Source organism: Pinibacter aurantiacus, from assembly GCF_019130065.1.
Taxonomy (GTDB): Bacteria; Bacteroidota; Bacteroidia; order Chitinophagales; family Chitinophagaceae; genus Pinibacter; species Pinibacter aurantiacus.
Map to the genome: position 1 here is coordinate 230,686 of NZ_JAHSPG010000006.1, position 57,671 is coordinate 288,356.

A 57,671-nucleotide genomic window follows, 5' to 3' on the forward strand; every position below is an offset into this window, starting at 1 on the left:
TTGGTAAAGCGCATTGCTGCATTGGGCAAGCCAACTGTACTGGTGTTGATTGGTGGTCGTCCGGTAACTATCAACTATGCGAGTAAAAATTTACCCGCAATAATTGAAACTTGGTATCTCGGTGAAACAATGGGCGATGCTATTGCGTCCGTGTTGTTTGGTGAGTACAATCCGGGCGGTAAATTGTGTGTGCCGTTTCCAAAACATGTAGGACAAATTCCGCTTTCATTTCCGATGAAGCCTGCTGCCGATGGATTTGGAGATGCCAATGTGCGTGGCTTTCTCTATCCGTTTGGATTTGGATTGAGTTATACAACATTTGCTTACAGCGATCTTAAAGTGAATGCTGATCAATACGCTTCAAAAGGAGAGGTAACCGTGACCTTCAAAATAAAAAATACCGGGAAATATGCGGGTGACGAAATTGCGCAATTATACCTGCACGATCAACTAAGTTCCGTTGCTACTTATGTAAGAAAGTTGCGCGGCTTTGAAAGAGTTTCCCTCCAACCCGGTGAAGAAAAACAGGTAACGATGACTTTGCACTCAAAAGATTTTTCTCTGATCAACCGTGAAATGAAAAGGGTAGTTGAACCCGGATGGTTTGATGTTTTGATTGGAGCGAGTTCGGAGGATGTGAGGCTGAGTGGGAAGATCAAGCTTTAACAATAACTGAATAACTGATTAACTGAATAACTGAAGTTTGTGCATTTAACTTTCTTCACCAATTGAATCAATGATTCTGTGCATGAATGAATAATCGAACTATGAAACGAAGTTCGACTTTCAACCTTCAGTTATTCAGTTAATCAGTTATTCAGTTATTGAGTTGTTCAGTTTTTTACAAAGAAATTCCGGTACTAATGTTCTATTAATGTTTTATTACGACTTTATTAGTAGCTCAAAGCTTTCTTTGGTGTCGATATTTAATTTGTCATAGGTAGATTTTTTCGGCGAGGCCGGAGTTTACCAGTGTCGGATTTTTAACCCACAATCAGCTTTGAAATGCTTGCTTTATTTAAAAGAAACAAAGGAGTTGCTTTTGCACTGTTGGCATGTTGCATGAACCTTGCTACAAAGGTCAATGCGCAGCAACAAAATTTTCACCATGATTTTGCTCCCTCCGAAGATCGAACGACGTCGCTCGAACGTCCATTCAGGGATGACATTTGTTTGAATGGTTCCTGGAAATTTTTTCCTGAAAGAAATGTTCGTGGTCTTTCAAAAGATCAGCTACGCGATCCGGCATTGCCCAACAATTTTTCATGGGAAAAGGTAGCGGTGAAAATTCCGTCGCCATGGAACATCAACAGTTTCGCACAAGGCGGCGGCGATTTCGTGACTTACCCAAGCTATCCGAAAGATTGGGACACTGTGAGGGCCGGTTGGCTCATGCGCAAATTTGCATACAAACCGGAATGGAAAGGCAAGCGCCTGGTATTGCATTTTGATGCGGTTGCCGGTTTCACCAAAGTAATCATCAACGGAAAAAAAATGGGACAGAATTATGATGTCTTTCTTCCTTTTGAAGTAGATATTACTGATGAGATAAAACAAGACGGTGAAAATGAATTGATGTTATGGGTAGCAGATGCTGATCTGCTCAATGAACCTGGCAAGTATGGGAGAAGACTTTATGTGGGTGGCTCATTCTGGGGCCAGCACATCAACGGCATTTGGCAAGATGCATACTTGCTGGTAAAGCCGGAAGTGTATGTAGTCAATGCTTTTATTAAAGCGCAGGTTGATAGAGATTCATTGCAGGTTGAGTATACCTTGGTAAATACGGCTAATGCAAAAAGAACTGTCGACCTTGGAGGAACTGTTTCGCAATGGATCAATCTTGCCGGTAAAAGCATAACCGAAGCGCCTGAAATAAAATGGACGCTAGATAATAAAGAAGCTCTTTCGATTCCATCTCAAAAAGTAACACTTGCAGCGGGGGAAAAAAAGAAGGTGACGCTTTCCGTTGCTGTTAAAGGCAAACTGAAAACATGGTCCGCTGAGACCCCCAATTTATATGGACTCGTAACAACATTGAGCAGTGGCAAAACTGTTGTTGACAAACAATATGAACGCTTTGGCTGGAGACAATTTAAGATAGAAGGTGATAAATTATACCTCAACGGACAACGTGTGGTAATGAAAGGCGACTCATGGCATTTCATGGGCATTCCGCAAATGACGCGTCGCTATGCATGGGCCTGGTTCTCGATGTTGAAAGACGCTCACGCAAATGCTGTTCGTTTGCATGCACAACCTTATCCTTCGTTCTATCTTGACATGGCCGATGAAATGGGTATCTACATTCTTGATGAAACAGGCCTGTGGGCAAGTGATGGCGGGCCCAAGGAAGATGCCGAAGCGTATTGGACAAATGCTGCTGATCATCTGAAACGTTTCATCCTGCGTGACCGCAATCATGCATCAGTATTTGGCTGGAGCGTTTGTAATGAAAATATTCCTGTAGCTGTGTATGTGCATCACTCACCTGATAGTCTTGTCAACAAACAATTACAGGAGATCAATCATTGGGTAGCGATCACAAAAGAACTTGACCCAACAAGAAACTGGATCTCCGGTGATGGTGAAACAGATCGTCCTACTGACCTGCCGACAATCATCGGTCACTATGGCGATGAAAACTCTTACAAGAACTGGTCATCAAAAGGAAAGCTTTGGGGAATCGGTGAATCTGGAATGGCTTACTATGGCACACCAAGGCAAACGGCACAATACAATGGCAATCGTTCCTACGTGTCACAACAAGGAAGAATGGAAGGTGTTGCAATAGAGGCTGTACGTTTGCTTAACGGACAAAAGAAATACGATGCCTCTTACTATTCTATCTTCAATGTGGTATGGTATGGATTGAAGCCACTTGAGTTTGGACTAAAAGACACTACCAGAGCTCCAAAACCAACCGACGGAATTTTCTTCGATGCATTCAAAGAGGGCCAGCCTGGAGTGCAGCCGGAGAGGCTTGGGCCATACACCAGCACATTAAATCCGGGTTATGATCCTTCATTGCCGATGTACCACACATGGCCATTGTTCAATGCCATACAAGCTTCTTATGCTACAAATGCTCCTATCAGTGGTTATGACAAAATAGAAGATAAACCCGCAACTAATGAGAAGCAAAAGACATCCTATTCAAAAATAATGATCTTGTCTGCAGACCCGGAAGCCAAGCTGGCCGGGTTATTCAAGGATCTTGGTGTACAAACGGCTGATAAACTTTCGGCAACAGATCATGCGCTGATAATTGTGGACGGAAAATTTCCGCCCACTGATAAATCATCCATTTCGCTTTGCAGTGCTGTTACAAATAAAGGTGGTGATATCTTCATCTGGGGTGCCAATGAAAAGACACCTGCAGCTGTTGCGTCTTATCTCCCTTATGCGGTAAATGTTGTTGATCGCAAAGCCACTTCATTCATTAAAGAAAGTGACGATCCTGTGCTTGATGGCTTTGGCAATGGTGAACTTTATTTCAGCGAAATGGCATCACAACCGTTAGTGAATTATTGTATTGATGGTGACTTTTCGAAAAAAGGAAAAGTGCTGATGAGCGCTTGCAATGCTGACTGGAAGGCCTGGAATGGCAAAGCAGAATATTCAAAAACCATTTCCCTGATTAAAAGCGAAAGAGAAAATAAAGCGGTTGGCAACGTGATGGTCGTGTATCCATCAGGCCAGGGAAATATTTATTTTACGACGCTCGATCCGCAGGCGATCTACAAAACCTCCGAGCGAGTACTGTATGCGTTGTTGGCAAATCTTGGTGTAACGTTCAATGCGCAAGCAGGTAGAGATCTTTCGGCAATTGATGGCGATGGTGTGCTGCAACACGCAATGTTCCTCGATTCTGTGGTAAATGGTAAAACAACATCAAGAACACTAAGTGCTTCTTCGAATGGTACATTGGATGCGAGCGATATTCAACAAAGCAAAGATGGCAACAACTTCATCAGCTTTTGGGTATACAGCCCCCGCTCGCAGGTGAATCTTTTGGCAGAGCCGGACATGCCGGTGTTAAATATGGATATCACTACCAAAAGTCCGTGGCAGGTATATTTGAATGGCAAGGCCGTAGATGCTGCTTCCATTGAAAATAAAAAAGATGGAAAGATCATTCACTCGCTGCCGCTGGATAAAGGCTGGAACCATTTCCTCATTCAAAATTTGCAAAGAAATAATTTGGGTGTGCAGGTAAAGTTTATTTCTACACAGAAAGATTTTGTCGAGAAGCTTCGTTCAAAAATTTCTCAATAAAAATCAAAACAGATTCAACCAACAATAGCCAACATTTAATCAAGAGCGTTTATGAAGAAGAATCTTTCAAAAATTATTTTCGGTTTCTTTTTATTGTATACCGCCAACACGCAAGGGCAAACAAAATATTTCATGTCCGCAGTAGCGTCTGTTAACCAGGCCGCTGTTGGTCAATCTTTTGACGGCGATACGAAAACAGGCTGGGCGCTGCGCAGCGATGAGCTTAAGAAAGAGCAATCGGTATTGTTTACTTTATACAAGCCCGGCAATGTTAACGGGCTGCACATTGTTACCGATAATCTTACTGCAGAGGCATTAAAAAAATCGTTAACAATATATGTTACCTACGATCCGGTGAATCTTGGAACACCTGTTGTCTACAACGTTTCAGGAAACAAGACGTTTGATGTTTCATTTCCGGCAAAATATGGAGCGCATTTAAAGATGGTGATCAAAGAGGGCAGCATCAAGTCGCCTGTTACTTTCAAAGAGATCACTGTTGAATATGGCGGAGCTATGACTGATGCGACTGAGTTGAAAAACAAACCGTGGCTAAACGCATCCCTCCCTGTAAATGAAAGGGTTCTTTTGTTATTGAAAGTTATGACGCCAGCGCAAAAAATGGAATTGTTGAGAGAAGGTTGGGGCATACCAGGCATTCCTTCATTGGGCATTCCATTTGTGAACAAAGTGGAAGCCATTCACGGTTTTTCGTATGGAAGTGGTGCGACTATTTTTCCGCAATCAATTGGTCTTGGTGCAACATGGAACAAGCAGCTGATAGAAAAAGTAGCAGAAACAATTGGTGATGAAACAGTGAGCGCAAACACTGTGCAGGCATGGTCTCCCGTGCTTGATGTGGCGCAGGATGCAAGATGGGGACGTTGTGAAGAAACTTATGGTGAAGACCCGGTATTGGTGTCGGAGATTGGTGGAGCATGGATCAAAGGTTATCAATCGAAAGGGTTGATGGTTACACCAAAACACTTTGCTGCACACGGTGCGCCGCTGGGTGGTCGCGATTCGCACGACATAGGATTATCAGATCGCGAAATGCGTGAGATACATTTGGTCCCGTTTCGTCATGTCATTGAGAAGTATAAATGTCAATCCATCATGGTTGCCTATTCTGATTTCTATGGTGTGCCTGATGCAAAAAGCAAAGAGTTGTTGAAAGGCATTCTTCGCGAAGAGTGGGGCTTCGATGGCTATGTAGTGAGCGATTGTGGTGCCATCGGCAATCTCACAAGTAAAAAACATTTTACAGCAACGGACGTAGTTGAAGCAGCGAATCAATCGCTTGCTGCTGGTGTGGCAACAAATTGCGGAGACACTTACAATAATCCGAAAGTGATAGAAGCTGCAAAGAACGGAGGCCTCAATATGGATGACCTTAATTTTACTTGCAGCACTTTGCTGGCTACGATGTTTAGGAATGGCTTGTTTGATCATAACCCTGCGAAGCCTTTGAACTGGAACACCATTTACCCGGGTTGGAACAGTCCTGCACACAAAGAAATGGCGAGGCAGGCAGCGAGAGAATCGATAGTGCTGTTGAAAAATGAGGAGAAAGTTTTACCACTCTCTAAAAAGGTGTCAACCATTGCAGTGATAGGACCAGGTGCCGATGATCTGCAACCCGGCGATTACACCGCCAAGCTTCAACAGGGACAACTTGTTTCAGTTTTGTCTGGTGTTAAAAAAGCGGTGGGTGTTGCAACGCAAGTGCTGTTTGAAAAAGGTTGTGAGTTTTATTCTACCGATAGCTCTCGCATCAAAGACGCAGTTGCTGCTGCAAAAAAAGCAGAAGTTGTAGTAATGGTGTTGGGAGATTGCTCAACAAGTGAAGCAATGAGTGGTGTTAAAAAAACTTCCGGTGAAGCAAATGACTATGCGTCTCTTATTTTGCCCGGTTATCAACAAAAATTACTGGAAGCAGTTTGCGCCATTGGCAAGCCTGTTGTATTGATTCTGCAATCGGGCAGACCGTATAACTTAAGCTATGCTTCTCAACATTGCAAAGCGATACTGGTGAACTGGCTTCCGGGACAGGAAGGCGGCTATGCCACTGCTGACGTATTGTTTGGCGATTATAATCCTGCGGGTCGTCTGCCTATGACCTTTCCAAAAGACGTTGCGCAGTTGCCTTTGTATTACAACTTTAAAACATCGGGCAGGCAATACGCTTATGTGGACATGCCATTCTATCCTTTGTATCCTTTCGGATACGGATTGAGCTATACTACTTTTAATTATTCGGATTTAAAGACTTCTACAAATGACGATGGCTCGGTAAATGTAACTGCGACCGTTACCAACACGGGCAGCACAGCAGGAGATGAAGTAGTGCAGTTATATGTTACCGATATGTATGCCAGTGTGAAAACACGCGTAACGGAGTTGAAAGATTTTGCCCGGGTAACACTTGCGCCGGGCGAAGCAAAGAAAATGTCATTTGTACTAAGTCCTTATCAGTTATCTTTATTGAATGACGAAATGGATAGAGTGGTAGAAGCCGGAGATTTTAAAATATTGGTTGGTGGAAAAAGTCCGTCGTTTAAAGCATCGGATGAAATCAAGAACAGTGTTGCGTTTACCAACAGTGCGGAAGGTGTAAGTACTATGTTTCATTACAATAAAAAGTTTGCAGCTTCATTTAGCATGACTACCGGAAAGATTTTTGTTGACAGCATTATCGGAAAAAAGATATTGCCTGTGCTTGTTAAGAACAACGGCAATCTTACAGATGTTGGAACCATTTCTATGTATATCAATGGAAACCGTGCGGATGATGTTCATCACTTTGAAGTGGAGCCCGGTAAAGAAAAGCAAGTAGAGTTTATTCTTAATGAGGATGTAGCTGGCAAGCAAGTAACGTTTACAAGCAAACATGTAAGTATAACAAAACAGTTTTGATCAGTAGTATTTGAGATGCCTGATAATTTAAAGCTGACTGCGTTATAAGCAGCGGTATTGAATAGCCTAAGACAAATACTACGAACGTATTGCTCCTACGGAGCTTCAGTTTATTTATTCCGCAGTTTGCATGCTCCGTAGGAGCACTATGTTCGTAGCATTAAAGTATATAACAGTCGAAACTAATTCCAGCTCCGTAGGAGCGAAACGTCAAAAACATTGAAGAATAACATGCGCAGACACGACAGTATGATTGCAAAAAGTAAGCGGGTAAGGCTTGCTTTAATTGTTTTTACTTTTCAAATCTCTTTCATTTCAACCTTTTCACAGGATCGCTTAACAAAAGAAGATTCTACATTGCCCGCCTCTCAGCGCAATGGAAAAATAATGGCACAATGGTATGACCGTGCAGCTTTTTCAGGAAAGGGAGAGGGTCCACAGAAAGATAATGTTTTGTGGTACCGTACATCGGCGAAGGTGTGGGAAGAAGCGCTTCCGGTAGGCAATGGAAAGTTGGGCGCTATGATATTTGGTGGTGTTACTGATGAGCGTATTCAGTTGAATGAAAGTACCCTCTGGGATGGGTTTGCGCAGGATGCCAGTAATCCCAATGCATTAAAAGCTTTACCGGAAGTGCGACGCTTATTGTTTGAAAATAAAAATAATGAAGCAGTAGAATTGGCGGGTAAAACCATGATGGGGGTGCCGTCCCGCATCAAACCTTATCAATCGCTGGGAGAGTTGTGGTTTGATATGCCGGTAACCAATGCAGAGAATTACACAAGAAGTTTGGACATGTCAACTGCCATAGCAACGGTGCAATATCGCTCGGCTGGTGTTACTTATACGAGAGAGAACTTTGCGGATGTAGCAAATAATGTGATTGTTGTCCGGTTTACGGCAAGTGAAAAAGGAAAAATCAGTTTCAGGCTAAGATGCAGGCGTGCTAAAGACGCAGTGTGTGTGTCATTTCCGATGGACAATCAAGCGCTCCTGCTGCGCGGACAAATAGCGGTGAAAGACAGTTTAGGAAACCCGAGAGGAATGAAATTCGCTGCGAAAATAAAAGCCGTTGCAGAAGGTGGGACTGTAAATGTTACAGACACTTTAATGAATGTACAAAACGCTACTTCAGTTACTTTGTATATAGCAGGCGCAACAGATTATCAGGGACTCGTGCAAGTGGCCAGGGGGCATGCTTCTGCAACTGACCCTGAAATTCAATGTAACAGCATCTGCCAAAGGGCAATCGCCGTTCCCTATGCTAAGTTAAAAGCGCAGCATATAACAGACTATCAACGCTACTTTAACCGTGTGTCAATTAGTTTAGGAAAGGTTTCCGATTCATTAAAAGCGTTGTCTACTGATGAACGTTTGGCACATGCACGTGTAAGTGGTCAGGCAGACAATGATCTGATCTCTACATATTTTCAATACGGCCGTTATTTGCTGATTTCCTCTTCGCAGCCGGGTGGCATGCCTGCTAACCTGCAAGGCTTGTGGGCATGGCAGATGAATCCACCATGGAACGCAGATTTTCATACAAACATCAATGTGCAGATGAATTATTGGCCCGCAGAAATTACCAATCTTTCTGAAATGCATTTACCGCTTTTTGATCTTTGCAACGTCTTGGTGAAACCGGGTGAAAAAACGGCGCGCACACAATATGGGGCGAGGGGCTGGGTGGTACATCATCTTACTGATGCATGGGGCTTTACAGCACCTGCTGATGGACCGCAGGGCATTTGGCCAATGGGCGCTGCATGGCTCGCGCAGCATCCATGGGAGCATTATTGTTTTACCGGGGATAAAAAATTTCTCTCGTCTACCGCATATCCTTTGATGAAAGGTGCGGCTTTGTTTATGCTCGACTTTCTTGTGAAAGCGCCGGAGGGAACGGCGTGTGCAGGAAAGCTTGTAACCAATCCATCGTATTCGCCAGAGAATGAATTTGTATTGCCTAACGGAAAAGTGTCTGTCTTTACTTACGGTGCCACAATGGATCTTGAAATTATCCATGACCTGTTAACGCACTGCATTGAAGCAAGCAAGGTCTTGAATATTGATGCAGATTTTAGAAAGCAATGTACTGAAACCTTGCAACAATTAGCACCGATTCGCATAAGCCAGGCAACGGGAAGAATAATGGAATGGGCAGAAGACTATAAAGAAACAGATCCGCATCACCGCCATACTTCGCATTTGTTTGGATTGTATCCCGGCAACCAAATCACTGTGAATGGTACGCCAGCGCTCGCAGGGGCTGCGCGCAAAACGTTAGAAGCAAGAGGCGATAATGGCACGGGCTGGAGCCTCGCATGGAAGATCAATATGTGGAACAGGTTACAGGATGGCGACCATGCGTACAAGTTGTTGTCAGTATTGTTGACGACAAAAACACTGCCCAATCTTTTTGATAACCACCCGCCATTTCAAATAGATGGAAACTTTGGCGCAACTGCTGCCATTGCAGAAATGTTTTTGCAAAGTCAGCAACAAACAGCAAATGGTGCTTATGTTATTCAACTGCTTCCTGCTTTGCCTCATACATTTGAAACAGGCGCAGTTAAAGGGTTGTGCGCACGCGGCGGTTTTGTGGTAGACATGGAATGGGCAAATGGAAAACTCATGGCGGCAACAATTACTTCAAAATTAGGCGGAGAATTAAATGTTCAGTTGGGTGATAAGACGGCGAAATTTTCAACGGTGAAAGGAGAGGTGGTTCGATTGGATGGTAGTTTGAAAAGAAATTAGATGAGGCCTTATAGCAATAGTTGAATAGACTAAATGGACTGAATAAACTGAATGTTTCAAATTCAAAGGTTCACGATGAATAGAGAATGCTCAGTCTATTCAGTCCATTCAGTTTATTCAGTTATTCTTTCCCTCACTTCATTATCACAAGATGAGCTGGAAGTAATATTACAAAAGTGGAGCCTTTATCCGGTTCGCCGTATGCATATATAAAACCCTGGTGATTCTCAATAATTTTTTTACAAAGAGCAAGGCCGATGCCTGTTCCTTTATAAGTGGATTTCGAATGAAGTCGCTGGAAAATCTGGAAAATTTTTTCTGCATACTGTTGTGCAAAGCCGATGCCGTTGTCTGTAAAAGAAATTTCAAGTACATGCTCTGAATCCAGAACAGGAACACCGTCTGGAAGTTGATCGTTCAGCAGGAACCGTGCGCCGATATTTATAGAAGGGGTTGTCTCGCAAAACTTAATTGCATTGCTGATCAGGTTTGCAAACAGTTGCCTCAATTGGGATGGAAGTCCCATGATTACAGGCAATTGCTGCGATTGAATCTGAGTGCCTGTTGTATTTATTAATGTTTCGTAGTCTTCAATAACTTCTCTCAGAATCAGGTTGAGGTCTGTTTTTACGAACTGCGTTTCCTGTCGGTCTATTCTTGAATATTCGAGGATGCTTTCTACAAGACTGGACATTCGTTCTGCGGACGATTTTATACGGTGAAAATAGTTTGCCGGTACAGGATCAAGGCGTCCATTTTTCTCAATGATGTCGATAAACGTTTGAATTTTCCTCAAAGGCTCCTGCAGGTCATGGCTTGCTATGTAAGCAAATTGTGCAAGGTTTTCATTTGACTTTAACAGGTGTTCATTCATTCTGCTGAGATCTGCTGTGCGCTCGGCAACGGTTTGTTCAAGTATTTCTTTGGTTGTTTTTTCGTCGGTAATATCCAGCATCGTGCCGATGATCTTTTCTGCGTCGCCATGTGGAGAAAAATATACCTTGCCCCTCACTCTTGCCCATTTAATTGCTTTCGATTCGTGAACAACGCGGTATTCGATATCGTAGTCTCCGCCGTCCGCATTTGTCATAGCCTGTTGCAACCGGGCGTTTACAAGATCCTTGTCTTCCGTAAAAATGGCATCCATCATAAGTGCCCAGGAAAGCGCTTTGTTCAATATGCCGAAGATATTGGCTGTTTCTGATGAATAGGCAAGGTGTTGGTTTTTGATGTCAAATGACCATGTACCAAGTCTTGCCGTTTCAATTGCCAGGCGGTAGCGTTCCTCGCTTTCACGCAGAGAAACTTCCTGCGCTTTTTGAAGCGTAATGTCACGGGCTATCTTTGAAGCCCCCACTACTGTTCCGTTTGCATCCTTTATCGGAGAAATTGTCAGCGATACATTTAGCAGATCTCCGTTTTTGTTAATTCGGATGGTTTCATAATGATCGATGCGGCGGCCTGCGCGAAGATGTTCCTGGATCATGGATTCTTCGTTCCATAAATTTCCAGGAATAAGTTTAAAGATCAGTTGCCCGATCATTTCATCGGACGAGTATCCAAAGATCCTTTCTGCACCTGCGTTCCAACTGGTGATTACTCCATCCAGTGTTTTGGAAATAATAGCATCGTCGGAAGTTTCAACGATTGCGGCCAGGTGTGCCTCTTTTTGCTGATTTATATTTTGACTAAGAACGCTTTCGCAGTTAATGATAAAGCCAATGTGGGCGCCTTCATCATCATGGAGATATCTGAGATTAGATTTAACAAGCGTTCTTTTGCCATCAGATTTTTCAACGAGCATGTTTTGTATCGACAGCTTGCCCTTGATTATGTCTTCAGTTAAAAATGGCGTAAATGGTTTTCCTTTCTCGTCAAATGTTTTCCATGCGCCGGTCCATTTTTCTTTGCCTGGTTCAGGCCTGCGACCCCAAAGTTTTGCCGAGGCTTCATTGTAGAAAATAATAAAGCCATTGGTGTCGCAGAGGTACACAGCCTCTTGCTGTGGATCCAAAACCTGTTGCAATAAGTATTTAGTATCCGGAAATGTAACGTTCATGTTTGTTTCAGTCGCATGCGGGTGAAAGAAAAACGAAAACAATAAATATTGTGCCAGTGGTAATCCAGAATGGATATGGGATTATCAACGAAAACATAATTTACGAAATAAACGGTAAAGGTGGGAAAAACATTCTACAATTTGCCGTGGGGCAATTTGAGAATTTGAGAATTTGAAAATTTGAAAATTCTTTCCGCGCAGTTTCCCTGATCTCATTCTGAATTCACTTCTTTGCAAGCAGCAACAAATCATTTAGAGACGCGCACCTAACGCATTTTCAAATTTTCAAATCCTCAAATTTTCAAATTGATCACATTTTCTTATCCAGGTACCAATCAATATAATCTTCTATGATGGTGTTGATATCAAGTACTCTGTAGATCATGGAGTGCTTTGGCAGGAAGTCCTGTGCGGCAGTATTTGCTTCGAGGTTGACGATTTTGGACACAGTTGAATAAGATCTGTGTTTGTAGCGGGAAATAGGTTGGCCGGGAGATTCAAAAAATTGACAATGGTATTCCGTAGTGTCGCCCGCGCCAATCGTGGTGATTTTTAAATCGTTGTAAACATCGGCAGAAACGATTTCCGGGTTTATTATGATTTTCTGATAGTGAAGAAAAGAATCCAGCATGTTGAAGCTTTGAATTTCACCAATTTTTTTTCTTGAATCAGTCCTGTCGGCGTCAAAGCCTTTCAGTTTCCAGAGTTCATCATATTTTTTTGCTATTTCTACAATTTCCTTCCTTTCGGGTGTAGCAAGCCGGGGTTCAATAAACGATTGGGTAAAGTTCTGTTTGTCAGTATTTAATTGAGTGAGCCAGTAGAATATCTTTTCTTTTGGAACGGGGGGCAGGTTTTTGGTGGAGAAACGGATCGAATCTTTGTGAAGTGTTTTGCCGTCGTTTCCGGCCGATGCAACAATGGAAAGTCGACGCGTAAATTTAAAGTCGCCACTTTGAGTTCTTGTCAATTCAAGTATTTCACCCTTTCCGTAGACACCCGGTCTGCCCAATGAGTAGTTGCCCTTGCCATAGTCAATGATGATGGTGCGCACAGAATCAATAACTTGCCCAAAGGAAAACTGTTGAGCAAGCAGAAACAGGCCGATCAGGAGCTGCTTTACCATCTTGCAATTATTTAGTGTTTAGGTGTGGTTCCTACAAATAACAATGATGGTGGAAAATTGTTGACGATTTCTTTTCAATTCTATTGGATGATGCGATGTTTTGGAAAGAAAACTACCGGCTGTAGATTATTAAGTCGCAACTTGATGCGACGATGAATGATTTTCCTGTTTCAGAAAAACCAAAAGCTCTGAATTCACACGCGCCGTCTTTTGCAATGAATATTTTTTGTTCCTTATCCGGCGATATCAGATGAATCTTTTGAATTAAGTATTTTTCAAAAGGCTTGTCGTCAGGTTCTGGTTTAGAGATTGAAAGTGTCCAGCCATCCGTTGTACTCTTAGGTAAATTATCATCGCCATATAAGCCATGAGTTGTTATGATCAGTCCTTCCAGGCAATCAAAGCCCGGGATGGAACCAGAGGGTTCATTAAAACTATTCCACCAGTCGGCACCATCATGTTTTCTTGCGATTTTTTCTCCCGTGTTACAATCAAAAATGCCTTGACCCTGACTTGACAAGACTATCAGTTTGTCTTGACCAGGAGCAAATCCTACATTTTCTAGCCCGCCGATTGCAAAGAGATTTTTGAGTGTCCACATCACTGCTTATTTTATTTATCAAGTCCCAACTGCTTGCGGAAACTCAAATTTAAACTGAACTGTTCTTCAACCGGTATGGCAGACCGGTGATTTTTATTTACGTCTTTTCCTTCTTTTGTCCAGAGGTAAGGATAAAAACTGAATACCTTATTGCCATCTAGTTTTGAAACTTCCTCCTTCCAATTTGCCCATCTCATCCCTTCATAAAATTTCTCCAGATCGCCTTCAAAACAGAAGCGCAGGAAGTCTGTATAGGTAATATCAAGTGGTTCATATTCCAAATTGTCGGGAGAAAAATAATACACTTTGCCAAGGTCCTTTCCAAGCCCCCCGCCGTTTAACATATAGAAACCACCGATTGCATCATCTGCTATTAACAGAAATGTTGGTGCTTCTCCAAACTCTTTAAATGATTTTCCTTTGTTCCAGTCTGGCAGTGTTCTGTTGAGTTTCTCGTTTCCTGATCCAAGTATTCTGATCCAGCCGTTATCAATCAGGAGTCCTCCTGTTTCATAAACAATAGCTCCCATTGGGGAACGAGTGGTTACCTGGGTTTTGTACAGTGCATCTTTTGCTTTGGCCGTATCAGCCGACAAAATTTCTATTTTATTTTTTCCTGATTTGATCCATTCTTTCACGAGCGGCCAACCCGGATCTGTTTTGTTTATAAGTTCATCAATGGAGCACATTTTCTTTTGTGCAGTGGTTGTTAAAGTGAATATGGCCAGTAAAATAGTAATAAGGTGTCGGGTCATGCGGTTGGGTTGTAATGAGAGCAATAACTTTCATTTTTTATTGGTGAAATGCATCGCCACCTTACTTGCCAATGCTGGTTTTTGGGTAGGCCGACAGCGAACTTAAAACATTTTTTTTAGCACTTGAAAAGTTTGCGATCGATAAATAGCAGAGTCTCGAAAATGCACAGTTTTTTTCACCACTAAGGCACTAAGGTCACTAAGTTTCACTAAGAAAGAGAGCGCTTAATGCGGTGTACATCTAAGAAGTAAAGGATGCAAGTTCGCTGGCAAGCAGCGGTTCGTAATCCTCCTTCCCTCTGTGAAAAAAACTCCTTTCCTCCGTGGTAAAAAGAAAATCTTAGTGTGGCTTGTGCCCTTAGTGTCTTAGTGGCGAACTCGAAGATGCGAAGCACCTCTTATCCAACTACATTCTGAAAAAATTTGGATGACAATGTTAAGTGATTATTACGAAAACATTACGGTTGCGTTATTATACTTGTAACGTAAATGAACAGTTGCATTTTTATTTTCCTTTGCCGAAAATTATTAAACCCAATGCAACTGCGCGCTCTGTTTATTGCCGGACTGGCTTTTATTGGCAACATTTCATTTGGTCAACAAACTGAACACACCATCAAAGGAACCATTCTTGATGCACAATCAAAAGAACAGCTTTCCGGTGCAACCGTTACCATTACTGAATTGCATCGCAATACAAGTACAAGGCTGGATGGTTCTTTCACGCTTGATCACATCAATGGCGGCACCTACCATTTTCAGGTCAGCTACATTGGCTACATAACAATTGATACAGTGTTTGCTGTGAGCAGCAACATCAAAATAAATATCTCACTAAAGAACGCAACTTCTTCTTTGAGCGAGATTGTTATTGCCGGAAGAAAGGCAAATGGAGAATCAGAAGTGGCTGCAAAAAGAACAGAGCAGAATGCAGCAAGCGTTCAAAACATCATTTCAGCAAAAGCCATTCAAATGTCACCCGACGTAACAGTGGGAAATGCCTTGCAACGTGTATCCGGTGTGTCGGTAGAGCGCAGCAGCAGTGGTGACGGGCGTTACGCCATCATCAGGGGGATGGACCAACGTTATAATAATACATTGATCAATGGGGTGAAAATTGCAAGTCCTGATAACAAAAGCCGCTTCATTCCCCTGGACATTTTTCCTTCTGACCTGATTGAAAGAATTGAAGTGAACAAAACACTTATACCAAATATGGAAGCTGACGCCATAGGTGGTACGGTAAACATGGTAATGAAAAATGCGCCCGACGCATTGTATGTGAATGCAAGTGCTTCTGCTGGTTTTAACCAGAATGTATTGAAGAACGGCTTTGATCAGTTTCCTGTAAGTGCGATCAACAAACAATCTCCGTACAGAGCAAACGGTCCGGCCTACAGCGCAACACCACAGGACTTCACAAGAGATAATTTGAACTACACGCACAAATCAGCGCCGGTTAATACTTTCGCAACACTATCTATTGGTAACCGTTTTTTCAAAAACCGTTTAGGTGTAATGTTGGGTGGTTCCTATCAAAATGTTTACAAAGCCTACAACACGATATTTAGCCCCGGTGAGTTCCAGGATGGGGGAGCATTATATATAAAGCATTTTAACGTTCGCGACTACTCCACACAACTTACGCGTGCTGCGTTGAACGGCAAGCTCGATTTCAACATTAACGACAAGAACAAAATAGGCCTGTACGTTATTTATGCGGACCTGAAAGATGCTCAGGCCCGCTTGACGCACGACACACTTATTCTTGCGCCGAGAACGGTTCCCGGAACGGGCCAGATATGGCAGTTTGGACGTTCGAGGTATCAGCATCAAAATATTTTCAACACAACATTGCAGGGACAACACACTCTTGTAACAGACAGGTTAAAACTTGACTGGTCAGCTGTTTATTCGAATGCGATGAGTGAAATTCCTGACATCGCAGAATACGAATATGATGGTGGTTTTTACACAGATCCGTCAGCTCCGGGATCTGCGCCGTACAAACATCCTGACGTGTTGCAAAACTTTGATCGCACGTGGTGGAAGAACACCGACAGGGATCTTACAGGATACCTGAACCTCAACTATACCAACGCTACGCACGGTATTCCATATACAATATCAGTAGGTGGTATGTATCGCGATAAACACAGAGTGAACGACTATGATAATTACGAGTTGAGACCAGTTCCCAATAGTGATGGTTCACACCAGGAGTGGTCGAATATTTACAACTTCAATTGGTCCGTGTACAATCCTAAAGGAAGTCCGGGAGAAGCAAATAACTACAGATCAAATGAGCAGATCGCAGCAGCTTATGCAATGATTAAGTTCAGGCTCAAAAAACTGGAAACTGTGCTGGGCGTGAGAATGGAGCATACCGCACAGGATTTTGTTACGGATGTGCCGGTAACGCAGGCCGGAAAAAGTGGCGAGAAATCTTACAAGGATATTTTACCAAGCGTAAACTTCAGGTATATACTGAATGAAAAAACAAATATCAGGCTGTCGTATTATAGTGCAATTGCAAGACCAAGCTATTTTGAGATTGTTCCTTACAGTGACAATTCAATGGATGATTTCAACGAGAGTGGGAACCCGTATGTATTGCACTCTACCTCACAGAATTTCGATCTTCGTTATGAATGGTATCCGCGTGCCAATGAACAAGTGTTTGTAGGTGCATTCTATAAAAACATTAAAGATCCGATTGAGTACGGTTTCAACTTCACGGGCTTTCAGAGTGATTTGATCTATCAGCCGAATAACTATGGTGATGCAACCAACTACGGTGTGGAGTTGGTGTATGAAAGGTACATCGGGAACTTTGGTGTAAGAGCGAACTATACTTACACACACTCTTCGATTACTACAACAAAATTTACTTCTGAGATCAAGAACGGACAGGCAACAAAATTATATCCGGAAGAAACGAGACCACTGCAGGGACAGGCTGCGCATATTGCAAATGCTGCCATTTTATACAAGAACAACAAACTTGGTTTGGACGCACAAATTACATGGCAGTATACGGGCAAGCGCATAGCATTGGTGTCACCTTACTATCAATTTGATTACTGGCAAAAGGGAATGAATGTATTCGATTTTGCAGCGGAGAAAAGAATTGTAAAACATTTCTCTGTGTTTGCAAAAGTGCAGAACATGCTGAATGCGAAATATGAAGTGTATGTAAACAAGCCGGCCACGAACAGTGTGCCTGTTCCTGAACAGGATCCATCATCCGGTAAAACGCTCGCACAGCGCAGTGAGTACGGACAAACTTATCAATTGGGTGTTCGTTACATTTTCAAAAAATAATATCAAATAGACTATCAACTCTTATTAAAGTACAATTATGAAGAAACATCATTTCAGGATCGGCCTTATCGCAATGATACCGGTCGTAATGTTCTCTTGTAAGAAAGACGGCGAAAACACAAACATTTCAAAGCCGCTGACTATCATTGGTCAAAGTATTTCTGATACTATCCTTCCAATGAAAGATGCATCAGGCAATTCAATTCCTTTGAAAGGAACAATGCTTGCCGGTAAAACTTACCACATCATGTCAGACGTTACCATCAATGCCGGTGACACTGTTTACCTGCAGCCCGGCGTGAAAGTATTGATACATGGAGATGGCCTTAGCCCTGCAACTAGCCCTGCATTTTATGTGAATGGTACATTGGTGAGCGCTGGAAGCAAAGAAGCTCAAAACTGGTTCACAGTGTATGAAACGGCTTCTGTTCCTAAATCAAATTCGACTTATAAAGACGATGTTGTAAACGACCCAGCTTACAAAGGTTACTGGGGTGGTTTTCAGTGCGGACCTACTGCGGATCTGCTGTTGCTTCGCTGGACGCACGTTGAGTACACCGGCGGTCCATGGGGTAACAATGCTGCTGACTTCGGTTTCGCCCCGGGCGACGCTCGTAATGCGGTATATATGAACCGTGCTGCCGGCTTCAGTAAACTGATCCTTGAAGATTCATGGTTCTTTGGCAGTAAGGATGACTGTATCGGTAAATGTCAGAACACTTACGTGAGCATTATGAGAAACACCTTTAACAAACTCGGCGGTACTGGTGGAGAAGGTGTTAACCTGAAGAACCATGTGTTTGGCGATATGGCTTACAATCTTACTTACGGTATTGCAACAAATGGTTTGAAAACTGCTGGTGCTACAGGTGTGAACACTTTGGTGAACATCTACAACAACACGCTTGTTAACTGCGGTTTCAGACAAACAAAAGCTACACGTAATGGTTCTATCAATACAGAAACCAACACTGGTGGTTTCATTTACAACAACATTATTGTTAACTGTAAGCAAGGCCTTAGAATTTCTTACCAATCAGAAAAAGGAAAACCAAGTGACACATTGAACACTTCATACGGCCATAACCTTACCTGCATTGGAAGAGGTACTCAAATGGGTGGCGATGCACAACAATACATGATCTTCATCGAGCCTAACCAATTTACATTGAAACAGCCTGGTGACCTGAACGGATATACCAACGGTCCAATTGCTGCAAACGGTACCAACGCAGGAACCAACAATCCTAACGATTCGTTGAAATATGATCCTATGTTCATGAACTACGATGTTGCAAAAAACAGCATTGGTAAAGAATATAGAAACAGCGTAATCCCTGCAGGCGCTGACTTTCATTTGAAAACTGGTTCTCCTGCAATTGGTGCGGGTGTTTACAAAGGTGGTGCGGGCGCTAATGCAATGCCTACAAAGCCTAGCGCGACATTGCTTACGCAATACGGTTTCCCAATGAACGTATTGCCTGTTACTGGTAGTGAGTTTGATCCAACAATCACTGGTCCTAACAAAGACATGGGTGCTTTCCCGACAGACGGCACAGGCAACCAACATACTTACTAGTTAGCTGAACGCTTAACCCCAAAGCAGAACGCTTAACGCTGAATGCCTAACGCTGGTTTCATATTGAATGGACTGCGTTATGCATTTAGCGTTATGCATTTGGCGTTTTGCGTTTTGCGTTAAGCGTTCTGCATTAAGCATTAAGAATTAATAATGAGACTCTTCTTCTTTTTCCCTTTACCGTTTATTGCACTGGGAATTGTTGCCTGTTCAAAGAACTCAACGAGCGCAACGCCAGATACTCCGGGAGGTAGTGACACCACTGTTACTGTAGTTAAAGACACTACGCCGCAAACCAGGTACGACATTACGCAGCTTGAATATTGTTTATCGTTTGCTACAATTCCGGTTGTTGATACAATGCAACGACAGGAGTACAACGAGCTATCAGGCATTGCGTCAAGTGTGATGAACCCGGGCGTGCTGTACGTTCATGAAGACAATGCGGGCACTAACACTATTCCGCTTACCAATGCACATGGCGATGATCTCGGCAAACTGGTGCTGGACAACATTTCCACACGCAACATTGAGGATATCAGGGTAGCTCCCGGCCCCGAAGCTGGAAAGAGTTATATCTATCTTGCTGACATTGGCGATAACAACGCATCGCGTAAAACGATAACGGTTTATCGCTTCGTAGAACCAGTGCTGAAAGATCTTTCAGGCAGTTCTGCTGTTCATATACAGGCGATTGATAAGATAGAACTTGCTTATCCAAAAAATGCGGTGAATGCAGAAACATTGCTTGTTGATCCTGTAACGAAAGACATCTTCGTCGCATCCAAAGAAACGTCACGAAGCACGATATACACTGCCACTTATCCACAATCGCTTAGCAATACAACTGTTCTCAAAGCTGTGGTAAAAACAGATCTTGATCTTCTTACTTCTGGCGATATTTCTCCTGATGGATCGGAAATATTGTTGCGCAACAAAGGACAGATATGGTATTGGAAAAGAACAGCCGGTCAGTCGGTGGCGCAAGCAATTCTCATGGCTCCGCAAACGGCACCTTATGCGGGCAATGAGCATCAGGGTGAAGGCATTTGTTTTATGTATGACGGCGGTGGATATGTAACCGATACAGAAATAAAAGATCATCCTGGTGCTGTATCCACCATTTCATTTTATAAAAGAAAGTAACAACAACCTAAAGACTCAATATGAAAAGAATTTTTCAAAAGCCTGTTCTTATTGTAGCTGTACTAGCTGTAGTGGTAGGAACAAGTTGTAAAAAAGACGATAACAATTCAAAGAACGACGAGCCTGTGCAATTCATTTTTACTTCGGATGCACACTATGGCATTACGCGTCCTGCATTTCAGGGTAAAACAAATGTTGATGCGCATGTTGTGAATGCGGCTATGATTGCAAAGATGAACACCTTGCCCGATCTCACTTTGCCTGGTGATGGCGGTTTGAATGCAGGCAAGAAAATAAGCACTGTTGATTATCTCTTTGAAGGAGGTGACATAGCTAACAGGATGGAGATAAGTGCCAGTGTGCAAACGGCTGCTGCTTCATGGGAACAGTTTAAAGTAGATTATCTGCAGGCACTTACAGTGAAAAGTAAAGGCGGTCAAAAGGCACAGCTGATGCTGGTTCCGGGTAATCACGATGTTTCTAATACCATTGGCTATTATGCAAAAATGTCCCCGCTTACAGATGCTACATCGATGGCGAATATTTACAACATGATGTTCAATGTTTCTTCCAAAACAGCATCGAATTTTAGCTATGCAAATGACAGAATCAATTATTCTAAAGACATTGCAGGTGTTCACTTTTGCTTCATACAAATGTGGCCTGATTCCAGTGTAAGAATATGGATGAACAAAGATCTGCAGAATGTACCGTCAACAACTCCTGTGGTGATTGTGGCCCATGATCAGCCTGCAGTAGTTTCGAACCATTTCACCAATCCAAACGGCGATCATTCCATCAACAACACCGACAAGTTTGACAACGTATTGGATGAACATTTTAAAGATGGTACAACGACTTCTGTTGCTGACAATGTCGAACAGAGAGCATTTGTCGCTTTCCTGAAGCAGCACTCAAACATCAAGGCATACCTGCATGGTCACGCACACGAAAGCAAATACTACGTGTACAATGGCCCCGATAATGATGTGGCACTAAGCACAGTTGGAGCGGACTCTCCAATGAAAGGAGTTGTTTCATTAGCGGATGAAACAAAGTTGTCATTCCACTTTGGTGTGTTAGATCCTAAAACAATGACACTGACTATGAGAGAATGTTTGTGGAACACAGATCCTTCAAATCCATTGGCAACGATTCAGTGGGGCAAAATGGTAACGATCAATTTGAAATAATGTCTGTTGATATGACCAAGCGTTTCTACATTAAACGAAGAAACCCGCCTTTGAGCGGGTTTCTTCGTTTGTATAGATAATCGGTTTTGAAATTACTCGCAATAGAGTCAAATACGCTCCATTTTCAACTCTCCACTCTCCACTCTCAATTCTCAACCGCATGCTGAGTTGGCCATGGCGTGCCTTCTGCTGTTTCGCAATACAACTTCAGGCTCCTCAAAAATCTGCCCCATGTATAACTGCATTCGGCAAACATTGAGCTATATTCTTTCCAGTTGTTGTGATGAAAAATTAAGAGTGAGCCCCTGTCTGCACTGCTTTGATGCAGTTGATCGCTTAATTCTGCATGTTCTGCCAGCAGCTTTTCTTTTGTTCCAAATTGAATGGTAAAAGAAATCGACGTTCCAATCCATTCATCAGCGCCGTAAACACAAAGCCACTCAACAAGGTGCGGATGTTTCAGCTTCACCACTTCCATTTCTTTATAATAACCGTTGCCAAATGTAAACCTTGCAATTGTTTGTTCTTCTGGCTCGGATGAAGTATTTGGCGTCCACCACGCAGACAATCCAGCCTGGGTGGTCAACGCTTCGTATACTTTTTCTGCAGTGGCTGCAATGAATATTTGTTGGTGAATATTTGGCATGGAGGAGAGGGTTTACTGAACAACAAAGTTATGCCTGTATATGTTCAACAAACCTTGCTTACATGTGCGTTTCTCAAGAGCGGTTAATAACATTGTTTCTATTCAAACGAGGCTTCGACAAGCTCAGCCTGACACCCAAAGCAGCGTGTCAGGCTGAGCTTGTCGAAGCCTTTTCGCTAAGGAAACGGCATTGAATTTTAATTGCTGATCTAGTGCGTAAACTTTATCTCGTAGATATTCTCCCACAGCTTTCCTGTCACATACACTTTATCCGTGGCGGGATCATAAGCTATTCCGTTCAGCACATCCACGTTAGGATTTTTTGTTTTTGCTTCATTCATCAGCGAGCTAAGGTCAATCTTTCCAACTACTTTGCCGTTCGACGGATCAATTTTTACAATAAAATTTTGTTGCCAAACATTTGCATAAATAAATCCTTTGATAAATTCCAGTTCATTAATGCTATCTAGTGGTGTGTTGCTATCTGTAACTGATAATATTTTTTCCTGCGTTAAAGTTTTGGGATTCAGATAGGTGAGTTTGTCTGTGCCATCGCTCATAATTAAGCTTGTGCCGTCAGTTGTCATGCCCCAGCCTTCGATATTCGAATACTTAAAGTCGCCGGTTTTTTTAAAGGTTTTAGCATCATAAATAAAACCTGTCTGGTTTTTATAAGTAAGCTGGTAAAGTTTATCATTGAGAAATACAATGCCTTCACCAAAGTATTTTGTTTTATCCAATTCTAATTTGGTATCAACATGTCCGTTCGATAAATTATGCGCCACTACCAATGATCTTGTAAGCGGAAGATCCTTTGGCGAGCCTGTGCTTTCGTATAGTGTGCCATTGTAAAATAGCAGGCCTTCGGTAAACAGTGAAGCATCGTGAGGGTATTGGTTAACTACAGAATAGTTGATTAAAGGTGCAGCAGGAACAGCAGCGGTTTCAGTAGTTGTGGTGCTGCTTTGTTCATTGTTGCAAGATGAAAACACTACAAGGCTAACTGCAAGAAAGGTAGATGCGATATTGGTGAACTTCATGAAATTGATATTTTGATACGACCGGAACGCTATTGGTTCATTTAAAGGAAGCAATATATCAATTATGTTTGAAAAGACAGGAAGGAATAGGAGATAACTGTTTTTTGGAGACTTTGAAAGTTACCACTAAGGCACTAAGGGCACTAAGCCCCACTAAGAGTTGCAAAACATTCAGAGAGCCTTAGTGAGGCTTAGTGCCCTTAGTGCCTTAGTGGTGAAAAACCAGTTCATAATTATGAATGTTAGGATTCTATGTATGGTCCCTTTGTTTCGCCCCAGCCCCAGGTTGGCATAGGCGCCCCTTCGTTCATGGGATTGCTTGTTAGCTGGGAATTGATCACTGCGATTCGTGTGCCCCATTCCAGGTATCCAACAAAAGCAGAGCGAAACTCCGGATCGCTTTTGAGTCCGATTTCGTCAGCCGTTTGTATTAATAAATTCATCCAGCGCTGGCGTTGTTGCTCGGTGAGCATTTTGCCTATGTGTTTGCCAATCATCCTGGCATGAGAACCCTGGTCTCCAACCGAATATAATTCTCCTGCTCCGAAAACTTCAGCAACGAAATGAGTTACATGCGCAACGTGTTCCGGCGACATATGTTCGAATAATCCTCCAATCAACTCGTCCTTCAAAACCTTATCATAAAACTTTGTAAATAAAGTTTCAAAAGTTGTGATATCGCCAACCCATTCAAATAGGGTAGGTATTTGTTTATTATCGTTCATGGTGTGTTGTTTAATGGCTTAACAGAAATTATTCAATTTGTTGTTAAGTCAAATTTATGCCATGAAAGGGATAGGTTGCGTGATTTCTTTGTTAGGTATGTTTGTTCTTATTTGCCTGCTTACTCAATCCATGTCGAGTTTGAATCTTTTATTGTTGCCAACAATTGCCGTCACTTCTCCTTTGTTATTAAATAGCTGTTTAGTTTTGGTGGGATTAAACCCTTCGATGATCTGCGTTTCATCATAGAAAAATTTTTTGTCCATACCATACTTGTAATGACCCGCCAGCAGTTTGAAACTTTTGGGATCTGCACCGTTAAGTTTTGAAACCTGCATGCCACCACTCACAGGTCTGTAGTAGTAAACATTGTTTTTATCTTTGGCATACCAACCGTGGAGTGGTTCAAAAGACATCGGATCAACTTCCTGGCAAAAATATCCATTGAAATATTCCACTTCAGTCAGTTGTCCTTTCACATTTCTTAAGCCAATTGTCTTCTCATACAAATGCCCCGTCTCGCTTTTGTAAAATTGATCTTTAATGTGTGTGAGCCGCGGGCTGTCGCTTAGCTCAAATTGAGCAGGGCATTTGCATGTACTGTCATCTGCACAATCTCCATAGTGGCGAGTAATGTTCTGCTCCGCGATCTTTGTGTTGTCGGTTGTTGTTTTTTTATTGTGCACTTGCTGTTTGCAAGCTACAACGATGCAAAACAGGAGCATTGTGACAACTAATATGTATGAGCGGAACATGTTAGTGGTTATTTTTCTCGTAAATAATAGGGGATAGCGCTGCAGAAATAGTTTCGTGGATCATGTTTCTGCCGCAGGTTCTGGCTTTGTAAATGAAATTGCCTGAGTTGCCGCGCTTACATTTCCTGATTGGTCAAACAGCTGAAATGTTACTTCGAAATTTTCTCCGTCTTTAAAGAGAAATGCGCCAGAACACATCCCATGTCCCACTTTGGCAAGACCGTCTTCGATGCGTAAAATGTAGGTTGTTGATAAGCCTGTTGTTTTATTTTTTACAGTTGCTCTGGCAAATAGTTCAGATTTATCCTGTCCCGAAAGGTTGAAATAAACAAAGGTTTCAGGGCCACAACCATATTGAATGAAGGTCTCTTTATCTATCTTTGGTGAGCCGTTCAACACCGGAATTTCATTGTCAACTGTATCAGTGATTTTAAAACTAAGCGGTTCCAATTTCTTTGTTGAGTCATTGTAGGTCCTGGGGCCATCCTCATATTTCGGCAGGTTAGCAATCTCGAGGGAATAGCGTTTGCCCACCAGCAAACCTGTTGCCGGTTTTAATACAACCTGGGTTACCCACATTTCCCCTTTTAATATTTCAACGACATTGAGTTGAACCTTCTTGTCTGATGATTTCAGATAAACGGGATATTTTCCATTCAGGTCAGCAACTAATGGCTGACTTAATGAATAGAATTCCAGGACAATTAATCCGTTCTTGTTAAGCGTTGGCCTTTGCGACAAGCAAAAGATACCGTTAGTGCCACACTTTGCAAAGGCCACATTTGTGCCGACCAGTGCTACAAGGATAAATGCGATCAGTTTCAAAGTTTTCATTTAGTAAGTGTAAGTTTAATTTTTTATTGCTGAGGTGCGCCAAACTTTGGAGAGTCTTTTGACATGGTGCCCTGCCAGCTGGTGTACATCCATTTGCCATTGCGTTTTACAAATACTGCGGTGTATAAGAATTCCACCACCAGCATGTTGTCTACATACACCTGACCGCGGCCATTGGCGATGCCAACGTTATCATAGATACGAATCTTTTTGTCGATCAATTTGAGCGTTCCAATTTCCACCATTTTTAAGCGGGCAGTATCGGCGAAAGATTGCGCCTTGTCTGCCGTTACGTCATCTGCGTTGATGGTAAAGAAGTCGTCGGCAACATCGGTTTTGTAGTATTCTTTATAGCGAGTGAAGTTCATGTTCTTAAACATTCGCGCTTCGGTTGCCTCTACTTCTTTGATTTTGGCTGCGTCTGTGGAGTGTTGTGCAGTAAGGTGCAAGGAGCATAATACGAAACCTGCGAGGAGTAATAGTTTAAAGTGTTTCATTAGCTTTTAGGTTTAATTGAATGCCATATATGGGTTGAAAAAAGCGGTTATTAGAGACGGTGTGTTTCGATAAAATTATTTCTTTTTAGATTTTATCAGTTCATTAGCCACCTTGTTTCCTGCGTCAATAAGCGGTGCCCAGATAGATGCCGCGGTTCCAATATTATCCAGCTTTTCATCGGCGAAAAAAAGGCCCTTGTTTGTTAAGAAATAAAATCCAACATAGTTTTTTCTGGGCAGCGGCGTGTACTCTGTTTTGGAAGTCTTATCGATGTATGTTTGAGCAGTGGCAACAAATTTCTTTGCAGCATCGCGAACATTTTGGTCAGTTACTCCGCCCATGATACCGCTGCCATTGCTTAAATAGAAGCTCGCATCTCCGGTTTGAAAAGACGCAAAAGAACCAAAACCCGTGCCCATGTCCATGTCCATTAGCACGCCGTAGACAATCGTTTGATCGACCGGTAGAGACAGGTGCAATTTTTCCGGAGTAACACTTAGTGCAAGATGTCGCAGGCCCGCGTATGGATTGCTTTTGTTTTGTGCTGGCAGCGACGTGTCTTGCGCAATACCGGTTGTAATATTCCTGGAAAAATTTTGTCCACGGGCAGAGTAATAATGTGCCCAGCAAACAGAGAATATTGCGGCTAAATAAAGCATTTTCATTAGCGGGTTTTTGAGGTTTTGACCGTCTTAATTGTAAACGATAATATTATTGTTTTACAGGCACTCCGAGGCTGCGGATCCTCACCTCGTTATAGTTCTTAATGTTTTCATCGGTCTTTGTCAGGAGTTTCACTACTACCAAACGCAGCTTTTCTTTTGGGTTATTAACTTCGTCGACAAAGACGTGAAATACATTGTTTTCGTCAACAAGGTATTTGTCATAATCAGCATTGACGATGCCGCCGTCGATCATAAAGAGAACAGATTTGTCGGCAATGTTTGTGTATTTGAACTTAAACTCATTCAGGCTAATTAGTTTAGGTACGTAATTGGCTTTGGTTGTTATAAGAATTTTTCCATTGTACTGAACGCCATTAACAGAGTCGATCTCTTTAAGGACGGTTATGTTTTCTATCATTTTTATGTTGATGCTTTGCAGCGAGCTGCCGATGAACTGGCCGTTCAGGTAGTAGGCGGGTTGCTTTATCTGTGGCAGGTTACTGGAATAGCTCACTTTTATGGCGCTGTCAGCGGTAGTTTGAGCATAACTTGTTGCGCCCGATGCAATGAGAAGGAACAGGAAAAGGTGTTTCATTCGTTTGAGTTTGTAAAGTTTAATGGTTGTGTGTACCGAAGCCTGATGTTTGTTTTCTTCTAATTACATAAGACCGATAGAAAATTAATTCACTTTCTCGCGTAAAGCAACAGGGATGGGCAATTATTTCAATCCGTTTTCAACTTTCCCCGCCTGAATAATATCAGTCGGGCAGGAACTTTCAATTTTCCACTCTCAGAATCCAGTCTGCACAGTCATTTGGTTCAAGAATGTTCCAGGTATGAAAACCCTTTCCTTTTGTGGTGATGTACTCAGCTCCTTTATTAATGCCCGAAAGAAATGTATTTAGTTTTTCAAGATCAAATGCGTTGATGTCATCAAACTGCAATTTGTCGCAATACTTGTTTCGTACAAAATCGATGTCAGGTTCACTGTACAGGCGCACCGGAATATTTTTGAGAAACTTTGCATTTCCGCCGTCGGCAGCTGTTGCAAGGAACGCCGAGTGCTTTGCGTAGTTCTCAGGATTGTCTTCGGGCGTGCCCTTCAAAGCACCGAGTAAATATTTCTTAATGAAATCTCCTTCCTTTTTTATCAGTTTGTTTTTGCAATCGTAGTTGATCTTGTTTTCAGCGGAGCGATACATGCGTGTGAGATCGAGAGGCGGGTCTATGGCGAAAACTGCTTTCAGGTGGTGTGCCGTATCAAGACTTAAAACATGCTCTGCATAACCGATGGCAATGGCTCCGCCTGCGGAGAGCCCGCCAACAATGAGATGCAGATGATCGGAATGGTAGCGTTCCGATTGAATCCTTGTTATTTCGTTTAATTCTGCAATGGTAAAATCGTCTGCAAACAATGTTTGGTGCAACTGCGGCACGATGGTAACAAATCCTTTTTCCAACAGGAGAGAAGGTAGTTTTGTTTTTTCAAAAATGCTTTTGGTGCTTTCGCCCCAACCGGGAAGGAGAATGAGAATACCTTTTATGTCCTGCGCTGGTTCAATGTAAGAATAGGAGAAGTTCTCGTTGTTTACTTTGCCGTTGCCGGTTTTGATCGTTTGGGCACACAACGATGCCGTGCCTATTAACAGATTCAGAAAAACGATTGTAAGAACACGAATCATTGCGGTAAACGGTTTTATTTGGTGTACTCGGCTCGTTTGTTAATGCCCGGACGAAACTGCAATAGTTTTTTCCGGCAAATACTTCTGACCGCTGTAGGCTCGGCGATCATTTAGTTTTCAAGTTTATTTTTTGGTAATGTTCACCGTTGAATACAAGCACTTCGTTATCGTTCAGCAGCTCGACTGAGCTATAAGTGCGATCCAAAACATCTTTACCGCTCGAATCTAACAGACCCTGCATTTTGTTGATCTCGTATACAATGTAGCCGGATTTCCAGTCAACGAATTTATCGTATCTCGGTGCTGCGATGACTTTGCCATTTTGATCCACCAATCCTTTTTTATTTTCCTTTTCTACAACAAAAGTAGAAAGATGACCTACGGCATAAAGATCACAATCTTTGCAAGTAAAAAGTTGTTTGTTGCGCTCGTTCAGTAACACGACTGATTGACTGGTTTTGGCAATAAACCTGTTTTTTATACCTGGCATTTTTATTTGGTCATAGATAAACGGAACGACTATGGTCTCATTTAACTTCATTACTCCATAGCGGCCGGAATCGTTGCTTGTTGAAACATAGCCCGCATCAACTTTGACGGGGCTGTTGTATTTGAAGCCGATGACTGGTTTATTGTTCAGATCGAGCAGCGCCCATTTTTGATTCTCGCTTACACTCACAAACTGCTTGTCCTGTACGATGAAATGTATTGCGTTGTACTCCAGCGGAACAATTTCCTTTCCCTCATCATTAATAAAGCCATACAGGCCGTCTTTTTCCACGGCTATTAATTTCTCATCCACCCAGATGGACATGTTATTGTAGAGGTCAGAGATAAGTTTGAACTTGCGATTAATGATGGCGCACTTACCGTTGTACCGCACCCATGCAACGCCGTTAGGTTGAAAATCCCGCGCATCATCATAATCAAAACCGGAGAGGTTAACCCATTTATTATTTTCGTTAACGACGTATGCAAACTTATGGTTATCGCCAACCATAATTCTAATATCCGGAGTGTCCTGGCTGTAAATTTTTTGAACTGAAATCAGCAATGTAGAAAGGTAAAGTATCTTTTTTATCAGTGTCATTGTAAGGGGTTGGATCTTATAGGTTGTTACTGCCGCAAATTAGTTATTTTTTGTTCCACACTGATCACATGCATATCCTGTGTGCCAACATTCTGTAAAGCATGCGGTGGAAGCGCTTCCACCCAATTGGCGGCTCCCGGCCCGGGCTTTTTAGCAAGCGTTCTCGTATCGAGCATCACATTGCCGTTGTCATCAAACCTCACAAAATCCGACCAGCTCAAAATGTATGTAGACGCCGGGTAGCGATGTGTATGAATGGCCGTTGTTTCGCCCGGAGGAATGAGCGTATCGAGCACACGCACAAATTCGTTTTCAAATAAAAGCTTGTGGTGCTGCGGCGCTGCGATGAGGGCGTCGAGAGAATCGGGGTATGGCCAGGGATCGCGAGATACTGGGGAATCCATGATTGTAATTTTAAGTTAATCGATATTTCATTTCAACTCTACTCCTTGCAGTTCAAGCTTTTCAGCGCCAGGCAAAACTCCAAGGCTACCGATTTTTTTTATCGCCAGCTTATTATGAATGTGGTTTTTTAATTTTCTTGATGTTGCCGCAATTTCCTTCCAATCCCATGCACTTACTGGTTCATTTAGCGATTTTTCGTCTTGCCACTTTAGCGCTCCTTTTTCACTAAAATGTCCAATATGAGATAGGTTAAGCTGATTGTTTTTTAACCCGCCAAAGTATAATTGAATGAGACCCCAGCCATCCGTTGCGTATCGAAAAGTATGGCCGTTACAATGCTTTGGATCAAGACTTATTCTCCGGAAAGTAGGTTTGCCGTTGTGTCTTGGCGACCATAATTGAAATGTTACTGAAAATTTTGCTCCGTTGGTGAGGTCGAATTTCGATGATATATCTTCGCTTGTTTTGTATTCGGAAATTTGTTGATCAGGGGCGGAGCTTACATCGTAGACATGTAAGTCTGTGTCGTTAAAAATGAAATCAAGAATGTTTAGTTTGTCTTCTTTTTCAGCGAAAAAATCGTATGTCATTTTACATGTTAACGTTGTTCATGAAATAATGTTATCTGCCGCTTAGCTTCACAAAGATGTGTAGATACTTGTTGCGAAGGTTGTTTTTAAACAATGCTTCGCTACCTTACGAGCTCTATCCCACAAAACACAACAGATAGCTGTTTGTCGCACTTGCATGGTTGAACAAGTCCTTCAGCGCTTGATAATCCTGCAAAAAATGTTTTTTATTAAACGCCTGGTTTTCTTCTTTGTCGTCATTCCAGCAGCATGGATATATGCCTTCTCTGTTCAATTCTTTGTAATCGAATTGTTCTGAAATTTCTTCGTTGCCAATATTGTTTAACAAAGAGGAGATCTGTTTTACCTTCTCCGGTGTGAGATAGGCGACGGGCGGCCTATCGAAATACCCGTCGAAGTCAATATCATCCGTGACGTCGCGGAATTCCCGTGCTTCATCTGCATCAGGAAAAACGTATTGAGAAGGCCCTCCAATTTGAGATTCGGGGTAGAATATCTCATTGATTAAATTCGATTCCCCATTGCTGCGTCCTTTGGCAAGAACAAAACGTAAACCTTCGTGTGTGCTTTGAAAGCTCAGATAATTTTTTATCTCACGAACAGCCTCAAACGGGTCTGAATTACCTTCCAACGCTACAAATTCGGTGTTGTTAATTGTATAAAAATTTGCAATCTGGCTCATAGTTCGATGATGTTGCTGGTTTTAATTTTACCCAATGCTTCGCCAACTCACTCACAAGTGAGGGCTCAAAGGTTATTTGTGAACTTAATATATTTTTTTGAAGCTTGCCAGTGGGAGAGAAGAAAAAAGCCCGCAAATAATTTGCAGGCTTTGAGGTTAATTAGTTCTCCCGTTCAATAATTAGTTTGTTTTCGCTTACGGTAATGTTTACATAGTGTTCTGGTAAAAAGCCTGCTTGTTGCAACCATTTCCCACATAAACGCAGGTAGGGGAAAGTAGAGTTGGTTTTGTTTACAAAAATGAAACTGCTGATTTTTAAACGGCGAATGTTTGATGGTTCCTTGGGCTGCCGTTTTGGCTTGGGGGTAGTTGCCAGCTTGCGTACTCGCGGCTTCTTTTCAATAATGTACATTGTTCAAAAGATTAAGGCGGCTAAAAATAAAATACGGTTTTAGCCTTTCCCGTTGAACTTCACTTATTAACAAGCAGCAGACGCATTAACGGACTGCACGGGGGTACCAAAACCGCGTATATTTTACAAGCGAACACAAAGAAGTGTTCGCCGATTGTAAAATTGAGAATTAGGATGTTAATAATTGAAGTTCGCTGCGAATGTAAGGAGGTGATTTTTTGAAGTGTTGTGGAAAAGGTCAAAAGTTCAAAGTACCGTAGAAGATAAAAGGTTTCTTTGATGAAGATTAGAAAGCAGTTCCTTAGGAGGAGAAAAGATGTAGCGGTTTTCGAATTAACGGGCTTTTGAACGTCTTACTTTCCGCGCAAGCGATTTGTGACTATGCACCGAAGAAGATAATTTTTTTGCTTCCAAAGGTCTGCCCATCAAGTCGAAACTATTTTTAAACGGGAAATGGTCTGTTTGATCTACATAGGACTTTGTAAAATAATCACTCCAAAAAATATTCGATGCAGTTGCGTCTTCAACCACAGTAGTCTTTGAGTTTCCATTTTCCACGTTAAAATGTAGGACCTGTGTCATGAGTGCAAATTTAGGTTAATGAGTTTGAAAAGAGACGTTTATTTCTTTAAGGAATGAAGTTATTGTTATAGAGTGAGTTCCCCACCCAACATTCAAATATTGATTTTTAAGGTGTTCAACTTCTTTTGAATTCTTTTGATTATCGCCAAAGCCTAACTTTAAATGATGAGTTTGACTTTGAATTGCCCAAATTGTGCCATTTACATCAAATGTTGGCCCACCACTCTGTCCTCTTAATCCTGGCGTTGATGTTTCAATAAACATAAGTGGATAAGGCTTAATTCCATTGTTTTCAATATCGACAGTACGAGTATAAATACCATCTATTGGAAAGATTGGAATTGGAAGTGAGCCTGGAGGAAGAATAAATCCCTTTTGCTCGTCAAATGTTGGTTCGATAGAGTGGAACGGAAAGCCGAGCTTGCAAAGACTTGTGCCTTGCTCCATTGGATCATTTGGGTTTTTGAATTTAGGATACGTTTTTACCTTGGATTTGTCAAAGTTTTTTAGTTTCCCTACAGCAATATCGCAATTAGGGATAGCAAAAAAATTTTCTTCTATTGCTAGACCTTGCCAACCAAGCCAAACAGAATAGTCGGTAATTGAATCCGGAGGTATCTTTTGACTATTGAGCTGTTGGATTTTGACATGTTTTTTGAGACTTGTATCGTTTTCTATTGCAAGCCTTTTTTGGAGTAGTGCTTTAAATTCCCCATTAGCAGATCCGAGCTTGTTCAGCTGTTCCATAATATGAAAAGCTGTTATAAACCAACCATCTTCATTTATTACTACAAAAGTTCCGATACCTGCGCTGCACTTTCCATTTGAAGTCCTATGCGAAATAATAATTGGAAACGTGAATTCTCGTGCGATGGAACATGCGTTGGCAAACATTAATCAAGTGATTGTTTAAGAGTTAATAAAATACTAGACTGAATTAGCGTGTTGCAATTTCGCTACAAGACACACTATCATGTGAACTTAATATATTTTTTTAGAAAAACAAAAAAGCCCGCATCTCTGCGGGCTTTCATATCACTCAAAAATTCTTACAACACCGTTATAACAACTCTTCTATTAATCTTTCTGTTCTTCTCGCTTGTGTTTGGCACCAGTGGTTGTGTTTCACCTTTGGAGCTTACGTCGATACGGTCGGCGGCGATGCCTTGTTTTTCAAGGTAGGCTGCTACTTCCTGCGCACGTTTGAGACCTACTTTATAGTTGGTAGCGGCAGAAGCAATATCGCAGGTGTGGCCAACGATAGCTATACGCATGTCGGGATATTTTTTCATAATGTCAGCAATGCTGTCAAGGCGGGAGTTGAGGCCCACTGGAACAGTAGTGCTGCCGATTTTTCCAAACTCAATAGGTTGTTGCACCGTTGCTTTTTCTGCGTCGCTAATGGTTGGAGCTGGAGAGCTATCAGGTACTTGCACCGCTGGTACAGGTTCTACGATTTTCTGTGTGTCTTTGTTAGCTGCTGGTGGAGGCAGTTCCTTTAGTGTAAGGTCAGGTTCGGCATGAATATCAGCCGGTGCCGGTTTCGATTTTTTGCGGCCAAAACCAAGCTTCACTTGCACACCAAAAGCAATTGGTTTTGCGGAGCCCGTACCTTCCATGTTCAGCACAGTGCCGGGTGCAATATTGTTTACACCTGTCGCACTGTATGGTAGCATGGAGCCGCTGGCGTCTTTCTTGTACACGTTGGTTAGGCCGTAGTCTGCGTACACACCTGTGTAAAGGCGCATACATGAAGAGATCGGGAAACTCACACCTGTTGCAAGGCTTGCCATGGCGCCGGGCTTGAGGTCGAGGTTGTGAGTGCCACTCCAGTTTTGAATGGTGCCAAAGCCGTGTGCAGGCAGCTCTTTCAGTTCCACGTTCATATCAGGATAGTAGCCGGAAACTGCGATCTGGCTGGCAGATGCTTTTGCTTTTCCGCTAAATGGCAATATGAATTTTGCACCGCCATTGATGTACCATTGCGTTTTTTCTCCGGTGGTGTGGTATTGCAACATCAGCGGAACGGTTACCGCCCAAAAGGTTTGTTTCTCCTGGTAGTTCGTTGTTTTGATGTTGTATTGAAATGCCGAACCCGCGTCATCTACCTGGAAGGAAGAGTAGGGCAGCTCGCCATTTAGCGTTGCTTTTGTGGCATAGTATGCGCCGTTGATGCCGGTTAATACATTCCAGTGTTTTTGCACGGGAAACATATAACCAACGCCCAATGCACCACCAGCCTGTGGTTTGGCTTTACCACCGGGAAGGTCGTAATGCAATCCCTGCACGCCGCCGTTTACTTCGATGCTCAGTTCCTGTGATATTGCAGTGCCCGTGATGGCCAACAGGCCGAGTGACATTGCGAGCATTTTTCTGTTCATCTATAATGATTTTAATTTTTACAATTTTTAATTCCTGGATGCAGGTTCGTGAAACCGCTTTTTCAAATTTCAGCAAGTTTACAACCTGTACCGAAAGACCGCTTGTCATCCCGACGAAGGAGGGATCTGGGTGTTTTCTTTAGCAGCATTTAAGCGCAAGACTCAGATCCCTCGTTCCTCGGGATGACAAGGAACATTCTTTCAGTATTTCAAACAACTTCTAATTCCTAACTCCTGTTTACTTCACCAGCAAGTTCACGCTCGCTTTTGCTCCATTCTTCAACAACAGCGTTATGTAATACAAGCCGCGTGCAGATGGCGCTGTGATCGTTTGCGTTGCTTTCACGTTGGTGATCTCCTGCTGTATCTTGCCCGACATATCTACGATCGCCATTTTAGCGCCTTGCAATGCGGCGTCGGTATAGGTGCATGTTACGGTTGCGCTGGAACCTGCTGTTACCGGGTTAGGGTACACTTTAATTCCGGCAGTAACTGTAGCACTTCCATTTAATGTCAACGGACATGATTGTATTGCTTCGCCGTTTTTGTCGGTAGCAATTACATAGTATGTGCCGCTCAGCGCACTTGGCTCGCTATAGTAAGCTGAAGTTTGGCCAGACACCAAGCTGTTGTTTTTGTACCATTCCCACTTGGTGTAGTTGTTGCTGCTGTTGTCAAACATCAGCACATCGCTCCAGTGTTGTCTTACTGCAGAAGCTGATCTGTAATTCACATTATTGGTTACAGAAGGCGCCGCAAAGTGGTTGGCATCACCCGCCTGAGATGCAGTGATCACAGCATGTCCCGGCAGTACCGGAGTAAGTGAATTGCCACTGATGGTTGCAACGTCTGTGCTTGAAATACCATAGGAAATTGTAAGGCCGCTGTTCACTGTTGCATTCAACTGAACCGGTAGTATATCTGTTGTACAACCTATTGTTAAATCCTGCACCCAGGTAATTACCTGTGGCGCTTTGGTAATGGTAAGGTTGTTGCCAACATAACTGATGATATAATTGCTACCTGCGCCAACCGTTCCCTGTTGGATCGCGTAAGTACCTGCATTTTCTCCGGCTACTCTTGTTAAGCCGCCGGTAATCACGCTTGTGCCATCGCCGTTTTTCCAACCTGTTGCAACGTAAGTCAACGCAGGATCAGCCGTGCCGTAAACTTTTGTTTGCGCGTTGGCGGTAATGGTTAGCGTTGCAGGAGTAATCGTGAAATTGCCCGCAGTATAAGTAATGATGTAGTTGTTGCCGGCGCTCAGTGTATTTTGATTGATCGCGTAGCTGCTCACATTCTCTCCAGCGATTCTTTTCAGCAATCCGGTGATCACACTTGTGCCGTCACCATTTACCCAACCGGTTGCAACGTAAGTCAACGCAGGATCTGCATCACCATATACTTTGGTTTTGTTTTCTGCCGTAATGTTTAATGGAACGGCAGTTATTGAAAGATTACCCGCTACGTAAGTGATGTTATAATTCGGATTAACTGCACTTGCTGCCGTGATTGGATAGTTGCCCACATTACTTGCTGCCGTTGCAGTGGTGGTAATGGTTGGAGCGGTGGTAAGACTTGAAACGCCATCTCCATTTACCCAGCCGCTATACGTTGCGGTAAATGTTGGAAGAACTGCACCATAAGCTTTGGTTTTGTCTTCCGCCGTAACGGTCAACGCTGCCGGAGTGATCGACAATTTTCCATTTACATAGATGATGGTATAGTTTGCGTCGGCTGCTCCGCTTGCACCAATTGGATAATCGCCTACGCTGCTCGCAGCGGTGGCAGTTGTAGTAACTGTTGGTGCTGTCGTCAGTGTTGTCGGATCATCATTGTTTACAAAACCACTGTAGTGAACAGTTAACGCCGGATTGTTTTCTCCGTAGATTTTTGTTTTATCATCCGCAGTGATGGTTAGCACTGCAGGGGTTACAGAAAGATTGCCTGGCACGTATGTTATGGTATAGTTGGCATCAACTGCACCACTCGCTGTAACAGGGTAATTGCCAACTACGCTTGACGGAGTAGCAGTGGTGGTGATTGTTGGCGCAGTAGTAAGGGATGAGGCATTTTCGCCATTCACAAAACCAGTGTAGCTGGCCGTTAACGCCGGATTGTTCGCTCCGTAGACTTTTGTTTTGTCATCTGCCGTAATGGTCAATGCTGCCGGAGTTACCGAAAGGTTACCCGCAACAAAATTGATGGTGTAGTTAGGGGCTACTGCCTGTGACGGTGTGATAGGGTAGTTGCCTACAGGGCTCGATACCGTGGCTGTAGTGGTTACCTTTACCAAAGTGGTGATATCACTCTCATCATCTCCATTTACCCAGCCATTGTAAGTAACCAGTAACGCGGGGTTGTTATCGCCATACACTTTTGAAGCATCATATGCAGTGATAGTCAACGTGGCTGGTGTTACAGAAAGGTTACCCTGCGCATAAGTAATGTCATAGTTCGGAACTACAGCACCGCTTGCAGTTACAGGATAATTACCGACTGCGCTTGCAGACGTAGCTGTTGTGCTTACAATAGGCAGGGTAGTTATATCAGAAGTATTGTCTCCATTTACCCAGCCGCTATAGCTTGCCGTAAGTGCAGGAACATTTGCTCCGTAAACTTTCGTTTGATCATCTGCAGTGATGGTCAATGCCGCATTGGTTATTGTAAGGTGTCCCGTTTGATAACCGATGGTATAGTTTGGATTGACAGCGCCACTTGCAGTAATAGGGTAAAGGCCAACAGCGCTTGATGCAACCGCTGGTACCGAAATCATTGGCGCCGTTGTAAAGCTGGACGCATCATCACCGGCTACCCAACCGTTGTAACTAATTGTTAGTGTTGGAATGCTTGCTCCATAGACTTTTGTTTTGTCATCTGCAATAACGGTTAACGGTGCGGGAGTGATGTTGAAGTTTGCACCTACATAAGTGATAGCATAATTGCTGCTTGCTGCTACTGTTCCTTGCGTGATGGCATAAGTGCCTACGTTATTACCTGCAGCTCTTACAACATTACCTGTAACTACATCCCCGTTTACCAACGCTGAAGAAGTGAATGTTAATGCCGGATCAGCGGTTCCATACATTTTGCTTGCGGCCGCTGCTGTTATGGTAAGAGTTTTCTGATTGATTACAAGTGTTTGCTGTGCATCCACCGGTGCGCCGTGATTAACGTCTCCTGCTTGTGATGCTTTGATGACAACATTTCCCGCTGCAATAATATGTACTTTGTTCCCGCCAACAATGGTCGCTATGCTCGTATTCATACTTGTATAAGTGATGGCCGGTCCCGGGTTGGTGCTTGATGCGCTCAACGTAAGATCTGCATCACCATAAGTGCTCACAGGTAAAGCCGACAATGTGAGTGTTGGCAAACTGTTTACAGTCATGGTGTATCCTCTGCTCCCGGTGTATGGTCCCACGCCGGAGGACGCATCAGTGGCTGTAATGGTGAAAACGGAAGGGCCGCTTGCAGTTGGTGTGCCAGATAAAATACCAGTTGTTGGATTTAATGTTAGACCCGCTGGTAGTGTGCCGGAAGTAACTGCATATGAGTAGGGTGAAGTACCACCGGATGCTGTTACAGTAGTGGCAGTGTAAGCCACGTTTTGATCACCCGCTGGCAGTGTGGTTGGTGAAACGGATATAGTTGGAGCTCCCACTGTTATCGAATAATTCCGCGTTGCTGTTTTTGCGGTAGCGTCAGTAACTGTCACTGTGAAGTTAAAAACGCCGCCAGCCGTCGCTGTACCTGATATTATTCCCAATGAAGGAGACAAGGTTAATCCAGCCGGCAGAGAGCCTGCGGTGAGGGCGAAACTATAAGGTGTTGTGCCGTTTGATGCGCTTAATGTTTGGCTATAAGCTGAAGCGATAGCCGGTGCCGGTATCGTTGACGGAGAAATAGAAAGCAATGAAACGGTAAATGTGTTTGTATTGCTGTTCACACTCGTATTGCCCGCCGCATCGGTGGCTGTTGCTTGTACATTATGCGCACCTGATACCAGTGCTGTAGGTTGTACTAAGTTCCAGTTGCCGCTAGCATCGGCAGTTGTAGTGCCAATTGAAGAGCCATCAACGATAACGTTTATGGTGGTATTCATTTCTGCAGTACCGGTATAAGACGGTGTGGTCGTTGTGGAAGTTCCTCCGTTTAATGGAGTTATTACCATCGGCGCGGTTGGCGCAACGTCGTCAATGGTCCATGTATAGGTTGCTGGTGTTACGCTTGTGTTGCCAGCTGCATCTTTTGCCATTACATAAAACGTGTGAGTACCTGCGGCCAGGCCAGTATAAGTCAGTGGAGCCGTAACTGTAATATAAGCTCCGGCATCCCGGTGTGCTTGAAAAGTTGAAGGTGTTTCGCTACTGGTAAATGAGAAACTTGCATTTGTGGAATTAGTAAGTGCCGGTGGCGCTGACGTTATAGTTGTGGTTGGAGCCGTTTTATCAATTTGATAAAAGGAGGTTATTGAGTATGGCGCATTGGTAGGAACGCTGCTCATTCCTGTGCCGTTTACAACAAGACTTATACCTCCATCGCCGGAGCCGGTGTTAACTGTTACGGTGTAGGTCGTACCGCTTCCGCTAACACTGCTAACACTGGCGCCTGATAAACCTGCCATTGTTAAATCAAATGCGGCCGCGGTAACGTTTGTAACACTTGTACTAAATATTACCTTGTATGTAACGGTTGATGCATTGGTTGTGTGCGGGGATGTTTCAGTAACACTGCTAACAGTTACGGGAGCAGGGGTGGTGAATGACAGCTGTGGCCCGTAAGCTGTACCCGTGGCATTGGTTGCGTATGCCCTTACATAATAAGTTGTTCCCGGAGAAAGGCTGCTTGCATTTACAGAAATTGCGCCTGTGCCGGTACCGTTGGTCAGCTTAGTATCATTAATGTCTGGGCTGGAGCTTGTGCTGTAAACAATTCCTTTTTCCGATACTGGTCCATTACCTGCGAAGCTTACGTTGCCTGTCATGGTTGCCGTTGTAAAGGTGACACTATTAACCGCGCCGGTTGTTACCTCGGCGGCGGCCAACACCGTAAGCGTCGACAGCGCACAGCCCGCATCCTTGTACCAGTTGCCTGTACCCGAAGAGTAAGATGTGGGAATATCCTGAGTGGAAAGGTTATGGTATCGCAGATCGCCTGCGTTGCCCAGCATAAGCATCCACGTACCGCCAACAGGATATAAGTGCCAGGTGCCCTGGCTACCACTTCCCGAAAATTCGGAGCCGCTCCAGTTAAGCGTTACTGTTGATGTCTCGTTACAGTCCGTAAGTTTCACGCTTTGGGAAAATAGCGAACTGGTGAGTAATAGTAATAAGATCGACAAGTAGAGTTTTTGTCTCATATAAATGGGTTTGTCAGCCTTGATAAAGGCGTACTATAATTGTGACTAATTGGAAACAGAAATTTGTATTGAATTGTAGTGGTGCGCCCTGCTATAGTCGCGGGTTGGTTTCATATCTGCAAAAAATGGAGAATGACGGCATGGCGTACACGATACTGCTATGCTGCCAAAACCGGGTTTGGGTGCGGTTAGTTGTCATGGTTTAGGTTGATTATATTAAAATAACAGGCTATACGTGCCCGTTAAGCGCTGCAAAGAAATCCAAAAAAACGGAATAGTACTATTAATTTTTCGGGACAGTACGCAAGTTGTTAGTAGATGGTGTAAAAGTTCGCGTGTGCGTGTGGGTGAGGAAAGAGAAGCACTCAGATGACGCTGATTGGACTGATTTACACAGATGTTTTCTTAGTGAAACTTAGTGCCCTCAGTGTCTTGGTGTTGAAAAAACTCTCCGGCATTTTCGCTGTTCATGGTTTACAACAAACTAAAAGTTTGACGTTCGAAATATTTACCACTTAGGCACTAAGGGCACTTAGCCGCACTAAGGGTTTACACGATTGTCTTCAAAATGTTTTGCTGCCAGCCCAAATTTCTAGTTCCTAATTTCTAATTCCTAATTTCTTAGAAGTTCCGGTACTGCTTATCAATAAACTGGTGAAACTCTTCCCTGTAAGTTTCTCCGATGGGGAGTTCGAATGTATGTACGCGAACAGTGGTGCGTTCAATCACATCAACATAATTCAAAGAAATGATGAACGATTTATGAATGCGAATGAACTTATACGGTCGCAGCTGGTCCTCGAATTTTCTGAGGTTTTGCAGCACCATCACTTTGCCCTTCGTGGTGTGAATGGTAACATAGTTGCCCGAGCCTTCGAGATAGTAGATGCTATCCAGCATTACTTTGATCATCCGGCTGTCAGACTTTACAAAAATAAAATCATCCTTTTCCGGAGAGAGGAGTTGTGATGGTTGAGTGGACAACGGGCTTTGCTCTGCGCCACTGATGGAGCGAACTTTTTTTACCGCACGTTCAAATCTCGCGAAAGAAAAAGGTTTCAATAAATAGTCCACCACATCCATTTCATAACCCTGCAAAGCAAAATCAGGATAGGCTGTGGTTAAGATCACATTGGTATTTTGTGGCAGTCGCTGCGCAAGCGTAAGGCCGTTGATGCGGCTCATCTGTATGTCGAGAAACACCAGGTCGAATTGTACTTTGCCGGCACTTATGTCCTGCAGTGCTTTCGCTGGATCTTTGTAAACCTGCACCAGTTCAAGGTCGGGAATGCGCTTGGCATATTCGGTGATTACGCCGAGTGCATTTGCTTCATCATCAATCGCGATGCATGTTATCATAAGCTAAGTCAATTTGAAGTTCTGCAATATATTTTCCGTCAAGTTCCTGTAATGAAATGGTATGATGACCGGGATACAACAATGAAAGCCTGCGTTGCAAGTTTGGCAAGCCAATGCCGCTTGTCGCATCTTTCACTTTTCCTTCATCAATTACATTTTCTACGCGGTACAACAGTTGTTTGTTTTTGATGGCAATTAATGCAGTGATGGGGATTTCTTCAGTGCCCAATTGACCGTGTTTACAGGCGTTTTCAAGAAAGGTACTAAGTATCAGGGGCGCAATCATGCATTCTCTGCCGGGCTCATCAATATCGGTTCTAAGTATGATCACATCATCTGTAAAACGGAAAAGATGAAGTTTGATAAATTGCTTTAAGTATTCAATCTCTTTGTGCACCGACACCCTCTCGTCTTTGTTGTGTAAAACATAACGCAGCAGATCGGATAACTCCAGCAGTGCATCTGCCGTGGACGCTGACTGTATTAACGCGAGATAGTAAATATCATTAATAGTGTTGAACAGAAAATGTGGATTGAGCTGGTAGCGGAGCAATGCCAGCTCGGCACTTGTTTTTTCCTGTTGTAAAATTCTTGTCTCCCTGTCTTTCACGAACCAATCTCTCATATACGCATATCCGATTCCAAGCAACAGATACACCAGTACACTCACACTGGACCAAAGCCACGCAATTGGCGATAGTTGTAATGTAGTCATTCCCATCGCTTTGGCGCCTGTATTAATGATTGGTTTAACTTCCCTTGTAGGTGAAAGCAACCATCTCTGCCCCGCAAGGTCCACATTGGCAAGTACAAATATTATAACGGGTACAATTATAATTAAGGGATAGAATTTCCTTTTGGCGATAAAATATGGAAAGATGACAAACGCACCGAGTGACAACGAAAGGAAACCATTACAGTGGATAAAGAACCTGCGCATAATGACAATGTGCACATCGTTCACTTTCAATAGTGTTCCCGACAAAATATAGAACAGGAACCAGAAGGCCTGGAACATCAAAAACAGCATCACAATCTGCTTGATTTTGCTGCCTGAAGTCGGTTGTGTATTGGTTAAAGGCATGCTGCAAATTATCCATTTATATGAAAGTCGCAACATTTTGAGGGGTAAATCGGAAATCTACAATCGGAATGAGTGTTCACGTAATTTATTGGGGTGTTCACATATTTGACCCAAACCGGAAATAATAATTTGATAATTATGTACTGTCAACGACGGAGCACGAGAAAAGCAAAAATTAAAAAGTAAAAAGTAAAAAGGGTAGCCGCTATTTGGCTTTTTGCTTTTGAATTTTGACTTGCGATAGACGCGTTTGCTTCGCTCACCCAAAAATACAACCTGATGAAATTTTATACAGCCGCCATCATATGCAGTTCACTTGTAGCAAGTGCCAGCGCACAAAACAAGATCATTTTTAAAGGGAAAGTAACCGGAGATACAAAAGGGTACAACAAAGTGTTTACCTACACAGCGCGTGCCACGAAGGACACGGCAATAATATCAAACGGAGTTTTTTCCATTGAGTTTCCGTATGAAGGGCCGGTACTGCAATTGTTCTATGATGAATATGATATCCGCAATAACGGAATGTACCAACCCTATGGTGTTTTGATCGAAAAACCCGGAACCTATTACCTTACAACTGACATCACCAAAGGCTTTCACAGCACAAAGGTAACAGGAGGTAAAACGCCAGAGTTGTATCAATCTTTTACTGACCGGCAGTCTGCTGCATTCAAACAGGTGAATGCAGCGTTGGAAAAGCAATATGGCAAATATTGGTTGCCGGAAACCGATCCTAAAGCAGAAGCACTGAGCAATAGCAGGGATTCGTTGCAAAAGGCAATTATTGTTCCAATGATCATGTCGTTTGTAAAAGAAAACAAAGATAGCTATGTATCGGCCTTTGCAGTTGTTGGTTCTGCAAGAAACATCATGAGCGTAGATGAGCTTGAACAAACGTATGCCATGTTTTCCCCCGCGGTTAAAAAGACAGAGGACGGAAAGAGAGTGGCCAACTATATACAAGGTCTGAAAAGTTCAGCCATCGGGGCAACGGTGAAAAACTTTACTGCAGTATCTCCCGAAGGAAAGCAATTTGATTTTGCTTCGCTGAAAGGAAAGTATGTGGTTATCGATTTCTGGGCGAGCTGGTGCGTTCCTTGCCGCAAATCGTTTCCGCACATGCGCGAAGTGTACCAGACTTTTAAAAGTAAGGATTTTGAAATGCTGAGCATATCGATTGATAAAGACAAAGCCGCGTGGTTAAAAGCTGTAGCACAGGAAAACAATCCGTGGGTACAAACGCTGGATGATAACGCTGTAGCCGATAAGGGCTTTGCTATTACTGGTGTGCCAACAACCTATTTAATAGATCCTCAAGGGAAAATTATTTTAAAAGAAGTGGGGTTTGAAAGTGACAAGAAAGGACCAATGGAACTAAAGCTGGAAGAATTATTCGGAAAATCTGTGCCCGTTGCCGCTACGCAGAAAAAAGAAGAAAAGAAAGAGGCAGTGAAGATGGTGGAGATGAAAGCCATGCAGTAAAAAAATTAGGAATTAGAAATTAGGAATTAGAAAGGTGTACGGTGTACGCGATATGAGCTTGCCTTAGTGAAACTTAGTGTCCTTAGTGTCTTAGTGGTAAACCTTGAAAGTATAAAGCACTGCACACTGAAATCATTTTGGGCGTATCTTCCAGAAGTGTCTCGTACACCGTACTCCGTATATCATACACGGCGCATCGTACACAATCAAAACATTGCTCGCTATAACTATAGACCAAAACCGCCTTATCCATTTCTCTTAACAATTATTGTTTTTGCCAATTGCTAATTCTCTTTAAAAACGGGAACGGGACTTCCTGTGCCTGTATTTTTTGAAAATAAAAAACAACAAAACTATGCTGTCTTATTCCTCCCAAAGCACCCAAAGAGTGTTGGGCATTTTCCTGATTGGTACAACATTGCTTGCTTCCTGCAAAAAAGATGAAGCAAAAAGCAATCTCGCCGGTTTGAGTGAGTTTAGTATTAAAGACGTCAATGTAAGTTTCAAGATCGATGAGACAAAGGCAACCATTGAAAACACAGACAGTTTGCCTTTTCAAACAAATGTTTCTGCTCTTGTAGCCATCTTTAAAGCAGTACCAAATTCAACCACCAAAGTGGGCGAAACGCTGCAGGTATCAGGCACTACAGTGAACAATTTTTCTTCACCAGTAACGTACACTTCCGTTGCACAAGACGGAGTGACAAAACGCAATTATACTGTAAGGGTGAATGTTGCAAAGCTTGATCCTAAAACGGTAGCATGGCAGCAAACAACGGCCAATGGTGGCTGGGGTCCGTACCGCACATCAACTGCAGGATTCTATGGAGGCAAACTCTGGGTAGCAGCAGCCGAGAGCGGTTCGTTTGGTGTTTTCAACTCCGGTTTATTCTCTTCAACAGATGGCATCACCTGGACAAAAGTGACTGCGAAAGATGATGCGACCAACAATGTTCCTTATGCAGAGCGCCAGACAGGTGTGTTTGGATTTAATAATAAAATGTGGCTCGTGGGTGGTCTCGTTCCCGGGATCGGTTTCAACTTCAGCAATGTGACGAACAAAGTGTGGAGTTCAACAGATGGCATTTCATGGACGCTTACCACGCCTGCCACGGGTGCCACAATATGGTCTGCCCGCGAACGTACGGCTGCCGTGGTGTTCAACAGCAAATTATTTGTAATTGGCGGAAACGGTTATCCTGCATTTGGCAACGCAAACTCTCCGGGCACTGCAATGAATGACGTTTGGAGCACTACCGACGGCACTACATGGACAAAAGTGACTGATGCTGCGGGTTTTATAGCGAGGACAGAACCAGCCGTGTTTGTATACGATAACAAAATTTGGGTTGTGGGTGGCAGAGACAATTCAGGTAAATTATTGAATGATGTTTGGAACTCCGCTGATGGTGCAAACTGGACGCAAGTAACAACAACACAGGCATTTACAGAAAGATGGGGACACAAAGTGATCGCATATAAAGACCAGTTGTTCCTGTTTGGCGGCGAGGTAAATTCAACAGATGCTTCTAACGAATTATGGATTTCTGAAGACAAAGGCGTGTCATGGAAAAAAGCTTCTGCAGGTGATGTAAGGGCTTTGCCTTCGGGAGTTGCCGGACGTGCACATTTTAGTTATTTTGTGAACGACAACACCATCTGGATCGTGGGCGGACAAGCGTCAATGCCGGCTCCGGGCACTTACTCATTTATCAACGACACCTGGAAAGGAAAGTTTCCTGAATAAGTAATTAAAACAAAACTGAACTAAAACAAATATTGCTGGTGGCGTTCCCAGCGCCATCAGCAATATTCAACTGCATTTCTATTTAATAATCATTAAGCAATACACCCGGTATGGCTTTAGGTAAACACATTTGTAAACATATTGTATGCCTCGTTGCAATGTCATGCATAAGCATCATGTTGCACGCACAGGATACAAAGTCTTCTACCCGCAAGGTGGAGGGGACTGTTAACTCTGAAAAAGATGGCACGGTTATTCCCGGCGCCTCCATCAGGGTAAAGGGTTCCAAGAAGGGCACAACAAGCGATGAAAACGGTAAGTTTCATTTGGTCGTACAACCCGGAGATACACTTGTTGTAACAGCCGTTGGTTTTGCAAAACTTGAAGCAGCATGCAACAAGGACGCCTTCCATGCACTCAGGCTTTTGTCTGCCAGCAGGGACATGAATGAAATTGTAGTGGTGGGTTATGGTAACGAAAGAAAAAGAAACATCACCGGCTCCATTACTTCCATCAGTGGTGCTGAGTTAAACAAAGCGGCAGACATTTCTTTTGATAACGCTATCACTGGTAAAGCTGCTGGTGTAAATGTGTTGTCAAGCTCAGGTGTGCCCGGCTCTGCGACAGCCATTACCATTCGTGGTTTAAGTACATTGAATCCTGATGGCAACCAACCATTGATCGTTATTGACGGTATGCCCGTTTACGGTTCCGGCAAGAATACGAACACGAGCAGTTTTAGAAATGCGACAACAGCTACTGCAAGTTTCGGTGGTGTGAATGTGAGCAACAATCTTACACCGGAGCAATCATTTGAAAACAATCCGCTCGCTTCTCTGAACCCCGCGGATATTGAATCAATTGAAATTTTGAAAGATGCGTATGCCACGTCAATATATGGTTCACGTGGATCAGCAGGTGTAATTCTGATCACTACTAAGAAAGGCAATAAAGGAAAAACATCTTTTAATGTTCGCTATGCTGCGGGTGCCGTTCAACCAATAGGCAAATATTCATTGCTCAATGGTCCGCAATACAACGACATTTATACAACTTACTACAAAGAGTTAGGAGCAAACAAAATTTTCAATTCGCCCTACAATACCAATTGGCAGGATGAAGTAACACGCACTGCCTTTACACAACAGGCAGATGTGTCAATGGCCGGAGGAACTGATAAGGCGCAATTCTTTATCAGTGGGTCATACACAGATCAACCGAGTTATGTGATCAATAACGATTACAAAAGATATACAGGAAGGGTAAATGTAAACTACCAGGCATCGAAAGCAATATCGTTGGGCGTGAACATGTCGATGAATTATTCTGCTAACTCATCCATGAATGCCCCTGCCATTTATCGCGCTGCTATTACAAAGGCGCCAAATCTTCCAATCAAAGATTCTACCGGAAATTATTACTACGGCATTGGCACCAATCCTTACGGTAAACCGGATGCGAATCCTGTGGCAGATGCGAATTTGAATACGAACACATTGAACGTTTCTGATGCATTGGGAAATATCTTTTTGCAATACAAACCTTACTCGTGGCTTAGTCTGCGTTCTGAATTTGGTACGCAGTTTACCAGCTCCAATGCCTACACAAGAAGAGTGAAGCTGCCAAGTGGATTTGGCGATGATGCCGTGCAAAGCACTGCAAACAACCGGAAGATAGTTGTGAACAACACCATCAACTTTCTTAAAACCTTCAATGGCAAGCACTACATCAATGCGATCGTGGGCCAAAGCTATGAGCAGTCAAATGAATCAACTACAGGCATTGGCGGTTACGGTTTTTTCAATGACAACATTAAGAGCATAACTGCGGCGAATCGCAGATACGTATCTTCTGCGTTGAATCAGAAATGGGCGCTGGTATCATATTTTGCCCGGGCCAATTATGAGTTCGAGAATAAATACCTGGCAGGTATTACTTATAGAATAGACGGCTCATCAAGGTTTGCAAGCAACAACAGGTATGTTGGATTTCCTTCCTTCTCTGCCGGTTGGCGTATATCGCAGGAGTCTTTTCTTAAAGATGTAAAATGGATCACCGATCTTAAAGTACGTGGAAGCCTTGGCTATTCAGGCAACAACAGCACGACATCTTATTATGGAAGCCAGGGTCAATACGTGATCAACAGCGATAACATTACATATGCGGGCACGCCTATTTTGCAAATGGCACAACCAGATAATCCTAATCTTAAATGGGAGAGAACGAGATCGGTTGATATTGGTTTGGATGCGACTTTGTTTGACAGCCGCTTAACCGTTGTGTTTGATTATTATCAGCGCCGCATTAAAGATATGATCCTGAGCTCTGCTATTCCTTTGTACCAGGGCTGGACATCGCAACCGCAGAACATTGGAGATATGATGAACAAAGGCTTGGAGTTAACGATCACCAGCGATGTTATGAGAAGAAAGAATTTTTCATGGGCACTTAATTTCAATATTTCACGCAACACCAATAAAATTGTTAAGCTCAATTTTGGCGGTGAGGAAGTGGGCCTTGCAAATGATGCCTACAAGTATATGAAAGAAGGAGAGCCTGCTGCCCAATTCTTTTTGTACACATGGCAGGGCGTAGATCCAATGACGGGTAACCCGCTGTGGAACGATAATAAAGGCGGCGTTTCTACCATACCACCAGCTTCGTTGTTTGCAGTAGTAGATGATGTAAATGATTTCAGAAAACCATACGGAACCAGTTTGCGTGACTTCTTTGGTGGTTTGGGAAACACTTTTACCTACAAGAATTGGGAGCTGAATGCATTTCTTTCTTTCTCTTATGGAGGAAAAATGATCAACGGTGCAAAGGCAACATTGCTTACTTACGCTACTGCGGATGCTGCGAATTTGGGAACGGATATTCTTGATCATTGGTTGGTGCCCGGCCACACAACGGCCATTCCAAAACTGGCAAATGCGTCTATAACAACCTCGCCGGGATCTGCATCAAGCACATCAGATTTTACCACGAGCAGGACGATAAGCCGTTTTCTGGAAGATGCATCATACCTGCGTTTGCGTACATTGTCGCTTGCGTATAACGTACGAACTGACAAGCTGATGCGTGCCACCAAAAATACAGTGCGAACCATACAAATATTTGCGAGAGCGAGCAACCTGTTTACACTAACAAAGTACACAGGCTTAGATCCTGAAGTAAATGCATTTGGTTCATCAGCACTGCAATCGGGTTATGATGAAATAACAATGCCGCAAAACAAAATGTACCAGCTTGGTTTCAATGTTGGATTGTAGATTTTAAAGAGAAGTAACCATGACAAAAAAAATATTTCCCTTACTGTTTTTTATCGCAGCAATGTCAATAATTGCCTGCAATAAAAAGCTTGACATATCACCAGAGAATACATTGGTGGATAAGGATGTGTTTGCTACGGCAACCGGTGCAGAGCAGGCTTTGATGGAAGGCTACTATAATCTGTTTGGCTCTGCCACGCAATACATTGCTTATACGTTCGGCGACTTTACCACAACCACGATGAATCATGCCATTAACTACGATGCGTACGTAACTGGCACGGCATTGCCCACCGATTATAGCGTGGTTGGAATGTGGACGGAGTATTTTCAAACTGTCAACATTGCGAATAACGTGATTGATAAGATCCCGCGCTTCGGTCAGTTTGAACAGGCAAAAGAAGATCAGTATATAGCAGAGGCAAAATTCATTCGTGCCTATGCCTATCTTGAATTGCTGAAACTATATGGAGATGGCGCTTTAACGGGTAAAATGGATGGTCTTGGATTGCCATTACAATTAACGCCGTTCCAGGGTTATAAAACAGGACAAGTAATTCCTCGCTCTACTAACGGCGATATTTACAACAGTATTATTAAAGACCTTACGGAGGCTGCCGCTATACTACCTGAGAAACAAGCTAATGATCTCAACACAAGATCACGTGCTACAAAGGGCGGCGCCAACGCCCTGCTTGCAAGATGCTATTTGTACATGGGAAAGTTCAAAGAAGCGGGGGATGCAGCGAAGGCTGTGCTGGATGAAACCGGCACTTATTCGATCGTTAATAATCTTTTGCAATTGTTTCCTGAAAATGCTGCCGGAACGACACAGAATCTTACAACGGAACACATACTCGCTTTTCCTGTGAGCCAGATGATAGGCACAACTACTTCGGTAAGTAATAATGTTGGTTCCACTTATTACTACAAACGAGCATTCTGGATCAATAAAAATTTCATGAATGAATTTGAAAGTGGCGACTTGCGTGTGAGTCAGTTGATGTTCAAAGGAGACCAGATATACAACACTGATCGGCTGAATGATTACACAACATTCAAATTCAACAATCAGAATAGCAGAGACAATGTTCCAGTGATACGATTGGCAGAAATAATGCTGATTCGTGCAGAGGCATTGGCAAGAACACAAGGTGTAAATGTTGAAGCAATAACATTGCTCAACAATATAAGAAGCCGTTCTCTGCCAAATGCTACACCCTTTAACAGTGCTGATTTTTCGGATGCCAATGCATTGATTGAAAAAATATTGCAGCAACGGAAATTTGAACTGGCTTTCGAAGGTTTCTATCGCTACGATTTGATGCGCACAGGAAAACCTTTGCAGTTACCTGACTTGCCTGACGCGAAAAAAGTATTGCCAATACCACAAAGTGAAATTGATATTTCTAATGGTCTTATAAAACAAAATACAGGATACGCTCCGTAGTTGCTCTTTACTCTTAACAATTTGATTCCATTTAAAAACAAAAAATGAAGTGTATGAAATTTTTTGATCGGGCCCTTATGCTCGCAGGTTTGATATTTGTGTCTGCGAATAGCTTGTTTGCTCAGGACTCTGTTCGTTTTCAAAACATAAGTTTTGATGAAGCTGTAGCAAAAGCGAAAAAATATAACAAAGTTGTTTTCGTTGACGTTCAAATGGCAACGCCCAGGCCGGATAATTTGCAGGCAGACAAAGATGTTTTTACAACAGATTCGGTTGTTCGTTATTTCAACGATCACTGCATCAGCATTAAGATGAACATGACAACTGAAGAAGGTAAAAAGTTTGCACCACATTTGGCTATGCTTATGTATCCGGCTTATGTTTTTTATGCTGGAAACGGCGATCAGTTGGACTTTACGAATGCAGGTAGTGTAGTAAAAGATCCTGGTATATTGATGACTAAAGCACGCAGTTCAATGGCTGTGGCAAAAGTTAAAAATGATAACAAACGATCCATCACATTTACTGAAAGTAACTGGGCCGCTGTACTGGCACAGGCAAAAAAAGAGCATAAACTCGTATTTGTCGATGCTTATACGCAATGGTGCAGACCTTGCATCATGATGGCGAAAGATGTATTTACACTGGATATAGTAGCAGATTTCTACAATAAAAACTTCATCAATGTGAGCCTCGACATGGAAAAAGGCGAAGGCCCGGCACTTGCAAAAAAGTATAGCGTGAATGCTTACCCATCTTTCCTCTACATCAATGGCGATGGCAAACTGGTATCCCGCGATGGTGGCTACCAGGAAGCGGATAAGTTTATTGACGCGGGGAAGAAAGCTATTGGTAATTAATAATTAATAATTAATAGGTGTAGCTGAGTTAGCTCTTAGTGATAGTGTAGTTAAAGGAATCTCTTAGTGAAACTTAGTGTCCTTTGTGTCTTAGTGGTAAAGAAAGCCTAGAAGAAATCGCGTTTAAGCTGCAGTAGTGATTGTCAGTGAGATACAAATCCCGCTGCGGAACTTGCTTTGCCTCAATGTTTCAATAAATACAAATTTAAAGTTCAAAATAAACAAAATGAAAAAGCTCTTAGTGGTTGCTGGTGCGTTGCTTGCCATCAGCGCGTTACAGGCGCAAAAGAAAGTTGCGAAGAAGTACATTATTATTAAAGGAAAAGTTCAGTTTACAAACCCGGCTCCTCAGACTCATTTAAACAAAGTATGGCTGACCAAAAGCAAAGGTTGGGATAAAATAACATACGACTCTGCAGATGTCGCAGCTGATGGAACCTGGCAGTTGAAAGTAGATGCGACCGTGCCAAGTATATATACTGTTGACATCATCAAATGGGATAGGGTAACGGTGTATACAGATTCATCGATGACGATCAACTGCAGAGGGTATGATACTGCAAAAATTAAAGTCAAAAATCCTCCGTACATTTTTGTAGAAGGTTCGGCAGACAACAATTTCATCAATCTTGTTGATCACATTGTTTACCGCAATTATCAATCAATGATTGCAGATAGCAAAGAAATGTATTACGCAGATAAAGCGGGAGACTCTGCGTGGTCGGGTTATCTTAAAAACAAAGATCCTTATAAGGTACTCAGCGAGGATTTTAAAGACAGAATAAAAGTGTTGATACATGCCTACCGTAATCGCCCTGTGGTAGTGTATGGACTTGGCATGTTGAACTGGGAAAAAGACCAGGACATTATCATGCCCATTCTTGCTGATTTAAATAAACGTTACCCATGGTTCAAAGATGGCGCACAGATGAAGGCAGACATGGAAGATAAAATGGCTAAAGCAAATTCGCTTAAACCTGGAATGCCTGTTCCGGCGATTTCTTACCCTGATAATAATGGTGTAATGCAGGGACTTGAACAATATAAAGGAAAGTATGTGCTGATAGATTTCTGGGCAAGCTGGTGCGGTCCGTGCAGACAGGCAATTCCGAAAGTGAAGGAGTTGTATGAAAAATACAAAGACAAAGGCCTTGATATTGTGAGTGTTTCAATAGATGACAGTAAAAAGGCGTGGGCGAAAGCCATGGAGGAAGAAGGCATGCCATGGAAGCAATTGTTAAGTCCTGATAAGAATGCAACGATGAAGAACTTTCTTTTCTCGGGTATTCCAACCATATACCTGATTGACAAACAGGGTAAAATTGTAAGCAAATACACTGGTTTTTCAGCTGATTCAGCAAAAGAAATCGAGAAGGTTTTGCAGGGTAGTTGAGAATTGAAAATTGAAAGTTGATAATTGAAAATGGCAGGGGCGAATTGCATTCGCCCTAAACGTAACATGATTCGGGACTTCGTAGAGACGCGTTGAACGCGTCTCCCGTACGACCGACGTGCCGTTACATTCACGTTGTTGTGATCGGTTCATTGTAATTGCGCTTTCGCCAACGGAAATAAAAACTTAATTCTAATGAAGTATAAATATTTGTTGATAGTGTTTTTTTGCGTAGCTACCAATGCTTCTTCGTTTGCGCAGATGCAATCGGCGCAAAAACAGACCTGGGATTTTGATACGACTGTTAAATTCAATAAACCTGTTCCCGCGTTGTGGGATGCTATTAAAGACCCTGCGAAATGGGCGACGATAAGCAATGGTTACATTACCTCCATCGATGCAAAAGGGGAAACGCAGAATTTGAAAAGAGAGATCACTTTTGCCGATGGCAGCAAAAGAAAAGATGAAGTGACGCAATATCAGCCAGAGTACAAATTCATCGTGCTAAAGATTACCGATCCGGTTCCTGCATCTATAACGGAGAACACGCTTGCGGTTCATGCGGCAACGGAAGGAGAGGGCGTTTCAAGCCTGCACATTTTCTTCAGAGCAGAAGGTGATGAAGCACAAAAGGCAATTTTAATAAGCACATTAAGGAAGGAGATCGAGCACTATATGGAGGGTTTGCAGAAAATGTAATGGTGTTTTTGGCACACGGATGGCACGGATTAGACGGATTTACACGGATAATTGTTGAATAATTGAATAACAGCATAATTGAGAATCAAGATGAAACTTACTCTCCTCAATTTCAATCATTCACCTTGAAAAATCCGTGTAAATCCGTCTAATCCGTGTCATCCGTGTGCCAATCCTATTCTATTTCCAAAATCATCGCCGTCTTTGCTTTTACTTCCAGGGTATTGTCAACAGAGATGGGTTCGTCCGTGACGATATCTTTCGCTTTGAATGTAGCCGGAATCATTTCTTCGTAGCGTTTCAAATCAAGAACAACAGTCTCTTTGTTTTTATTCAGAACTACCATCACCTTTTTGTTCCCTGTATAGCGAAAGTAAACGTACACGTCATTTTTTTGCGGAGCATAATGTTTGAATTTGCCGTTGGCAACTGCAGTACATGTTTTGCGCCAATTCAATAGTTTGGAAAAATATTGCTGAGCGTCTTTTTCTTCGCTTGTAAGTCCCGCACCTGTTTTTGCGTCCTTTGTATCAGATATCCAGCCTCCGTAAAAATCTCCGCGTCTTTGACCGTCGCTGCCCGGTCTTTCGTTCGTCATTAAAACTTCAGTTCCATATAAAAACTCTGGGATGCCGCGCATCGTCATATACATGGCAATGCCTAATTTCCAGTTAGCGAAATTCTTATTCAGCCGGGAATAAAATCTGTCAACGTCGTGGTTGTCGGGAAAGATCAGAATGTTGTCAGGGTGCGGAAACAAATAATCCTGCGCAATACTTTGATAAGTATCTCTCCATGTAGAAAACCATTCATTACTTGAGTTAAAGGAGGAGATGATGTTGTCGTTTAATGAAAAGTCCATCAAGGCCGGTAAATAGCATTGATAACCGTCCGAATTTGCTTTATCTTTTTGCCAGTATGAAGTCATGTACACCTGCTTTGTCATTTCTTCGCCGGTCATGTTCATGTTGGGATATTCATCAAGAATTGCTTTTGACCATGTTGCCAGAAAATCTTTATCGCTATAGGACCAAGTATCTTCCCTAAGTCCAGAAATGCCTGCATATTCGATCCACCAGATGGTGTTTTGTATCAGGTATTTTGCCATCAGTGGATTTCGTTGATTAAGATCCGGCATGTGATCATCGAACCAGCCGTCTGTATATTCCTGCTTGTCAATTTCAGTGGCATAAGGATCGGTGATGGTCGTTTTCAAATGATTCGTGCGTGTTCTTGAGTCAGGATAATGTATCCAATCTTTTAAAGGCAGATCCTTGATAAAATAATATTGATTGCCGCAATGATTTAACACCACATCCCAAATAACACCTATGCCTCTTTTATTGGCTTCCTTTACCATTAGTTTGAACTGTTCGTTAGTGCCAAAACGTGCATCGATTTTGTAAAAATCCGTCGCTGCATAGCCATGATAGGAGTAAAGAGGTTGGTCATTTTCTATCAGAGGCGTATTCCAGATTTGCGTAAAGCCGAGTGATTTAATGTAATCCAAATGATTGATGATTCCCTGGATGTCGCCGCCATGTCGTTTGTTTTCATCATTTCTGTCCACCGTATTTTCATTCATGTATGAAATGACATCGTTCTTTGCATCTCCGTTTGAAAATCTGTCCGGAACAATAAGAAAGATTGCGTCTTTAGGTGTAAAGCTCGGTCTGTTGGCGCTGCCGTTTTCGCGTTTCAATAATGGAAATGATTTTGATAAAACCGTTTTGCTGTTTTTGGAAAAGTTGATTTGTATGTTCCCCGCTTTTGCGTTTGGGCCAATTTTTATCGTAACAAATAAATAGTTCTTGTTTTCAACTTTTTCCGTGTTTACTAATTCAACATCGTTGTAGATAAAAGAGGGCGTCAGTTCTGCAATGCTGTTTCCATATACGAGAATAGTAACGGTATTGTATTTCATGCCTGTCCACCAATTCGAGGGTTCTATACGGGTTATCTGCTGGCAAAAAATAGCGAAAGGCAATAATGCCATGATGAATAATATCGATAGTTTTCTCATGCGGAGCTTGTGTTGTGTGATGACTAACTGAAGTTGAACTTAGAAATTTTTTGCTGGAAAAGGAAATTTGAATTCTCGATACTCGGAGACTCGTACACATTGTTAGGGAAGTTGCTATCTTCAATGCATAAAGAAACAAATGGAATCGAGACTCATTTACGAAGCAAATAAAAAGTCAATAGGCAAAGTTGAGTGGATTGAACATGCGGGGGGCGAATGGGCCTATTGTGGAGTAAAGGAAGATTTTAGACGTGAACTTGTAGAAGCTGAACTTAGTAGTTTTTTTAATCAGGATGTTTTTTATTTTTCAAAAACACGGAAAGATTCTTTTACCCGTATGAAGCAGGAGCTGATGCTTCATATTGAAGAGATGATTGGAGTAAACGAATTTTGTATTTGGAACGACGAATTTAAAAGGGTGATGGAGTTTAATAAGATCGGTACGTTTCGTAAAGGAGAGTTCAGTAAAAGTGTAATGTCATCGCCAAAATATAGTTACCTGAAACCCGGTTCGCCTGACAAAGTAAAAGGTAAGCTGGTGAAGTACAGAAAAGGAGATTGCTTAAGCATTCATTGCGGCGGCGGGAAATATCTGGCGGTTTTTATTTCTGAAAAATTCAATAGGTTCTACGATCTTACACTGTTCGATTATCTGGAAGACCGGAAACCGACGATAGAAGATCTTGTGAGTGGCTGCTATTTTGGCCGGTATGGTGATTCTACGGAAGGCATATTTCCATGTGTCGAAAAATTGATGATGGATTGTCTCGAAGTTGACGCAAGTGAAGATGTTGAAAGAATTGCGCATTTTGAAATAACTGAATCGCTTCAGGTAGGTTCCTATGGGGGGAGAGAAAGCTTTGCAAAGCTTTTAGAGCATTATAATTTAAGCATAGACAATCGAAGAACGAATACAGAAAACTTCAATAAACGGCCAGACGTGTTTTTCATTGGTGACAGGTTAATGAAGTTCAAGGAGATAATTAAAAGCGAAGATGGATTGGCAGACAAAGTCCCATAAAGCTATGCAAACAACCTTTTCATCTCTGCACGCACCCAGCCTCCTTCCGCAAGTTCAGCCTCAAGGTCATTTGCATCCCAACCACAGTAGCCGATGAAAATTTTGATTTCTTTTCCTGTGATAGTTCGATCATTGATGAGTTGCACAGCAGTTTTGAAATCTCCACCGAGGTAAGTATTATCAGAGATGAGGGTACCGTCTTTTATTAAGTCCGGTCGTTGATGGATGAAGAAAAGATGTTCGCGGTCCACAGGGCCGCCATCATGCAGAGGGAAGGGAATAACGTGTTTGAATTCTTCCAGCTCATTGAGTTTTCGATCAAATAATTTGTTGATCACAAAACCCATGGCACCTTTTTCGTTATGCTCCGTGATGAGTATAGAAACATCTTCGAAAATGGTATCATCAAGAAGAGATGTGCTTTGTAAAATGGTGCCTGCGTTCATGGGAACAAAGCTAGTTTAATTTGGAATGCTTAATGCTAAACGCCTAACGCTTAACGCAAGCGAGCCTGCGTTAAGCGTTAGGCGTTTAGCATTAAGCTCTTGCTATTTCGCTTCTACCTCACTTTCATGTTTGACTTTAACCGGCGCTTTGGCTCGCTTGTTCAACCATGCCCTAACAGGCTCGTCGTACCATTTTAAGCAAGCGTAAGCAATCGCGACTGCAGCAATGAACACCAATATTGTAATTGGGTATGCCTCTTTCAAGGGTATTTTTTTATCGAAAACCCACGCCGTGTAAGTGTAAATAAGCGGATAGTGAGTAATGTAAATTGGGTAAGAAATGTCGCCCAGGAACTTGCATATTTTCTTTCCCACAGCGCTTTGTATTTCTCCACTTGCACCTAAGAAAATGATAAGTGGGAAAATCAAAACAATGCTTAACGAATCGTACAGGCCATTCATCCACAAGTTTTCAGTGGTGCCAATTCTTGGAGCCGCGAGAACAATAATGGTCAGGAGGCTGCTCCACACAAATGCATTTTTTATATTGCGCAGTTTGGCAATCCTAAACAATAGCAAGCCACCAAAGAACGGAAACATCACTCTGCAAAAGCCAATACGCATTTGCTCAGCATTCAGCGACCAGCCGCCGATAACGTCACCCTGGTTTACCGCAAGGTGTATCAACGCTCCCGCAGATAAAATGACAAGTATAGAAAGCACAGTCTTTGACAGCTTTCTTGCGACAAGC

Annotated in this window: 43 protein-coding genes (2 of these 43 only partly in view); 16 read left to right on the forward strand and 27 right to left on the reverse strand. The window is 42.7% G+C overall.

The annotated features are described in order from the left end of the window. From KTO63_RS10470 to KTO63_RS10485, 4 genes are all read left to right on the forward strand, one after another. A protein-coding gene (locus KTO63_RS10470) for a glycoside hydrolase family 3 N-terminal domain-containing protein (protein WP_217791225.1) crosses the window boundary here: on the forward strand, window positions 1-666 show its end. It extends 1,692 nt beyond the left edge of the window; the window shows 666 of its 2,358 coding nt (coding positions 1,693-2,358); its start codon lies beyond the left edge, outside the window; the stop codon is at window positions 664-666. Between the two features lie 339 nt (window positions 667-1,005). After that, a complete protein-coding gene (locus KTO63_RS10475; RefSeq protein WP_217791226.1) occupies window positions 1,006-4,278 on the forward strand; it encodes a glycoside hydrolase family 2 protein in 3,273 nt (1,090 codons plus the stop codon). Window positions 4,279-4,329: 51 nt separating this feature from the next. After that, window positions 4,330-7,194: a glycoside hydrolase family 3 C-terminal domain-containing protein gene (locus KTO63_RS10480; RefSeq protein ID WP_217791227.1), complete on the forward strand. Its 2,865-nt coding sequence runs from the start codon at window positions 4,330-4,332 to the stop codon at window positions 7,192-7,194. Window positions 7,195-7,425: 231 nt separating this feature from the next. Further along, a complete protein-coding gene (locus KTO63_RS10485; protein ID WP_217791228.1) occupies window positions 7,426-9,951 on the forward strand; it encodes a glycoside hydrolase family 95 protein in 2,526 nt (841 codons plus the stop codon). Between the two features lie 133 nt (window positions 9,952-10,084). Here the strand turns inward: KTO63_RS10485 and KTO63_RS10490 are convergent, their stop codons facing one another. The 4 genes from KTO63_RS10490 to KTO63_RS10505 all read right to left on the reverse strand — a co-directional run bounded on the left by KTO63_RS10490 (window position 10,085) and on the right by KTO63_RS10505 (window position 14,492). Beyond that, window positions 10,085-12,010, reverse strand: coding sequence for a PAS domain S-box protein (locus KTO63_RS10490; protein WP_217791229.1), 1,926 nt, complete (start codon window positions 12,008-12,010; stop codon window positions 10,085-10,087). Between the two features lie 310 nt (window positions 12,011-12,320). Next, on the reverse strand, window positions 12,321-13,136 hold the full coding sequence (locus tag KTO63_RS10495) for a hypothetical protein (protein WP_217791230.1): 816 nt from the start codon (window positions 13,134-13,136) through the stop codon (window positions 12,321-12,323). 112 nt (window positions 13,137-13,248) lie between these two features. Next, entirely contained in the window at window positions 13,249-13,737 is a 489-nt protein-coding gene (locus tag KTO63_RS10500) for a hypothetical protein (protein WP_217791232.1), read from the reverse strand. A gap of 11 nt (window positions 13,738-13,748) precedes the next feature. Next, window positions 13,749-14,492 carry a DUF2625 domain-containing protein gene (locus tag KTO63_RS10505; RefSeq protein WP_217791233.1) on the reverse strand — a complete coding sequence of 248 codons (744 nt, stop codon included), beginning with the start codon at window positions 14,490-14,492 and terminating at the stop codon, window positions 13,749-13,751. Between the two features lie 537 nt (window positions 14,493-15,029). Here KTO63_RS10505 and KTO63_RS10510 point away from each other — a divergent pair. The 4 genes from KTO63_RS10510 to KTO63_RS10525 all read left to right on the forward strand — a co-directional run bounded on the left by KTO63_RS10510 (window position 15,030) and on the right by KTO63_RS10525 (window position 21,734). After that, entirely contained in the window at window positions 15,030-17,816 is a 2,787-nt protein-coding gene (locus tag KTO63_RS10510) for a TonB-dependent receptor (RefSeq protein WP_217791234.1), read from the forward strand. Between the two features lie 37 nt (window positions 17,817-17,853). Further along, window positions 17,854-19,395 (forward strand): hypothetical protein, encoded by a 1,542-nt coding sequence (locus tag KTO63_RS10515; RefSeq protein ID WP_217791235.1) that lies wholly within the window; start codon window positions 17,854-17,856, stop codon window positions 19,393-19,395. Between the two features lie 153 nt (window positions 19,396-19,548). After that, window positions 19,549-20,541, forward strand: coding sequence for a hypothetical protein (locus tag KTO63_RS10520; protein WP_217791236.1), 993 nt, complete (start codon window positions 19,549-19,551; stop codon window positions 20,539-20,541). A 20-nt stretch (window positions 20,542-20,561) separates the two neighbouring features. Continuing rightward, window positions 20,562-21,734: a metallophosphoesterase family protein gene (locus KTO63_RS10525; RefSeq protein WP_217791237.1), complete on the forward strand. Its 1,173-nt coding sequence runs from the start codon at window positions 20,562-20,564 to the stop codon at window positions 21,732-21,734. 145 nt (window positions 21,735-21,879) lie between these two features. On the opposite strand, the gene KTO63_RS10530 is transcribed toward KTO63_RS10525, so the two are convergent. The 20 genes from KTO63_RS10530 to KTO63_RS10625 all read right to left on the reverse strand — a co-directional run bounded on the left by KTO63_RS10530 (window position 21,880) and on the right by KTO63_RS10625 (window position 42,524). Next, entirely contained in the window at window positions 21,880-22,380 is a 501-nt protein-coding gene (locus tag KTO63_RS10530) for an SRPBCC family protein (protein ID WP_217791238.1), read from the reverse strand. Window positions 22,381-22,589: 209 nt separating this feature from the next. Then, window positions 22,590-23,420 carry a glutaminyl-peptide cyclotransferase gene (locus KTO63_RS10535; protein WP_217791240.1) on the reverse strand — a complete coding sequence of 277 codons (831 nt, stop codon included), beginning with the start codon at window positions 23,418-23,420 and terminating at the stop codon, window positions 22,590-22,592. A gap of 242 nt (window positions 23,421-23,662) precedes the next feature. Further along, window positions 23,663-24,145 carry a group II truncated hemoglobin gene (locus KTO63_RS10540; protein WP_217791242.1) on the reverse strand — a complete coding sequence of 161 codons (483 nt, stop codon included), beginning with the start codon at window positions 24,143-24,145 and terminating at the stop codon, window positions 23,663-23,665. A 123-nt stretch (window positions 24,146-24,268) separates the two neighbouring features. After that, on the reverse strand, window positions 24,269-24,898 hold the full coding sequence (locus KTO63_RS10545; RefSeq protein WP_217791243.1) for a DKNYY domain-containing protein: 630 nt from the start codon (window positions 24,896-24,898) through the stop codon (window positions 24,269-24,271). A 60-nt stretch (window positions 24,899-24,958) separates the two neighbouring features. Further along, on the reverse strand, window positions 24,959-25,732 hold the full coding sequence (locus tag KTO63_RS10550; RefSeq protein WP_217791244.1) for a hypothetical protein: 774 nt from the start codon (window positions 25,730-25,732) through the stop codon (window positions 24,959-24,961). Between the two features lie 23 nt (window positions 25,733-25,755). Next, complete coding sequence (locus tag KTO63_RS10555) at window positions 25,756-26,229, reverse strand: nuclear transport factor 2 family protein (protein WP_217791245.1); 474 nt, start codon at window positions 26,227-26,229, stop codon at window positions 25,756-25,758. Window positions 26,230-26,304: 75 nt separating this feature from the next. Further along, window positions 26,305-26,895, reverse strand: a complete 591-nt coding sequence (locus KTO63_RS10560) for a hypothetical protein (RefSeq protein ID WP_217791246.1) — start codon at window positions 26,893-26,895, stop codon at window positions 26,305-26,307. A 46-nt stretch (window positions 26,896-26,941) separates the two neighbouring features. Next, window positions 26,942-27,490 carry a hypothetical protein gene (locus tag KTO63_RS10565; protein ID WP_217791247.1) on the reverse strand — a complete coding sequence of 183 codons (549 nt, stop codon included), beginning with the start codon at window positions 27,488-27,490 and terminating at the stop codon, window positions 26,942-26,944. A 181-nt stretch (window positions 27,491-27,671) separates the two neighbouring features. Continuing rightward, window positions 27,672-28,577 carry an alpha/beta fold hydrolase gene (locus KTO63_RS10570; RefSeq protein ID WP_217791248.1) on the reverse strand — a complete coding sequence of 302 codons (906 nt, stop codon included), beginning with the start codon at window positions 28,575-28,577 and terminating at the stop codon, window positions 27,672-27,674. A gap of 106 nt (window positions 28,578-28,683) precedes the next feature. Further along, window positions 28,684-29,667, reverse strand: a complete 984-nt coding sequence (locus tag KTO63_RS10575; RefSeq protein ID WP_217791249.1) for a WG repeat-containing protein — start codon at window positions 29,665-29,667, stop codon at window positions 28,684-28,686. A gap of 26 nt (window positions 29,668-29,693) precedes the next feature. After that, window positions 29,694-30,071, reverse strand: coding sequence for a cupin domain-containing protein (locus KTO63_RS10580; protein WP_217791250.1), 378 nt, complete (start codon window positions 30,069-30,071; stop codon window positions 29,694-29,696). A 27-nt stretch (window positions 30,072-30,098) separates the two neighbouring features. Next, window positions 30,099-30,662 (reverse strand): hypothetical protein, encoded by a 564-nt coding sequence (locus tag KTO63_RS10585; RefSeq protein WP_217791251.1) that lies wholly within the window; start codon window positions 30,660-30,662, stop codon window positions 30,099-30,101. Between the two features lie 115 nt (window positions 30,663-30,777). After that, window positions 30,778-31,344 (reverse strand): DUF1877 family protein, encoded by a 567-nt coding sequence (locus KTO63_RS10590; RefSeq protein ID WP_217791252.1) that lies wholly within the window; start codon window positions 31,342-31,344, stop codon window positions 30,778-30,780. Between the two features lie 160 nt (window positions 31,345-31,504). Continuing rightward, window positions 31,505-31,756: a SymE family type I addiction module toxin gene (locus KTO63_RS10595; RefSeq protein ID WP_217791253.1), complete on the reverse strand. Its 252-nt coding sequence runs from the start codon at window positions 31,754-31,756 to the stop codon at window positions 31,505-31,507. A gap of 333 nt (window positions 31,757-32,089) precedes the next feature. Beyond that, the gene (locus KTO63_RS10600) at window positions 32,090-32,338 is read right to left on the reverse strand and encodes a hypothetical protein (RefSeq protein ID WP_217791254.1); all 249 of its coding nucleotides are present in this window, start codon (window positions 32,336-32,338) and stop codon (window positions 32,090-32,092) included. Window positions 32,339-32,353: 15 nt separating this feature from the next. Continuing rightward, complete coding sequence (locus KTO63_RS10605; RefSeq protein WP_217791255.1) at window positions 32,354-33,232, reverse strand: trypsin-like peptidase domain-containing protein; 879 nt, start codon at window positions 33,230-33,232, stop codon at window positions 32,354-32,356. A 155-nt stretch (window positions 33,233-33,387) separates the two neighbouring features. Next, window positions 33,388-34,719, reverse strand: coding sequence for an OmpA family protein (locus KTO63_RS10610; protein ID WP_217791256.1), 1,332 nt, complete (start codon window positions 34,717-34,719; stop codon window positions 33,388-33,390). A gap of 238 nt (window positions 34,720-34,957) precedes the next feature. Continuing rightward, complete coding sequence (locus tag KTO63_RS10615) at window positions 34,958-40,081, reverse strand: MBG domain-containing protein (protein WP_217791257.1); 5,124 nt, start codon at window positions 40,079-40,081, stop codon at window positions 34,958-34,960. 621 nt (window positions 40,082-40,702) lie between these two features. After that, window positions 40,703-41,440, reverse strand: coding sequence for a LytR/AlgR family response regulator transcription factor (locus tag KTO63_RS10620; RefSeq protein ID WP_217791258.1), 738 nt, complete (start codon window positions 41,438-41,440; stop codon window positions 40,703-40,705). Further along, window positions 41,418-42,524, reverse strand: coding sequence for a sensor histidine kinase (locus tag KTO63_RS10625; RefSeq protein ID WP_217791259.1), 1,107 nt, complete (start codon window positions 42,522-42,524; stop codon window positions 41,418-41,420). Before KTO63_RS10625 ends, KTO63_RS10620 begins: the two co-directional genes overlap by 23 nt. A 279-nt stretch (window positions 42,525-42,803) precedes the next feature. Between KTO63_RS10625 and KTO63_RS10630 the strand changes: the two genes are divergently transcribed. The 7 genes from KTO63_RS10630 to KTO63_RS10660 all read left to right on the forward strand — a co-directional run bounded on the left by KTO63_RS10630 (window position 42,804) and on the right by KTO63_RS10660 (window position 53,430). Beyond that, the gene (locus KTO63_RS10630) at window positions 42,804-44,009 is read left to right on the forward strand and encodes a TlpA disulfide reductase family protein (RefSeq protein ID WP_217791260.1); all 1,206 of its coding nucleotides are present in this window, start codon (window positions 42,804-42,806) and stop codon (window positions 44,007-44,009) included. A 355-nt stretch (window positions 44,010-44,364) separates the two neighbouring features. Then, window positions 44,365-45,756 carry a DUF6242 domain-containing protein gene (locus tag KTO63_RS10635; RefSeq protein WP_217791261.1) on the forward strand — a complete coding sequence of 464 codons (1,392 nt, stop codon included), beginning with the start codon at window positions 44,365-44,367 and terminating at the stop codon, window positions 45,754-45,756. A 110-nt stretch (window positions 45,757-45,866) separates the two neighbouring features. Then, the gene (locus KTO63_RS10640; protein ID WP_217791262.1) at window positions 45,867-49,028 is read left to right on the forward strand and encodes a SusC/RagA family TonB-linked outer membrane protein; all 3,162 of its coding nucleotides are present in this window, start codon (window positions 45,867-45,869) and stop codon (window positions 49,026-49,028) included. Window positions 49,029-49,047: 19 nt separating this feature from the next. After that, window positions 49,048-50,478: a RagB/SusD family nutrient uptake outer membrane protein gene (locus KTO63_RS10645; RefSeq protein ID WP_217791263.1), complete on the forward strand. Its 1,431-nt coding sequence runs from the start codon at window positions 49,048-49,050 to the stop codon at window positions 50,476-50,478. 53 nt (window positions 50,479-50,531) lie between these two features. After that, window positions 50,532-51,338 carry a thioredoxin family protein gene (locus KTO63_RS10650; RefSeq protein WP_217791264.1) on the forward strand — a complete coding sequence of 269 codons (807 nt, stop codon included), beginning with the start codon at window positions 50,532-50,534 and terminating at the stop codon, window positions 51,336-51,338. Window positions 51,339-51,564: 226 nt separating this feature from the next. Beyond that, window positions 51,565-52,731, forward strand: coding sequence for a TlpA family protein disulfide reductase (locus KTO63_RS10655; protein WP_217791265.1), 1,167 nt, complete (start codon window positions 51,565-51,567; stop codon window positions 52,729-52,731). Window positions 52,732-52,926: 195 nt separating this feature from the next. Further along, window positions 52,927-53,430 carry an SRPBCC family protein gene (locus tag KTO63_RS10660; protein WP_217791266.1) on the forward strand — a complete coding sequence of 168 codons (504 nt, stop codon included), beginning with the start codon at window positions 52,927-52,929 and terminating at the stop codon, window positions 53,428-53,430. Window positions 53,431-53,605: 175 nt separating this feature from the next. On the opposite strand, the gene KTO63_RS10665 is transcribed toward KTO63_RS10660, so the two are convergent. Continuing rightward, complete coding sequence (locus KTO63_RS10665; protein ID WP_217791267.1) at window positions 53,606-55,453, reverse strand: glycoside hydrolase family 13 protein; 1,848 nt, start codon at window positions 55,451-55,453, stop codon at window positions 53,606-53,608. 139 nt (window positions 55,454-55,592) lie between these two features. Here KTO63_RS10665 and KTO63_RS10670 point away from each other — a divergent pair, with 139 nt between their 5' ends. After that, the gene (locus KTO63_RS10670; RefSeq protein WP_217791268.1) at window positions 55,593-56,474 is read left to right on the forward strand and encodes a hypothetical protein; all 882 of its coding nucleotides are present in this window, start codon (window positions 55,593-55,595) and stop codon (window positions 56,472-56,474) included. Window positions 56,475-56,476: 2 nt separating this feature from the next. Here KTO63_RS10670 and KTO63_RS10675 read toward each other — a convergent pair whose 3' ends face one another. Both KTO63_RS10675 and KTO63_RS10680 read right to left on the reverse strand, forming a co-directional pair. Then, entirely contained in the window at window positions 56,477-56,920 is a 444-nt protein-coding gene (locus tag KTO63_RS10675; protein ID WP_217791269.1) for a YqgE/AlgH family protein, read from the reverse strand. A gap of 102 nt (window positions 56,921-57,022) precedes the next feature. Continuing rightward, window positions 57,023-57,671: the 3' portion of an acyltransferase family protein gene (locus tag KTO63_RS10680; RefSeq protein WP_217791270.1), read on the reverse strand. It continues 497 nt past the right edge of the window; the window shows 649 of its 1,146 coding nt (coding positions 498-1,146); the start codon falls outside the window, past its right edge; its stop codon occupies window positions 57,023-57,025.

What these genes read in the sequence shown, in the direction of transcription:
- KTO63_RS10475 (WP_217791226.1), top strand. Translation starts at nt 1,006, where the DNA reads ATGCTTGCTTTATTTAAAAGAAACAAAGGAGTTGCTTTTGCACTGTTG.
- KTO63_RS10480 (WP_217791227.1), top strand. Translation starts at nt 4,330, where the DNA reads ATGAAGAAGAATCTTTCAAAAATTATTTTCGGTTTCTTTTTATTGTAT.
- KTO63_RS10485 (WP_217791228.1), top strand. Translation starts at nt 7,426, where the DNA reads ATGCGCAGACACGACAGTATGATTGCAAAAAGTAAGCGGGTAAGGCTT.
- KTO63_RS10490 (WP_217791229.1), bottom strand. Translation starts at nt 12,010, where the DNA reads ATGAACGTTACATTTCCGGATACTAAATACTTATTGCAACAGGTTTTG.
- KTO63_RS10495 (WP_217791230.1), bottom strand. Translation starts at nt 13,136, where the DNA reads ATGGTAAAGCAGCTCCTGATCGGCCTGTTTCTGCTTGCTCAACAGTTT.
- KTO63_RS10500 (WP_217791232.1), bottom strand. Translation starts at nt 13,737, where the DNA reads ATGTGGACACTCAAAAATCTCTTTGCAATCGGCGGGCTAGAAAATGTA.
- KTO63_RS10505 (WP_217791233.1), bottom strand. Translation starts at nt 14,492, where the DNA reads ATGACCCGACACCTTATTACTATTTTACTGGCCATATTCACTTTAACA.
- KTO63_RS10510 (WP_217791234.1), top strand. Translation starts at nt 15,030, where the DNA reads ATGCAACTGCGCGCTCTGTTTATTGCCGGACTGGCTTTTATTGGCAAC.
- KTO63_RS10515 (WP_217791235.1), top strand. Translation starts at nt 17,854, where the DNA reads ATGAAGAAACATCATTTCAGGATCGGCCTTATCGCAATGATACCGGTC.
- KTO63_RS10520 (WP_217791236.1), top strand. Translation starts at nt 19,549, where the DNA reads ATGAGACTCTTCTTCTTTTTCCCTTTACCGTTTATTGCACTGGGAATT.
- KTO63_RS10525 (WP_217791237.1), top strand. Translation starts at nt 20,562, where the DNA reads ATGAAAAGAATTTTTCAAAAGCCTGTTCTTATTGTAGCTGTACTAGCT.
- KTO63_RS10530 (WP_217791238.1), bottom strand. Translation starts at nt 22,380, where the DNA reads ATGCCAAATATTCACCAACAAATATTCATTGCAGCCACTGCAGAAAAA.
- KTO63_RS10535 (WP_217791240.1), bottom strand. Translation starts at nt 23,420, where the DNA reads ATGAAGTTCACCAATATCGCATCTACCTTTCTTGCAGTTAGCCTTGTA.
- KTO63_RS10540 (WP_217791242.1), bottom strand. Translation starts at nt 24,145, where the DNA reads ATGAACGATAATAAACAAATACCTACCCTATTTGAATGGGTTGGCGAT.
- KTO63_RS10545 (WP_217791243.1), bottom strand. Translation starts at nt 24,898, where the DNA reads ATGTTCCGCTCATACATATTAGTTGTCACAATGCTCCTGTTTTGCATC.
- KTO63_RS10550 (WP_217791244.1), bottom strand. Translation starts at nt 25,732, where the DNA reads ATGAAAACTTTGAAACTGATCGCATTTATCCTTGTAGCACTGGTCGGC.
- KTO63_RS10555 (WP_217791245.1), bottom strand. Translation starts at nt 26,229, where the DNA reads ATGAAACACTTTAAACTATTACTCCTCGCAGGTTTCGTATTATGCTCC.
- KTO63_RS10560 (WP_217791246.1), bottom strand. Translation starts at nt 26,895, where the DNA reads ATGAAAATGCTTTATTTAGCCGCAATATTCTCTGTTTGCTGGGCACAT.
- KTO63_RS10565 (WP_217791247.1), bottom strand. Translation starts at nt 27,490, where the DNA reads ATGAAACACCTTTTCCTGTTCCTTCTCATTGCATCGGGCGCAACAAGT.
- KTO63_RS10570 (WP_217791248.1), bottom strand. Translation starts at nt 28,577, where the DNA reads ATGATTCGTGTTCTTACAATCGTTTTTCTGAATCTGTTAATAGGCACG.
- KTO63_RS10575 (WP_217791249.1), bottom strand. Translation starts at nt 29,667, where the DNA reads ATGACACTGATAAAAAAGATACTTTACCTTTCTACATTGCTGATTTCA.
- KTO63_RS10580 (WP_217791250.1), bottom strand. Translation starts at nt 30,071, where the DNA reads ATGGATTCCCCAGTATCTCGCGATCCCTGGCCATACCCCGATTCTCTC.
- KTO63_RS10585 (WP_217791251.1), bottom strand. Translation starts at nt 30,662, where the DNA reads ATGACATACGATTTTTTCGCTGAAAAAGAAGACAAACTAAACATTCTT.
- KTO63_RS10590 (WP_217791252.1), bottom strand. Translation starts at nt 31,344, where the DNA reads ATGAGCCAGATTGCAAATTTTTATACAATTAACAACACCGAATTTGTA.
- KTO63_RS10595 (WP_217791253.1), bottom strand. Translation starts at nt 31,756, where the DNA reads ATGTACATTATTGAAAAGAAGCCGCGAGTACGCAAGCTGGCAACTACC.
- KTO63_RS10600 (WP_217791254.1), bottom strand. Translation starts at nt 32,338, where the DNA reads ATGACACAGGTCCTACATTTTAACGTGGAAAATGGAAACTCAAAGACT.
- KTO63_RS10605 (WP_217791255.1), bottom strand. Translation starts at nt 33,232, where the DNA reads ATGTTTGCCAACGCATGTTCCATCGCACGAGAATTCACGTTTCCAATT.
- KTO63_RS10610 (WP_217791256.1), bottom strand. Translation starts at nt 34,719, where the DNA reads ATGAACAGAAAAATGCTCGCAATGTCACTCGGCCTGTTGGCCATCACG.
- KTO63_RS10615 (WP_217791257.1), bottom strand. Translation starts at nt 40,081, where the DNA reads ATGAGACAAAAACTCTACTTGTCGATCTTATTACTATTACTCACCAGT.
- KTO63_RS10620 (WP_217791258.1), bottom strand. Translation starts at nt 41,440, where the DNA reads ATGATAACATGCATCGCGATTGATGATGAAGCAAATGCACTCGGCGTA.
- KTO63_RS10625 (WP_217791259.1), bottom strand. Translation starts at nt 42,524, where the DNA reads ATGCCTTTAACCAATACACAACCGACTTCAGGCAGCAAAATCAAGCAG.
- KTO63_RS10630 (WP_217791260.1), top strand. Translation starts at nt 42,804, where the DNA reads ATGAAATTTTATACAGCCGCCATCATATGCAGTTCACTTGTAGCAAGT.
- KTO63_RS10635 (WP_217791261.1), top strand. Translation starts at nt 44,365, where the DNA reads ATGCTGTCTTATTCCTCCCAAAGCACCCAAAGAGTGTTGGGCATTTTC.
- KTO63_RS10640 (WP_217791262.1), top strand. Translation starts at nt 45,867, where the DNA reads ATGGCTTTAGGTAAACACATTTGTAAACATATTGTATGCCTCGTTGCA.
- KTO63_RS10645 (WP_217791263.1), top strand. Translation starts at nt 49,048, where the DNA reads ATGACAAAAAAAATATTTCCCTTACTGTTTTTTATCGCAGCAATGTCA.
- KTO63_RS10650 (WP_217791264.1), top strand. Translation starts at nt 50,532, where the DNA reads ATGAAATTTTTTGATCGGGCCCTTATGCTCGCAGGTTTGATATTTGTG.
- KTO63_RS10655 (WP_217791265.1), top strand. Translation starts at nt 51,565, where the DNA reads ATGAAAAAGCTCTTAGTGGTTGCTGGTGCGTTGCTTGCCATCAGCGCG.
- KTO63_RS10660 (WP_217791266.1), top strand. Translation starts at nt 52,927, where the DNA reads ATGAAGTATAAATATTTGTTGATAGTGTTTTTTTGCGTAGCTACCAAT.
- KTO63_RS10665 (WP_217791267.1), bottom strand. Translation starts at nt 55,453, where the DNA reads ATGAGAAAACTATCGATATTATTCATCATGGCATTATTGCCTTTCGCT.
- KTO63_RS10670 (WP_217791268.1), top strand. Translation starts at nt 55,593, where the DNA reads ATGGAATCGAGACTCATTTACGAAGCAAATAAAAAGTCAATAGGCAAA.
- KTO63_RS10675 (WP_217791269.1), bottom strand. Translation starts at nt 56,920, where the DNA reads ATGAACGCAGGCACCATTTTACAAAGCACATCTCTTCTTGATGATACC.